This is a genomic window from Mycobacterium sp. RTGN5 (genome assembly GCF_033804465.1).
GTDB lineage: Bacteria > Actinomycetota > Actinomycetes > Mycobacteriales > Mycobacteriaceae > Mycobacterium.
Window position 1 is genome coordinate 2,434,128 of the sequence record NZ_JAPZLA010000001.1, and the last position, 55,190, is coordinate 2,489,317.

The following is a 55,190-nucleotide window of genomic DNA, read 5'->3' on the forward strand; positions in this document are numbered from 1 at the left end:
GATAGCGGGCTACTGGGACCGGACCGTCCCCGGCGTCGGCCCAGACCTGGTCGGGCCGATCCGGGTGTTGACCCATCTGGATGATCTGGGTGGAGGGGATCGGCGAACCGACGGCGGCGACGTCACGGTTGGTCAGAACCCGGACATCGTCGACGCCGTGGGCGTTGAGCGCGGTGACGGCGCCGCGCGCGGTCGCGCCGAACCCGATGACGGCGGCCCGTAGCCGACGCCCGTAGCTGCCGGTGACTCCGACCAGTTGCATGGCGTGCAACACCGAGCAATAGCCGGCCAGCTCGTTGTTCTTGTGAAAGACGTGCAATCCGAACCCGCCGTCGGCCCGCCAGTGATTCATCGCCTCGAAGGCGATCAGCGTCAGCCTCCGGTCAATGGCGACCTGGGTGAGCGCGACATCTTGCACACAATGCGGCCATCCCAGAACGACTTGTCGCTCCTTGACTTCCGCGAGGTCCTCGGCCTGGACTTTGGGCAACAGAATGACGTCACAGTCGGCGAAGAGCTGCGCGCGGGTGCAGATGCCGCCGACGAGTTCGCGCAGCCCGTCATCCGTGGCGCCGAAGTCCGAGCCGTAGCCGTGCTCAAGGAATATCCGCGATCGGAGCGCAGGGTCGATCCTGCTCAAATGTGCGGGATGGATCGGCAATCGTCGCTCATTCTCCTTGCGGGAGTGAGCGAGAATTCCTAGCGAAAGCGGTTGTGCACTAATAGTTTTTGGGCCTTGCTCCAGGCGTGTTCGGGCCTGGTTCATCGTGGGGCCTTGGTGGCCCGATGCCCTGATCTTACGCCCACGTTGAGAGCCATTGAAAAACAAGGCGATTCATCCACGTGGGTGATCGTCATCCTCGGGGCGAGAATGGGCGTAGTGTCAGCAGTACCGGGCAGCTCGATTACGAGCGGACATGCTCGTCGAAAAAGGGAAACCATGGCTTCGCCAACAATCGTCCGTACGCCCTACCTCCATCGTGTTGAGCTGGTTACGGACATCATCAAGACTAATTCCAAGCTTGGCGACAAGGCTGCGGGCGAACTGGCCGTGCACATCCTGCACGAGCTCAATTCGATCCCCGAAAAGATCCGCTGAGCGGTCCAGCATGACCGTTTCAGTCACGCTGCCTGATGGCGAATGCGACGAGTACTCGCGATTCGGCGACTCGTATGTCAAGCACCACGACGGTTCGCTCGACGTTGTGAGACGTGGCGAAAGAAAGCCGCACCGGTACGAATCGGGGCAGTGGGCCGACGTGGCCGGCGACGAAAAGGCTTGGAAGAAACCCCGACTCTGGGGTTGATCAACACACTCGGATCAAAGGTGTTGGGGCCGAACAGGTTCACACATTCCGCTGGGCGAGGTGTTCACATCGCAGTCGCGGGTCAACAGGTCAGCGATGGTCTCGCGGCGGATGAGCTGGTGGCACCGGCCGTTGGCGATCGCGACCAGCGGCGGGCGGCCCACCATGTTGTAGCTCGACGCCATGCTGTGGTGGTAGGCGCCGGTACAGGCCACCGCCAGCAGGTCGCCGGGGTGGATGTCGGCAGGCAGCTGCACGTCACGGGCGATCACGTCGCCGGCCTCGCAGTGCCTGCCGACGACGGTCACCGTCGCGCTCGGCGTCGCGGTGTGCCGGTTGGCCAGCGTGACAGTGTATTTCGCGCCATAGAGGGCCACCCTTGGGTTGTCGCTCATGCCACCGTCGACGGCGACGAAGGTGCGCCCGCCGGGCTGTGACTTGACCGCGACCACCCGGTAGACGGTGATACCGGCGCGTGCGCTGATCGCCCTTCCGGGTTCGATCGTCAGCGCGGGCCGGGGGAAATTCGTGGCCGCACAGGCGGATTCAAGGCTGTGCTCGACGATCTCAGCGAAGCGGGTGAGGTCGAGTTCCTGATCGCCGGCGACGTAGGGCACCGCATGGCCGCCGCCGATATTGAGCTCAGGCAGGGCGACCCCGAACCGAGTCCGGATATCGGCCAGCAGAGCGATCATCCGCTCGATGGCCTGGCCGTAGAGGGCTGGGTCAGCGACCTGGGAGCCGATGTGGCAATGCAGGCCGGCCAGTGACAGGCACGGCTGGCGCAGGATGCGGCCGACGGCATCCAGGGCCTGGTCGCCGCCGATGGTGAAACCGAACTTCTGGTCGTCGACCCCGGTGGTGACCGCGGGGTGCCCGCCGATGTCGATGCCGGGAATGACGCGCAGCAGCACCGTTTGGCGCCGGCGCACCTGGCCGGCCAGGAACGCGATCTCCAGCGGGGAGTCGACGACCACCCTGCCGACACCGGCGGCCACCGCGTCGCGGAGTTCGTCGGGCGTTTTCGCGTTGCCGTGCAGGATGATTCGGGCCGGGTCAAGGCCGGCGGCTAGGGCGGTGGCCAGCTCGCCGCCCGAGCACACGTCGAGCCCGAGGCCTTCTTGCGCGACCCAGCGGGCGATGGCCGTGGTGAGCAGTGACTTGCCTGCGTAGGCGATCGAGACGCCGGGCAGCGCGGTCTGGTAGCGGCGGATCCGGCCGCGGAAGTCCTCTTCGTCCAGGACGTAGGTGGGGGTGCGGAATTCGTCGGCGACCTCGGTCAGCGGCACCCCACCAATGCAGACCTGACCGAGGTCGTCTATGTGTGTGGTCGAGGGCCATAGTCGCCGGTCGAGGCCCGCGTGGCCGAGGGAGGGTAGTAACTCGGAAAGCGTCATGACTCAATCGATACGCCGGCGCCCGCGCGGGGTGGGCTGTCTTGACGATGCCTTGACGGGCCGGCGCTCAATCTTGACGCCCCTGCGATTTCGGCGCGCTTTCGTTCGCCCAGCGGCGGTTTGCGCGCCGAAATCGCAGGGACGGCTCAGGATTCCTGGGTGGCTGTGATCGCGGCAAGGGTCTCGGCGATGTCGGACTCGGCGCGGGCCTTGTCGAAACCGAGCCGGTGCAGGGTGCCGTCGTCATCCTCGGCTTCCACCAGCGCCAGCAGCATGTGCTCGGTGCCGATGTAGTTGTGGCCCAGGCGAAGTGCTTCGCGGAAGGTCAGCTCCAGCGCCTTGCGCGCCTGGGCGTCGAACGGGATCAGGGCGGGCATTTCGGCGGCCGGCGGCGCCAGCGTGATGGCGGCGCGTACCGCGTCCTGGGTCAGCTGCTGGGCGCGCAGCAGTGGAGTGGCCAGGGCGGCGGGATCGGTGAGCAGACCCAGCAGAAGATGGTCGACGGTGATCTCGCCGTTGCCGGCCTTGTGGGCGGCGTTCTGGGCGGCGACGACCGCACCGCGGGCCCGGGGGGTGAAGCGGGAGAAGCCCTGGGCGGGGTCGAGGTCGACCGCGTTGAGGTTGGTCAGCTTGGGCACGAAGCGCTTCTGGGCCGCCTGTTTGGTGACGCCCATGCTCTTGCCGATGTCGGTCCAGGAGGCGCCCGAGCGGCGGGCCTGGTCGACGAAGTGGCCGATGAGGTGATCGGCGAGCTCGCCGAGGGCCTCGGCGGTCAACACGGCGTCGGTCAGCTGCTCGAGGGCGTCGGTGTGGACGTGCTTGATGGCGTCGATGAGGTCGTCGAGGCGAACGGGGTAGGCGATGCGGGCTTGCTCTTCCATGCGTCAACCGTAGGTTGACGATCTGAATTCGTCAACCATGAGTTGACGGGCCCAGCCGTGGCGCGCCGCCCGCTTCCCGATTTGCTACCGGCATTGCGGCGAAAGTCCATAAACTCGGCGCCATGGCAGGCCTGCGTAAATCCCAAGAGCAGCCGGACCTGAGCAAGATCGACAACCGGGCGGCGTCAGTTCCCCGGATGTTCCTTGATCGGGTCGCGGCTACGCCCACCAGCGAAGCGTTTCGCTATCCCGACAACGACGGCTGGACCAGTGTCAACTGGCAGCAGGTCGGAGATCGCGTCGAGCTGATCGCCGCCGGGTTGGTGTCGCTGGGGATCAATCCCGAGGACCGGGTCGCGCTGGCATCGGGAACCCGCTACGAGTGGGTGGTCGTCGACTTCGGCATCCTGGCGGCCGGGGCGGCCACCACAACGGTCTATCCGAGCACCAACGCCGAGGACACCGCGTTCATCGTCGCCAACTCCGGTAGCCGGATTGTGGTGGCGGAGAACCAGTCCCAGGTGGACAAGCTGGTCGCCAACCGCAGCGAGCTGCCGGCCGTCGAGAAGGTGGTGATCATCGACGGCACGAGCGACGACGACTGGGTGATCACCCTCGAGGATCTCGAACAACTCGGCAAGCAGCTGCTGGCCGACAATGCCGCCGCGGTGACCGAGCGGATCGAGGCGATCCCGCCCGGTCAACTGGCCACGTTGATCTACACCTCCGGCACCACCGGCAAGCCCAAGGGTGTGCGGCTCAACCACGAGGCCTGGACCTACACTGCGGCCGCACTGCAATCCCTGCATGTGCTGTCGGACAAGGACCTCAACTACCTCTGGCTGCCGTTGGCCCACTCGTTCGGCAAGGTGATGCTGGCGATGCCGTTGGTGATGGGCTTCCCGACGGTCATCGACGGCCGGGTCGACAAGATCGTCGAGAACCTGGCGATCATCAAGCCGACGTTCATGGGCGCGGTGCCGCGCATCTTCGAAAAGGTGCACGGCCGGATCAACGAGACGGTCGCCGAAGAGGGCGGCTTCAAGAAGAGTCTCTTCGACTGGGCCATCGATGTGGGCTTGCGGGTATCCCGCGCCAACCAGGCCGGCCACCGGATCGGCGCGGGGCTGGCATTGCAGCGCGCGATCGCCGACCGGCTGGTGTTCTCCACCATTCGCCAGCGGTTCGGCGGACGGCTGCGCTTCTTCATCTCGGGATCGGCGGCGCTGGACCGCGACGTCGCCCAGTGGTTCGACGCGGTGGGCACCGTGGTTCTGGAGGGGTACGGGCTGACCGAGACGTCGGCGGCGTCGACGCTGAATCGGCCGGAGGCCTACCGGTTCGGCACGGTGGGCTGGACGTTGCCCGAGACCGACGTCAAGATCGCCGACGACGGCGAGGTACTGCTCAAGGGTCCGGGTGTGATGAGCGGGTATCACGACCTGCCCGAGGCCACCGCTGAATCCATCAGCAGTGACGGCTGGTTCCACACCGGCGACATCGGTGAGCTCGACGCCGAGGGATACCTGCGGATCACCGACCGCAAGAAGGACATGTTCAAGACCTCGCAGGGCAAGTATGTGGCGCCCTCGGCGATCTCGGCGTCGTTCAAGGGGCTGTGCCCGTTCGCCAGCGAGATCATCGTCTACGGCGAAGGCAAGCCGTACTGTGTCGCTCTGGTCAGCTTGGACGGGGAATCGATCCGGGAATGGGCTGATCGAAATGGCTTGGAAGGCAAGCCGTTCGATGAGGTCGCACGCGATGAAAAGACCAAGAAGATGGTCGAGGGCTACGTGGAGACCCTCAACAAGCATCTTAACCGCTGGGAGCAGGTGAAGCGGATCGCGATCATCGACCGTGAATTGACAGTCGAGGCAGGCGATTTGACGCCGAGCCTGAAACTCAAGCGCAAGTCTGTCGTGGAGAACTTCCACGACAACATCGACGAGCTGTACGGGTAATCGTGCGTCGTTGCGGCGCCCCGATGGTGATGGTGGCTGCCGCGGTGGCATTCTCGGCGCCCGCGCATGCCGATGCTCCCGTCCCGCAGGCGGGCGCGCCGTGCCCGCAGGAATTCAGCGACGTGATGACGCAACTGCCCGGCGGCGCGGACTTCCTGGTGTGCCAGGCCGTACCGGATCAGCCGGGCAGGTGGGCGCCGGTTGTGACGCCGTTCGATCCGAGCAGCCGGTGGCTGAGCTATGGCCCGGAGATCACCTTGCACGGTCAGGGTTTTCGCAACCCCAACCTGCGCTCGGGGCGGTGGACGGCCACCCCGCTGGATCCGGACACGGTGTGCGCGGCCGATCAGGTCACTGTGGTGAGCGCGGGAGTGCTTGCGCCCCTGGTGCATTCGCAGGGTCAGCCGGCCCAGCCGCTGCAACTGGACGTGCTGCCCAAGCTGTTCACGATTGTGCTCAGCGGTAACTGTCTGTGGTCCGAGGAGAGCGGGTAGCGTTACCGCACATGTTTCGTCTGACGGTCCAGGACGTGTTCTTCATCAAGGGTCGCGGCCTGGTCGCGACGGGTCACGTCGAGGCCGGGGAGGTCCGGGTCGGCGACGAGGTGCGGATCAACGGTGCGCGCGCCGTCCAGGTCGAGGCGATCGAACGCTTCCGCAAGAAGCTGGACTCGGCGGCGGCCGGGGACAACGTCGGGCTGCTGTTCTCCGGTCTTGATCGCACGGACCTTGCGTCGGGCGATGTGCTGACGTCAGGTGCCGGCGAGCCGGCGTCGGGCGGCGTCGAGGTGAGCTTGTAGCGATTCGTCAAGTGGTCCCCAGGGGCGGGGGGCCGGTGGCCCAAGGGGGTGGCCACTTCGCGTAACCCACCCCTGGAGACCCGCTTGTGACGGTCAGGCTTCGGCTTGATTGATCACCGGGACCCCGACCGGTCGAAATTTTCGCAGCTCCGTCAAAAATGTACGACAAACCGCGTCGGCGGGAAGCCGACTTCGAAAGAAAAATTGACGAATAAGTAAGTCGAGCTCTACCAGGTCACCGGCAGTGCGACCAGGCCGTGGGACAGGGAATGGAAACCGGCCGTCATCGTCGCGGGGTCAGCGCTGAGCTGCAGGGTCGGGAACCGGGGAATGAGCTGGGAGTAGACGGTCTTGAGTTCCAGGCGCGCCAGGGCAGCGCCGACGCAGTAATGCAGGCCGTAGCCGAATCCGACGTGGGCCGCACCGGTGCGGGTGAGGTCGAGGCGGTCGGGGTTGGCGAAGAACTCCGGGTCGTGATTGGCCGCGCCGGGATCCAGCAGGACGAGGTCGCCGGCCCGGATCGTCACACCGTCGGCGTCGATGTCGGCCCGTGCGTACCGGGGGACGCCGACGCCACCGGTCATGCCGGCGCGCAGGATTTCCTCGGCGGCCTTGGGGATCAAGTCGGGGTCGGCGAGCAGGGCTTGCCACTGCTCGGGGTTGGTGAGCAGCAGCAGTGAGCCCACCCAGATCTGCGTCACCGTGGTCTCGTGTCCGGCGAACAGCAGTTGCATCGCCAGGGTGGCGATCTCGAAATCGGCGAGGTCGGGTTCGTCGCACAGCCGGGAGATGACGTCGTCGTCGGGGTTCGCGCGCTTGGCGGTGACCAGTTCCATGCCATAGCCGAGCAGCTTTTCGAGGCCCTTCAGCGAGACGTCGTCGTCCGGGGAGAACGCGGCGTCATCGACCCAACTCCGGAAGCGGTCCCGGTCCTCGTAGGGCACACCGAGCAGATCGCAGATCACCAGGATGGGTAGCGGCTGAGCCAGGCTCGTCAACAAGTCGGCCGGCGATCCCTGGCGTTCGATGTCGTCGAGCAGCGCGGTGCACAGGCCCTCGACTTTCGGCTGCAGGGTGCGCATGTGCCGGGGGCCGAAGTGTGGCTGCAGGAGCTGGCGCATCCGGGCGTGGTCGGTGGGCTCGGAGTCGAAATCGCCGATCGGGCCGCCGAATAACGCCGAGGTCCGGCTGCGCGGCGCGTTCGCGGGGTCGCGGTGGGTGCGGCCCAGGCGTTCGTCGTCCATCAGCCGGCGCACCAAGGTGTAGCCGGTGACTAGCCAGGCCTCGTCGCCGACGGCGGTCAGGACTTTGTGGATCGGCCCTGCGCCCTGCAGGGCGAGCAGTTGGTCGGGGGAGTGCAAGGGATGACTCTGGAGGAACGGCAGCTGGGCGGTGGCGGCGGTCACGCTTGGCACGGTACGACGCGGCGGGTGCGCGGTGGGGGAGTTCTGGGACTATTGGTCTTGTTTAAGTCGCCCCTAGTATCGAGCCGTGGCTCACAGGGATCGTCGCAACATGATGGTGATGACGGGTATCGCCGCGCTTGCGATCGCAGTGTCAGTTCCCTCAACTGCATCTGCCGACTCTCCGTCGTGGAACGGCGAGTATGCGATCACGTTCATCGTTGGTCCAAAATCCGGAACGAGCATGGCGGCCGGGCAGCCCGAGCAGCAGCACACCGAGAACTACGGATTCCAATCGAGCTGTACCAGCGGGACGTGCACCGCCACCATCACAAGCGGTCCTGCGCCGACCAATCCGACTGTCCCGCAGCCTGTTCGGTTCACCTGGGATGGTTCGTCGTGGACGCAAACCAGCGATTTCCAATGGGACTGCATGATGCCCGACGGGACGGTCCAATGGAGTCCGGCGCGAGCCGACGTGCGGTACACGCCGCAACCCGATGGGACTCTTTCGGGCACCATGCACACCCAGATCTCGAGCGGCGCGTGCCAGGGCACCGTCGAGATGAACGTGACGGCCGAGCGGGTCTAGGGTTCCTGGCTTCTGTGGCGTAGCCAACGTCATCACAAGTGGTCCCCGGCGAGTCGAGCTGGTTAATATCCTTCGCGTCAATACTTTGCTAACTTCCATGCGGAAACATTGCGCGCCGATCCACCCCATTGGCACAGACCTGGGAGGCTTCGTGACCGAGTTGGACCGCGACGCGATCGTGGACACCGCACTCGACCTCTTCGTCAGCCAGGGATACGGAGCGACAACCTTGGCCGATATCGCGTCGGCAACTGGCGTCGAGCTCGATGCTCTGGCCGCAGCGTTCCCGAACAATGAGTCCTTCGTGTTCGCCGTCGTCGACGACATGCTTGCCACCGTCTTCGACGAACTCGGCGCGGCGCCGCGGACGGGAGATCTCGTGCAGACCCTGCGCTGCGCCCACCAGACGGTGTTGAGCCGGACGATCGCCGGTGAAGGGCCGGTACCGTTGCGACGGATGAAGCAGATGGGCATCGTTGCGATGAAGTATTCCGTTGTGGCGCAGATGATCTCGGATCGGCGCAAGAGGATGTTGCGGCTCACGCTCGCTCAGCAGCGAGGTGTTGGCGAGGATGACCCGGAGGTCAAGAAGGCGGTGACGGTGTGGTCGGCAGTGGTGGCGGCCACCTACGCCGCGGGCATCGATGCCGACATCGGTGCGGCCCCGCAGGCCGACCTGATCCGGACGGATCGCATGGGTGGGCGGCTGGATCGCACGTTCACTCAAGTCACTGGAAAAGGCACAGCTGACTGATGTAGGCGGTTACGCTCGGCGAATTCTTGCTGCTGAGGGAGGATTTCCGTGGCCAAGTTGACCGGGGTTGTAGTGGGTGCGATCGCGGCCGGCGTGCTGGCCACCGCGGGGGTGGGATCGACCCCAACCGCGCAGGCGACCTGCGCGTCGTTCTTCGGGCTCGGTAATAGCGCGTCCTGCACGAGCAATCCGACGAGTTTCGCGATCGCGATCGGCGTTGGCGCCCAAGCACATGCGGACGGACTCTTCGGGACCGCCTTCGCGGTGGGTGCCCAAGCCGCCGCCTACACAGCCGGAGTCCTGACGTTCGCGACGGCGGTGGGCGACCACTCGGCTGCCGCGAGCGCCGGGATCGTCGGGATGGCCACGCAATTGGGTCCCAACGGATATGCCGCCACGAACGGGTTGAACGGTGGTACCAACAACCCGGGCTTCAATTTCGCACTCAATGTCTCGCTGGGTACCACGGCCGCCATCGGCAGTGTGGTGTTGGCCTCGGGATTCGGCAACGCTGCGGTCAACCTCTTCGGCGACGGAACGACGTCCAACGGTCACTATGTCGAACTGAACGGCAACCTCAATGCCGGCGTGAATGTCGGGGGGATCGACAACAGAGTCGTGGCGCAGGGCTCCTTCAACGGTGCGTTCGGCATCCTCGGCAAGCACAACGTCGTGGTGGCCGACCCCGGGCCGTTCGCGATCGCGGGGTCGATCCTGCAGTCCGGTCAGACGATCAAGAAGCAGGGCCCCGGCATCAACATCAACGGCTTCGCCGCCGGGGGAGCGGCCGCGGTGGGGCCACAGAAAACGGCAGTGCGGCACGCGAACACGTCACCTGCCGCGCATCCGGTAGCGCACTCGACCCGGCTTGGGAAGAAAAGTTAGTCCGTGGTTGCTGCGACGGCAGTGCGACGCCGCTAGGACGTTGTTCCCGGTTCTGCCGACATTACTGGCGTAGTCGGCCGAGCTGCGGGGTTCGATTTCCTGAAACTATTTTACGTTCCTCGCTAAGGCTGAACTGGCCAAAGATGAACTCATCAGCAGCGATGCGCCTGAAGTTATCTCCGACAATCCGTCAGCCGCATATGTTTGCGCCACTTGATCCCCTCGCTGTTGCACTCTAACCGTGTCTGTTGCTGACACCTGTTCTCCCGTAGCGCCTTTCATCGCATCCAACTTGTTCTGGACCGACTGCGGTGCTGTATTCGGCCTGCCGGTCTTGGAGGTGCTGGTGGAGGTGCTGTTCGCGGAGGTTGACGTGGACGTCGTACTGGGTCCCTTCGAGGTGGTGGAGGAGCTTCCGGCAGAGGAGGCGCTAGTTGAAGAGGTGGTGCTGGTGTCGGCGGAGGCGGGCGCCGCAACGGCGAGGACTGTGCCGCCGGCAGCGGCGAGCCCGAAGGCTACGAGGGCGGCGGCTCCGGCGAGACGGGTCCTGATCATGTGATGTCCTTTCTTCGGGGCCAAGTGGCTGGCTGAAGAAAGGATCAGGCTTGGACCTCAACGGAACCTCAACTCGCCTCGGCCCGCCACCCCGAAGGATGGCGGGCGTCTGAGTCGCGGGCTACCGTCGAGCCATGGTCGGCGACCTGCGCGAGTTGCCGTGGCTCGCACATGGGCGCCGGGTCTGCAATGAGACGTTCTTCTGGCCGCCGACCGTTCCGTTGTGTTCGGTGCTGGCCGGCGCTGCGCGGGTGCGCTGAAATGCTCGTCTACCTGCGGCAACCGGCCCGCCTACATCATTTGCACTACATGCGCGTGCAGGAAACGCATCTTTCGCCCGACGCCCAGGTATGCCCCGCGGCCATAGCGTTATGTCACGCCCGGAGAAACCGGCCAGAACCGAAAGGCCCGAAATGACCGCCATCAGCACCATCAAGAGCCTCGCAGCCTCCGGCGCGATCCTCGCCGGGCTGGGCCTCGCTGCGGTTGGCCTGGGGGCCGGCACCGCTTCTGCTGATGACACGTCATCGGGAACGCCCTCAAAGTCAGATTCCTCAACTCCCACGTCTTCGGGTTCGACGACCACCGGAGCGGGCAGCGGCCAAGAACCCGCCGACAACCCAACCACTTCTGCCACAACCTCCGGCACCTCGAAAACCAGCCGCCCGACTGTCAAAATCGGCGACGCGCCATCAGAGAGCGTCGGCAGCGGCCAGGAGCCCTCCGACGGGCGCACCTCGACCAGCGGCTACCCGGCGGTCGAAGTCGGCTCCTCGCCCAACGAGAGCGTGGGTGTCCGCGAAACGTACGAAGCGCAGGTGGCGCAGCTGGAAGGCCTCAGCAAGCAGCTCGATGAAAACAGCCAGCAGTTAAGGGATTTAGCAGACCAGAAGCGAGCGCTTGACAACCGGACTGACTGGACTGACCGCGAAGCAATGTTCGAGGAAACGCAGCGCCTAGACGACCAAATCGTTGTAGCCAAAGACCTCAACGACAAGCTCTCAGACGAACTCAAGGCCAAAAACCTCTACCTACAACAGATCACCGACACTATGACCCAGCTGCAGAGGGCGCTTAACGAGACTGTGGAGTCCACCGCGCGCGGTGGACGGGGTTAGGTCCGCGCCCCAGCCATTCCCTCGGGTGCCAGTTCGTTGAGGTCGGCACGTTGGGCCAAACACAACGCACAAGACAACAAAAAATATCGGCCCGCCACCTCGAAGGATGGCGGGGGTGACCCAAGACCACGCCCAAGGGGAGGCCCGCTGGGTTTCTCCCATTCTGTACGGGTTAGGGACGTGTCGGTTACGGGGCAAACCGGATAGCGGCATTGAGGTTTCGTTGAGGTCCGCGCTCGATCCTTTTATCAACAGCCCAACCAGGGCCTCCGAGGAAAGGAACTCAAGCCATGACCGCAATCACCAGCATCAAGAATCTCGCGGCATCGGCCGCCATCGCCGGCGCCCTGAGTGTGGCGGGCCTTGGCCTAGCCAACGGGATCGCGGCGGCAGACCCGGCAGACCACGCGGGGTCGGGAACGTCCTCGTCGCAGGGCACCTCGGCTAAGTCCTCGTCGCCCGCCGCGGGTGCCACGTCCGCCGGTCCGACCTCCACAGTGGGCTCAACACCCACGTCGAGCGTCGACAGCCGCGCGGCCTTAAGCTCCGCGATCTCTAAGCAGGGGGCGGCGGTGAAGGCGAAGTTAGGTGCACTCCAAAGCAACGGCGAGGACTTGACCGTTACCGACATGTTCGAAACGCAGATGCTGATGAACAAGTTGTCACAGCTGTCAGAAATGTCATCTGGAGTTGTTTCAGCCATGGATCAGGCCACGATGTCACGGGCTAGGGCAGTGAAGGGGTAATCGACGGCCCGACATCCGAGACGGTGGAAAACCAACACCACACAACCAAAAGTATTCAGGGTGTTCGGACCCTTCGGCCACGGGCTGCTGCCATCCTCAGCCGATGATGCAATGCCCGGCGTACTTGTGGAGTACTGGCTCGGTGGTGGTCATCACGCCATCCACCCGTCGAGCTATAGAGGATGTGGATGCCAGAGAAGGTGGCCTGAGCGATGGAGCTACATCTGCAATCTGGCAGCGCTTCGGTAACGATTGGCCGCGGAACTAAACGCGGCGGAATTTGCGTGTACAACGGGTATTACCTGCCGACATCCCCCCGTCGGAAAGGACGCCCGCCAAGGTGGCCGCCGGAATCATCCCCCCGTTTCCGACGGCCAGGCGGGCGGTTCAATTTTGCTGCGTGGCAGGCGTCCGCCGTCGGTCGCGCCGTTGTGAGTCACCGACCACGCACTGCATTGCACCGAATCCATCATTCGCGACTGCTCGCTGCCCGGGCGTAGCAATCCTCCACGTTGTGTTGCACGACGCGTGTTTTCTTGGGGTCCGCAGTGGGTCACGCCAGTAGTTGTTCCAGGAGTTCTCCCGGCTGACTTCTTTGACCTGGTGCCGCCTCATTGTGGGGCTGGCTCATGAATCTATTGTCACGGGCGCCTGGGGCACGTTGTTGCCTGAAGTCTGGCTACTTGGACGCTTGCCGCCCAACAGGTTTGGGTCTGGCTGATATGGAGGCATGCCGACAACAGGTAGTTCGGTCGAGGGCTCCTGCTGGGGACGTACGCAGATGGATGCGGTTGTGGTTATTGGCGTCGACGCCCACAAGAACACCCACACCCTGGTCGGGGTAGATGGACGCGGGCGCAAGCTGGCCCAGAAGACTGTCGCCACAACCAGCGAAGCCCATGGCCAGGCGATGCGTTGCGCGCGTAGCCGATTCGGCACTGATGTGGTGTGGGGTGTGGAGGATTGCCGGGGTTTGACCGCACGTTTGGAGCGCGATCTTCTAGCAGCCGGGAACCAAGTGGTCAGGGTCGCCCCGCATCTGATGAGCCGGGTGCGGGCCTCATCACGGGAACGCGGGAAGTCCGACCCGATCGATGCGCCGGCGGTGGCACGGGTGGTGCTGCGGGAACCCGAGTTACCGGTGGCATCTCATGACCCTGTCTCGATGGAGCTGCGGCTGTTGGTGGATCGCCGCGAAGACTTAGTCAGGCAGCGAGTCGCGACCACCAACCGCCTCTTGGATCGCGTCCATCAACTCGATTCTCGCTGGGCCAAACCGATCAACTGGGAATGTAAGGAACCGCGAAAATCGTTGCAGGACTGGCTGGATACCCAGGAGGGTCTACTCGCGGAACTCGCCCGCGACGAGTTGGACGACTCACGGACGAGGCCGAAGTACTGGCCCGCCGCATCGGCGAACGCATCCGCGAGGCCGCCCCAGCTCTGCTCGCCCTGCAAGGCTGCGGGGACCTGACCGCCGCCAAGATCGTCGCCGAAGTCGCCGGCGTCCAGCGATTCAAAAGCGAAGCCGCCTTCGCCCGCCACATAGGAGTGGCTCCCATTCCGCACTGGTCAGGCGAGACCGACAGGCCATTGCGGGCAGTCAGCGGCATTGAGGTTTCGTTGAGGTCCGCGCTCGATCCTTTTCTCAACCGCCCCACCAGGTGGCTTCGAGAAAAGGAACTCACATGACCAAGACCCGCATCGCCAGCACCGCCGCCCTCTTCACCTTCGGGCTTGCCGCCCTCAGCGGGATTGCCCTTGCCGTTGCGGCACCGGGCAACGCCGATACCGGCGCGTCGTCCTCGTCTGGTAGCTCGTCCACATCCTCGTCGTCCACGTCGGGCACCAAGTCGGATACAAAGACCGCCACCAAGTCGGGTACGCCCAGCCCTAGCGCCGGTCCGACCTCCAAACTGGGTTCCGCACCAACGTCGGGCGTCAGGAGCACAGGTGGCGCACTGACATCCTTGGGACCCGACGACTGGGAGATGCGATCGGATGCCTTCCCTGGGGCGCTGTCCGAAGACTTCGGTCATCGTCAATGACCCACTACCCGGCAAAGCAACGCCTCCACATCGCAACCCTTCGCGGCGAGGCTCTAGCTCCGTCGAAGCCTTGTTTGCAGTCCTTGCAACGGCCGATGCCGCCGAGGTAGTCGAGCTGGGCTTCACACTCCCTGACCCAGAAATTGAAGTGGTAGGTGCAGATCGTGCGCCGTTTGCAGCCGTGCATATTGATCCACCACCGCGCGGGGTGCTTGCAACCTTTGTCTCGAAATCCGCAGGGAACCTTCTCCTGCCATGCGGCGATGACCTCATCGAACGCAGTCGTGTTCGTGTTGGCGTTGGTGGTCATCGGCCAGCCCAACGCGCAATCGCGGCGTCGCCGACCTCGGCGTGGAGCTGGTCCAGGCTGACGCCGACCCGTTCCAGGATTTCGTCGAGCGGGACGCCGCGCCTGAGCACCTCGTCCATGAGCTCGACCGTGGACAGGTCGGCCAGTGTGGTGTGGGCCTGCGCGGCGGTCATCGCTTGACCCCTGCCCACTGGTCGGCGAGATCGGCGGCCCGGATAATCGATGCAGCGAGAGCCCGGGCGTCTTCGGGGTGGTAGTCGCTGTTGGCGAGATAGACCAGTGCCGCGTCGTCGGGATCGTCTTCCCCGTCGGCGATGGTGCCGTCCTCGAATTGCACGACGACCACCCGGATGTCGAGGCCGCTGTCAGGTTCGAACGGCTTGGACCACACGAGGCGGTATACCGGCTTGCCCTTCTCGGCCGGCTGCCAGTCGTCGGCGTCGGCGGGCTCGGCGCCTACCGGCGGTGCGACATCAGGGGAGTGGTGGTTGTGGCGGCCATGGCTAGCTACCTCTCGTTTCGACGAATCGATCCGAGATACCCACCCCGACGATCTGGCACGTATTTGGCACAAGCGCCGGTCGGAGACTTAGAAACATACTCTGAACTGCAATAACACTGGTGCGCGATACTGGGATTGAACCAGTGACCTCTTCCGTGTCAGGGAAGCGCTCTCCCGCTGAGCTAATCGCGCTGGGCACATCTTGGAGGTGGAGACGGGAATCGAACCCGTGTGCACGGCTTTGCAGGCCGTTGCCTCACCACTCGGCCACTCCACCGTAGGGTCTGATGCCACTTGCACCTTCGAGCGGACGACGGGATTCGAACCCGCGACCCCAACCTTGGCAAGGTTGTGCGCTACCAACTGCGCCACGTCCGCGCGCCACGGATGAGATCGTCACCCGGTGCGAAGGACGACAATAGTCGACGCAACCGAAGCCACACAAATCCCGTGGGTCACGCACTGCGACGAGCGCATTCCGGCCGGACGGCGGCGTCATGCTAATGTTCCGGTCGGCGAGGTCGCCACCGTAACGGTGTGTGCGCCACGGTCTCGTAGCTCAGTGGGAGAGCGTCCGCCTCACACGCGGAAGGTCGCTGGTTCGATACCAGCCGGGACCACCATGTAGGGCCCAACGCAGAGGGCACACCTATGGTGTGCGGCACCGCGGCCAGCGCGGGCGCAAAGCAGCCCAACTTCGGTCATCGTTAATTAAACGAGTATGAATCGGCGTCGACAAGACGTAACGAATTTCGTTGAGGCGCGACGTAGCTTAAATATGACGTAGCTCAAATCTTCTGTCCCACAACCGTAACGGGTACGAGCAAGTGCTGGCGAGAACCGCCGCGGTGTTAGGCGATCATCGGATCGATCGCAGCCCGGGGTACCAGCACGTGCAGCGCCCCGGCTGAGGCGGGCAACAACACGCCCTGGTCGAAGAAGAAGATCACCCCGTCATTGACCACCGCGAAATTCTGATAGTTGGCCGGGTTGTACAGCGCGGCTGGCGCGAACGGCAACGGCGGCGGCGGAGGTGGCGGCGTGGTGGTCGGTGTGGTCGTAACCGGCTGTCCGGGTTGTGCAGGCGGCGCGGCCGGCGGCGGGGGTGGTGGTGCGAGCTGCTGCTGCAGGTCGGACTGGACGATGGGCGCGACGGTCTTCAGCGGATCGTCCACCCGCCACAGCGGCGCATGTTCCTTGTCGTCGGGTGCGGCGGTGTAGGTGATTGCCTTGCGGTAGCTCTGGTCCCAGTTGAACGCTTTGTACGTCGTCTGCGGCTGGGCGCCGCCGACGTTTTGGGTCACCGTGAACACCACGGCCTGCGTGCCGCGCGGCGGGACCGCCGAGTTGTACTCCGTCGGCTTGATTTTCAACTCGTACGGCGTGCTGTGGGGCGCGCCGGACTTGGCTGTGTTGAGGAACGCATCACGCGTCTGGGAGATGTAGTCGGCGACCGACTTCTGGTCGGGGTAATCCAGCGGGATGCTGATGTCGACGCTGTACCCGGGGTCGGAGAGCTGGATCTCACAGGTGCTGCCGGTATTGCCGCCCTTGAGGTCGGCGCAGTAATCCTTTGGGGCCGCCGCTGCCAGCCCGGACGAAACGGACATGGCGGCAAACGTGACGACCACTGCCACGCTGAAAGAACGCATGGGTAAAACCTCCAAGCACATGCGGCACGCGGCCGCGACCAACGAGCATCGGGCACCACGCCAGCAAAGCGCCCCGACGGCATTGGCGCTCTATAGCTTAGTAGAGGTGGGGGCGCGGACGTCGCGCCCCTCGACCTCGGTTACGACCTCAAATGGCCGCGTGGGTGTCCTGCCGACCCCGCGCGGCGCCCACGGATATCCGCGATGACGCTCCGACCCCCATGGATCTGCGGTCGCCTGGCCTGGCGCTGCGCGCGCGAACAACGGCAGCCTGCAATCAAGTCTGCTGTAGCACTCGCCCCGGTACGTGGGTTATTCCCTCGGGCGGTGGAATATCCTCGTCCTCAACAGGAATCATCTGTTCTGTGCGATCCGTCTGCGCCTTGCACACAACACATTGCCGGCCGAGGGTGATCTTCCGAATTGGCTTGTCAGGGAACAGATTATGGAAGCAATCAAAACAAATCTTCTGAGTCATCAGATCAGATCTTTCAGTCAGAGGACGCGGTATCGGTCGATGGTCCTCACTCCCGGCCGAGACGCGAACCTAGTTGCCTCGGCGACGGGACTTGATGATCTCGAGGCGTTCGTTGAGCAGAACCTCGAGTTCCTCGATCGAGCGGCGTTCCCGCAGCATGTCCCAGTGCGTGCGCGGCACCTTGACCTTCTTGGGTTCCTTTAGGCCGCCAGCGTCGAGCAGGGTGCCTTCCAAGCCGTTGCGGCACTGCCAGGTGTCGGGAACTTCGGCGTCAAGGGCGAAGGGTATGTCGAACTCCTCGCCCGTCCCTGTGCGGTACCTAGCGACATGACGCGCCGCCAAGTCATGGTTGCGGTCGGTCTCGTAGCTCACCGCTCCGAGGCGGCTGCCCCTCATGACGCGATTATTTGCCATCAGCAGCAGTTCTCATCGCACGAATCGCGTGACCGAGGACGGGTGTCACCGCGTCCTGATGGTTCGCGAATGCGCACCAAAAATTATCGAGACGGCTATTCATTTTTCCCACTTACTTCGAAGGCTCATCAGAGACCTTCGAGCCTGGTGCTGGACCTCAAGTAGACCTTCCATCAATGCTGCTGTCAACAACGTTAACACTGGCTGTAAACATGCAATGTTGACATGGATTTCGGAGCGCCCCGAGGGTTAAGCGGAACGGCCCGCGCTGTTCGATGCGCCGCCTCTTAATTGTTGCGGGACACGCGCTTCCACGCCCGTGTATCAGGGTCGGTCCGGCGGTGCCAGTGTGGCGGTCAGGCCCAAGAATAGGAGATCGAGGCCGCGGTCGAGTTCAGCGGCGCCGTCATAGTTCGCCAGCGCCGACGCCAGCGCGCGTACCTGTGGGAACTCGGTCACCGCGAGCCGATGTAGCCCCAGGCGCAAGACATCGTCGGTCTCCTCCGGTCGCTCGATGACTTCCTGGAGCTCGGTGAGGATGTGGCCATGCAGGTATCCGAAGAGCACCCGGTAGATGTGCAGCGCGTCTGCCCCGCTGAAGCCCGCCGAGGTGAGTAACGCGAGTACCTGCTCTAGTGGCCGCAGCATCCCCAACGGTCGTCGCCCCAGCGGCGTAGCAAGTGGCCGAGTCACCAACAGCGGCACCGCATTTGGATGCGCGAGTGCCAACCGGCGGAAGTCGTGGGCCACGACGCGCAGCTGGCTCGTCCAGTCCGGATCTGTCGTGTCCACCCGTAGCTGTCCGAGCACGATTTCGGCGATCCCATCGAGCACTGCCGCCTTGTTCGTGACATGCCGATAGATCACCGTGGGATCGCGGCCCACCTCGTCGCTGAGGCGGCGCATCGACAAGCCCTCGGCGCCGTCGCGGTCTACGATCCTCAGTGCGGATTGCAGGATCACCGATCGGCTGACCTGACCGTCGTCGTGCACGGCAGGCGCGATGGCTGGGTCATTTTCGGCAGTGCGGGTACCGGTCGCGGACCGCGGCTTCGTCATCGCGGTGGCGCCGCGCGGAGTCTGTTTCCGGATCACGCGTCGTATGTTAACGCTCGACGTCTACTTTGTTGACAGGCTCGTGAATCCGTACCTCACCGTGCCTGCGGGTTCTCCAGGACCAGCGCGACACCCTGCCCCGACCCGATGCACACCCCGGTCACCCCATAGCGCGCGTTGCGCTCCCGCAGCTCGGTCGCCAGGGTCAGCACGTAGCGGGTCCCTGAGGCGCCGAACGGGTGCCCGGTGGCCACCGCTCCGCCGTTGGGGCTGAGCTTGTCGTCGGGGACGACGAACCCGTCGAGCTGGTTGGTCAGCTCGCGCAGCACGCCCAGTGCCTGGGCGCTGAACGCCTCGTGAATCTCCCAGACGTCGACTTGCTCCGGCTTTAGGCCAGCGCGCTTGAGCGCCAACGGAATCGCCCATGCCGGTGCCAATCCCATCACCAACGGATCGAGCGCGTACACCGCCGACGACACCACTCGGGCCAACGGCTCGATGCCCAGCTCGGCTGCCTTCTCACCGGAGGCGATCACCACCGCACTGGCCCCATCGGTCAGCGGCGACGAATTGCCCGCCGTCATCTGCGTGGTGCCGGACTGGACCGGCAGGGCGGCCAGCCGTTCGGCGGTGGTGTCGTCGCGGATGAACTCGTCGTGCTCGAATACCCGCGCCGCAGTCGTCTTGGTGGCCGGCAGTGGCACGGGCATGATCTCTTTGGCCAACCGGCCGGAATCGCGGGCCGCCGCGGCCCGCTGCTGAGACCGCAGGGCGAACGCATCGATCTCCTCGCGCGTCAGGCCGTACCGGTCGGCCACGTTCTGCGCCGTCTCGATCATCGAGATGTAGGCGTTGCGCGCCAACAAGGCTGGATTCGGGGGACCGCCGGCCCCGGCCCACATCGTGTCGAGCAGGATGACCGGGCCGCGCGGGGAGAACGGTGCGTCCCCCTTCATGTAGGCCCAACCCGACCGTGACATCGATTCGACGCCGCAGGCGATTCCGATGTTCAAGTCGCCGGCCATGATCGCGTGGCTGATGCTGACCGTCGCGCTGACCGACGACCCGCAGAATCGGTTGATGGTGGCGCCGGGGACGCTGTCGGGGAAGCCCGCTGCCAGCGCAGCCCACCGGGCAATGTCGCCCAATCCCTCGTGGGCCGAGTTCACGCAGCCGGCGATGATGTCTTCGATCTGGTCGAGGGCCACCCCGACGTGCTCGCAGGCGCCCCGCATCGTCATCCCCAGCAGATCATCGACCCTCAGGTGGGACAGCGAGCCGCCATAACGTCCAAACGGTGTGCGTATTCCACCGAGGACGAACGCGTCAGTCATCGTCGAAACCTATGCCCGGCAACGACACAAGTAAAGAGTCCGTCAGGACAGCGACTCGTCCAGCTCACCCAGCGAGGCGATCAGTGCGCTGTTGGCCGAATAGTCGACCGGGCATGCGATCACGCTGACCGTGTCCTCGGCAAGCGCCTGGCGCAACGTCGGCAGCAGTTGGTCGGCCGCCGAAATGCGGTAGCCCGTCGCGCCGAAACTCTCGGCGTAGGCCACGAAGTCAGGATTCCCGAAATGGGTGTCGACGTTGTGGCCGATCTCCAGATCCATCTTCCAGCTGATAAGCCCGTAGGCGTCGTCCACCCAGATCAGGATCACGATCGGGGTGCCGAGCCGCAGCGCGGTCTCGATCTCTTGGGAGTTCATCAGGAACGCCCCGTCGCCGGTGGCGACGAGCACCTTCGCGGCGGGTTGCGCGATCTTGGCGGCGATGGCGCCGGGCAGCGACCAGCCCATCGTCGAGAGCCCGTTGGAGATCAGACAGGTATTCGGTTCATAGGTCGGGTAGAGCCTGGCCATCCACATCTTCAGCGCACCGGTGTCGACCAGCACGATATCGTTGCGCTGCAACGCCTCCCGCGTGTCGGCGACGATGCGGGCCGGCGCGAGCGGGAACCTGTCGTCGTCGCGTCCCCGGTTGAGCTCGCCGGCGAGCAGCTCACGGATCCGTTCGCCACCGTGGGCGGACGGATTCTCCCGCGTCACCGCTGCGGCCAGCGCATCAAGGCTGCGTCCGATATCGGCCTGCAAGCCGACCGCGACGTCGTAGTGGGAGTCCACTTCGGCGGGAAAGCGGTGGATGTGGATGATCTTGGCATCGCCGCGCGGATTGATGCGGATCGGGTCGAACTCCTGCAATTCGTAGCCAGCGGCCACGATCACGTCGGCGGTGTCGAAGCCGAAGTTCACGTAGTCATGGCGCATGAAGCCGACCGCCCCGAGCGCCAGCGGATGGTCATCGGGCAGCGCACCCTTGGCGTGAAAGGTTGTCGCGACCGGGATCTCGAGGGATTCAGCAAACCGGCGCACCGCATCGGACGCGCCGCTTCGCGCGGCTCCGTGACCGACGAGCACGATCGGATTGCGTGCCGAGCGCAGTATCTCGGCAGCCCGCTGCACCTGGGCGAGTGACGGATCATCAGGACGCGGGACGTTGATCGGCAGGGGAGAGGCCCCCGACGGTGCGGCGGCGGACTCGACGTCCTCGGGCACCGCGAGATACACCGCCCCGGGGCGCTCGGTCTGGGCGAGCTTGAACGCCTTGCGGACCATCTCCGGCACGGCCGACGGTGTCGCGACCAGCGCCGACCACTTCGTAACCGGTGCGAACATCGAGATCAGATCGACGCCCTGATGCGATTCCTTGTAACTGCGCCCCATCCCGACCTGTGCCGAAAGGGCAACTAACGGCGTGGAATTCGTGATCGCATCCGCGACGCCCAACAGGAGATTGATGGCGCCGGGGCCCAGCGTTGCCGAGCACACGCCCGCGCGCCCGGTCAACCGCCCGTAGACCTCGGCCATGAACGACGCACCCTGCTCGTGGCGGGTCAGCACGTATTCGATCGGTGACCTCGACAGCGCCTCGATCAAGCGGATGTTCTCCTCGCCCGGAATGCCGAAGACGTGCGTCACGCCCTCGTTCACCAGGCACTCGACGATCAGTTCCGCTGTCGTTCGACTGGGTTCGTCCACATCCACGAGCCTAGCTGCGTCTCCGGTCGCAGTGCAGGCAATCGTTCAGCTGCCGCGCGGCACCTCGGCGAAGCCCGGCTCACCGCCGTCGACAACCGAATTGAACCGGCGCCGGGTCTGCAGACGCTCACTGATCTCAGCGATCGCGCTGTCGGGAAGCGCGGTGACATCGACGTTCTCGCTGATGCGTCCGGGATTCACCGACGAGGTGAGAACGGCTGTGCCGCGCTGAATTCCCCATGCCAACAGCACTTGCGCGGGGGTCTTCCCGTAGCGCCGAGCGATGTCGACGACGAGGGGATCATCGAGCAGCCGAGGCTCGAGTGCATGCCCCAACGGGGCGAACGCCAGCACCACGATCCCTTCGGTCGCGCAATATTCATGCAGGTCCCACTGCGGGTGATAGGGGTGCGACTCGACCTCGACGACGGCCGGCTTGATCCGGGCGGTGTCGACGATCTTCCTGGTGCCGTCAGCGTCGATATCGGACAGGCCGATCGCTCGGCAAAGCCCTTGATCGACAAGCTCTTCCATCGCACCCCAGGTTTCCGCCAACGTCACGCCGTCGTCGTAGACGACAGCTCCCTGCGGGTCGCGAGGGTCCTGATCGTCACCAGGCTTGAACGCGAACGGGGTGTGCACCAGATACAGATCCACTTCGTCGAGACCCAGCCTGCTCAGGCTCGCGCGCAGGGCGGGCCCGACCCGTTCGGGACGGTGGTTGTTGTTCCACAGCTTCGTGGTCACGAACAGATCCCCACGCCGGACGGTCCCCTCGGCGAACACGTCCTTGAGTGCCAGACCGACTTCGTCTTCGTTGCGGTACCGCTCGGCACAGTCGAGATGGCGGAAACCCTGCTCGACTGCGAACATGGTGGCAGCGCGCGTTTCTCGGGTATCTGAGACCAACGTCCCGAACCCGAGGGCGGGCATGTGTCCGGCGCCGTTGTTCAGGGCGAACCGGTGCTGGCGTGGGTTCTCGATCGATGTCATGATGCTTCGCTTTCCTGGGAAGGTTCTTGCTGGAGCAGCGCGACCGCCTCGGTCGTGGTCCAGACGGCGCTGGCGAGAAATCGGAAGTTCACGAGGGCGGCCAGATAGCCGTCGCCTTCGGGTAAGCGCGGGCCGGCGGTCGCGTCCTTGACGACGGCTACCTCGAACCCCTGCTCGACCAACTCGCGCAGGTGGCCCTCGACACACAGATTGGCCGCCATTCCGGCGAGCACGACCTGGTTGATACCGCGCTTGCGCAATTGCAGCACAAGATCATTCGACTCCGGACCGACGATCTTGTGCGGGGAGGTGATCACGGTGTGACCGTCGTGGAGGTAGTCCTGGAATTCGGGCAGGAAGTCGGCGCCGGAGCCGGCGAATCCGTCGGTCGTATAGGCGCCCATGCGCGCGAACATGCCTGCGGCAGTCATGAATTGTTCGAGCGGATCACCGAACCGCCACTGCTTGTCGGTCGGGTAGAAGTAGTGCGGCGAGACCACGACGGCAACTCCGGCCGATTTGGCGGCTCGTAACAGCTCGCCGATGTGCGCGACGGTGTCGTTGTCCCGGATGCTCGCACCGAAGACCGGCCACGAGACCCCGTCGGGACTGAGGAAGTCGATCTGGGGATCGGTGATGACGAGTGCCGCGTGCTCGAGGTCGAGCTCGAATCCGGACGGCGGCAGTGCGGGGTTGTGCGGCTCGGCGTAGGGAGAGTGATCGGGCATGCTCCGAACATAAATGACCGGTCGTCTATAAATCAAGTGTTTGTGAGATGGTGTGCCCGAGCGCACACGTCAGTGCAGGAGTGCCGGGATCGTGACGGCTTCGAATCGGTCGTATGGGGTGCGGCTGCGCGTCACCTTTCCGCGGAGCGCTGCGCCTTCCCAAGCCTCGATCAGCAGCGATGCCAGCTCGGCCGCACCGATGTGTGCGCGGATGTCCCCGGCGCCCTGGCCGGCCTGCACACACTCCGTGAGTGCGCCGCCCCAGCTGTCGAGAATCCTTGTGAGCTCGGTTCTTACTGGTTCACTCGAACCGCTGAGCTCGAGCGACAGATTGCCGACCAGGCAGCCGAGCAGGAAATCGCCGGCCTCGTGTTCGTCGGCCAGGGCGTGGAAGAAGTCAGTGATGCGCTCCCGTGCCAATCTGGACGCGCCAAGGATCGGCACGAGTCGCGACTCGATATCGGCCCAGTAGTGCTCGAGCACGGCCGCCGCGAACGCCTCCTTACTGGGGAAGTACGCGTAGAACGATCCCTTTGGGACCCCGGCCGCATCGGTGATGTCCTTGACGCCGCTGGCCGCGAATCCACGCGCATGCACCAGCGCAAGGCCTGCGGCAAGCAGGCGGGTCCGCACCTGAGGGTTCGACGGCCGTGGCATTCCGCGATATTAGCCGACCGGTCGCTTATCGCGATGCACGCCGTCGGGGCACAAGGTTCCATACCGCCAACACCGCGTAGAACAGCGTGTTGATCACGACGAACCCGACAAACAACTGAAACCACACCGAGTCGATCATCGGCGCCGCCCAACTGGCAAAAGCTGTGGGTGCTCCTGCGGCAGTCGACATACTCATCTGGGAGAAACGGCGCCCCCCACCACTTCGTCCTCCACCACTGCGTCCTCCACCGGGGCGTCCACCACCGGGACGGCCGCCACCGGGACGCCCTCCACCAGAACGTGGGCGGGGGGTATTTATCCTGCGGCTCATGGTGTTTCCGCCTCTCGCTGGACGTAATTCCACCCTGACTTACGACCAATGACGATGTCGAACAGCGACTTGACGTACACGGCTTGGATGATCAGGTCGTACCCGATCTCGATGACCAGTGGCAGCGCGAGAAGGCGACCCCGCCATCCGGCGCCCCAGACAGTAACCACGCGCTCAACGACGAAGATGAGCCCGATCGCGGACCAAATCGGGTCGAAATAGATTGTCCGCGTTGCCGACCACATGACGACCGCGAGCAGCAGATAGCTATTCAGGGCGATCGTGCCGTAGCCGATCGCCAGCTGCTGGAACCAATAGGTCGCTGTCGCGCGGGTGAAGCCGTAGGCGCCGACGTTCTCCAGGGCACCGCGCTCCCAGCGCATCCGTTGTTTCCAGAGCGCAGGCAGCGACGGCATCAATTCGGTGGTGACCCGGCACTGCACCGGAGAGCGCATTTCGGCCCCGAGTGACTTCAGCGCGATGGTCAGCTCGTTGTCCTCGGTCATGGCCGCGGTGTCGTAGACCTGACCGGCGACACCCGGGATCAGCGTGCCCCGGGCGTCGGCCACTGCCTTGAGCGCGTAGGCCCGGAATACGCCCGCGGTTCCGCTCAGTACGAATACCCGGCCACCGCGGCGGCCGATCTCGCGGGCGTACCGGACGTATTCGTTGCGCTGTAGCTGCTGGATGAGGCCCCTGTCCTGTTCGCCGTAAAAGACTCCGCCGACAGCCATGAGGTCGGCGTCCGCCTCGAAATGCTCTAACGCCGTCTGCAGAAATTCGGGGACGATAACGGAGTCGGCATCCATCACCATCACCAGGTCCCCGACATCGATGTCGGCCTCGAACATCCTTGTCAGCGCCTGGTTCAGTGCGCCCGCTTTCTTATCCGAATTGTCGACGGTGGTGAGGACCTCGGCCCCGTGCTCTCGGGCGACGGTGGCGGTGTCATCGGTGCAGTTATCGGCGACGACGACCACCCTGTCCGGTGGCCGCGTCTGCGCCCACAGCGACTCAATCGTTGCCGCGACGGTCAGCTGCTCGTTGTATGCGGGCACCAGCACGGTGAGGCGCAGCGAGGTCTGGGCCGCGTCGCGCAGCTCGCTGTCCGGAACCTCGGGCGCATTGGTGATGCGCTGGACAGCGCCGGGACCGAGGGGAGTCAGTAGTAGGCGGCCCACCCGGCGGAGTTTGCGCGACGGATCAGGGATATTTCGATCGCGAGCCAGCACCCGCATCGCGGCCGCGGCGTGGAAGGCGGTCAGAAGGACGATGAGGGCGGTCGCTGCTGCGCCGACCGTCAAGAGCAGCGACCAGGTGAGGATGTGTGTGGTCGCCGCAAAGGGCAACGGGTCATTCCGCCAATGCCGCACGCCAACCCATACGGCCGGCAGGACAAGGATCAGGCTGAGCGCGAAGAGTATCGCGGTGAGCAGGCCCAGTCGCGGGGCTCGCTGCCGGTATGGCAGAGGGGCCGACCCTGCCCGTTCGACGGGATTGACCGCGTTGCCGGCGATGATGCTCGTGGCGTACATCTCGGGCGGGGTGACACCGCAGCCCTCATGGGCAGTCAAGTGCACTGCGTGACGCCCGGCCGAGGGATGGTGACCTTGGCCTGACTGCCCTTCGGGTTGGCGCTGCGGTGTCAATTCGCGACACCATCTGGCGACGCGTTACGCGTCAAGAGTCGAGCTCCTCATGGCCGGGCTTGTGAGATTTGCGGTCAATCCACCTCGCCAGCGGATAGAGCAACCCGTTGCTCGCCACGATTATCACCGCGCCCATGACCGCTTCGCGCCACATCCACACGCCGCAGAGGGCACCCACCGCCGCCGTCGCCCACAGCGTCGCAGCAGTGTTGAGACCAATCACCGTCATACCGGCCTTAAGGATCACGCCGGCACCCAAAAAGCCTATGCCCGTGACAATCTGGGCAGCGACCCGGTTACGGTCGCCCTGGTCGGGAAAGGCGTAGGCACCCATGATCGTGAACAGCGCTGCGCCCATGCTGACGAGCGCCATGGTCTGCAACCCGGCCAGCCGCGACCGCCACTGACGTTCCAGTCCGATTGCGACACCGAGCAGAGTGGCCAGTCCCACGCGGACGAGCAGCTCCAGTCCCGGCTGGTCCAGGCTCATATCGTGGATCTTCGCACGTCACGGGGGTGTGGATGTGCTTTTCCGCGTTCGCTTCAGGTTCTTCGGGTCCTGTGGACTTCGAACGCAGGCGTAGTCAGCTCTTATTGGCGTGGTGCACCTTTGGGCCGGCAACATCTGCTGTCGGCTGCGGAATCTTCGGGCGCGACACGGTAATCCGCGCACCGCGTTTCGGTGTGAGGATCACATGCTTGACCCGCTGCCCTTCGCCGCGCGCCGTCGTTGTCACTAAATCGGCTCTCCGCAACACTTCTCGCAGCACCACCCGCATCTCGGCCATCGCGAACGTCGCGCCCAGGCACCGGCGCGCGCCGCCACCGAACGGCAGCCATGTCGTCGGGCTCAGCGTCGCCCCGATCATCCGGTCCGGATCGAAGCGCTCTGCATCGGGGTACACCCGGTCATCGGCATGCACCAGACCCACCCCGGGCGCCACCATCACGCCGGCGGGCAGCAGATACCCGGCAATCTCCACCGGCTGCTTCAGGATCCGACCCACGTCGAACACCACCGGCCGGTTGCGCAGCGTCTCCTTGGCCACCGCGTCCAGGTACTCGTCGCCCTCGGCGTCGCCCGCCTCGGCGGCCTGTACCGCCTTGGCCAGCACCGCGGGATGTCGCGTCAACCGCTCCAGCGCCCACGACAACCCCGTGGCCGTGGTGTCGTGCCCGGCCACCAGCAGCGTCATCAACTGGTCGCGCAGCTCGGCGTCGGTCATCGTGCGCCCGTCCTGATCGGCGGCGCGCACCAACATGGCCAGCGCGTCGGTCCGAGAGGCCAGCTCCGGATCAGCACGACGCTCGGCGATCTCGGCATACAGCAGACGGTCCGCCTCTTCGATGCGCCGGCGCACCCCACGCCACGGCCGCCGCCGCTGCAGCCTCGGCATGCCGATCGCCAACAGTTGGAACGCCGACAGATTCAACAGCTTGGGCAACACCTCGCGCAATGCAGCGAGCCGGGCGGGATCACTCGCGCCGATGACCAGGCGCACGATGATCTCCAAGGTGATCTGTGACATCTTCGGTGCCACCGCGAACGGCCTGCCCACCGGCCAGTCGGCGATATTGGCCGCCGCGATCTGCGCCATCACCGCGGTCTGACGTGCCACCGCGTCGCGGTGGAAGGGCTCCAGCATCAAACGCCGCCGGTCGCGGTGCACCTCGTCGTCGACCACCAGCACCGATGCCGGACCCAGCAAACCGGACAGCATCGAGTTCGCTTCGCCGGCATGGTAAATCGCGGGGTCGCCGGCGAACACCTGTTTGATGTCGGCCGGGTCGTCGAGATAGACCAGCGTGCCCATCTGGGCGATCCGCAGCGTGAACGTCCGGCCGTAGCGCCGCCGGCACGCCGACACGAAGCGCGGCCAGTAGCGCAGCATCAGCACGGCCTGAATCGCAGGTGGCAACGAAGGTCCCGGCGGCAACGTCGGCGTCGGAGAATTAGCCATCACCTCAGCATAGGAACCGCGTGCGCGTGCTCGGCGAGATCGACGAAAAGGTGCGATTTGCTGGCACTAAGGCGCCCGTTTGTCGGTTTGGGCGATACCGGCACGCCTGCTGGCGTTAGCCCTCGATCCCACATTTGAAGGCGGTGTACGTTAGCCTTTAGTGGTCTCGCCGGGATATTTGTTGGCGTGAACCCCGCGCCGTAAGAAGACCGGCGCAGGCCTGCTATCAAGTTCTTGCCAGGTTCAGAACGACAGCCTCGCAGAGACGACGTATTCGCGAGCGTGCCGTCAGGTACGCGCAAAAGAGGTGAATCTTGGACGAGCAAGGCACTGCCGCCACCGGAACAACGACCGCTGCCAACACGGGTTGTGAGATCAGCGAGGAGTGGTTCGGGCGCACGGTCGTCATCTCCGTAGCTGGCGTGGTGGACATGCTGACGTCTCCGCAATTGGAGACCAGCATCACTACCTCGCTGAGCAAGAACCCGACCGCGATCATCGTCGACATGTCAGATGTCGAATTCCTCGCCTCGGCGGGGATGGGCGTCCTGGTCGCGGCCCGTGACAAAGCGTCTGCCGAAATCGGCTTCGGTGTCGTGGCCAGCGGGCCCGCCACAAGCCGGCCCCTCAAACTGGTTGGTTTGGCCGATATCATCGGCCTCTACGAGACTCTCGAAGAGGCGCGCGCCGCATTGGGTGGGTAAAACTCGGAAGTTGGGTATAAGAGATTTGCCATGACGACACCGAGTTACCAATGCCCCAGCGCTGACGGTGACCGTTTCATCCGTAATGATGTCGTCGCTGATGCGCACAACGCAGCCAGGGTTCGTGACGAGTTCGCGACCTGGCTTCGTGCGCGCGGAGATCTCGACAGGGTTCGGTTCAGCGACGTAGTCCTTGCGGTCAACGAAGCGCTTGCCAACACAGCCGAGTTCGCCTATCTGCACAGCGGCGGCCCCGGCACCATCGATGTGGAAGCCGTCCGGGACGGCGGCAACCTGACCATCACCATCGCCGACCAGGGCCGTTGGCGCGAATCCACCCCGGCCACCCAAAGCCGGTCGCGCGGTCGTGGCATCCCGCTGATGCGCGCCTTGGCCGATGACCTCACGATCGATTCCTCCGCGCTGGGCACCACGGTGTGCCTGCGCTTCGAGCACTTCCACGCCGTCCAGCGAGACGACGCCGACTCAGTCGTCCGCTAGCTCAAGCCGGTTCGTAGCGCAGCATCGTCACACCGGAATCGGGGTAGTCGACGAACACCGGCTGCAGTCGCATACCGACTTCCAGATCGGCCGGCTCGGCGTTGACGATCTCGGTGGAGAATCTCGGCCCTTCGTCCCACTGCACCACCGCCAGCAGCTGCGGCACGTCCCCGGCGAAATGCGGCGCCGTCGGCCGGTAGGCCACCGTGTAGGTGTACAGCGATGCCGCCCCGGAGATCTCCCGCCACTGCAGGTCGTCGGCCAGCGTGCCGGGCGCCAGCACCCGCGGATAGAACACGTAGCGCTGCGCCGACGGCGAATACTGGATGCGAATCGTATGTTCGGCCAACGCATCCCAGAACGGCTGGGTGGTCGGCGTCGGGATCGGCATCGGCTTGGCGAAATCGCCCATGACTAATCGCCTTCCAGAACGAGGGTGGTCTGTTCACTCAAGATGCCGCCGTTGCCGGAGACGAACGCCCGGTTGCAGTCGGCCACCTGGGTAGCGCCCGAGCGGCCCATGATCTGGCGGGTGGCATCGCAGATGTGGTGCATGCCGCCTGCGGTGCCGGCCTGGCCGTAGCCCAGCTGTCCGCCTGCGGTGTTCATCGGGAAGTCGCCGCGGAACGTCAGGTCGTGCTCGGCGATGAACTGCAGGCCCTTGCCCTTCTCGCAGAAGCCCGCGTCTTCGAGGCTGAGCAGCACGGTGATCGTGTAGCAGTCATAGATCGACACCATGTCCATGTCGGCGGGGGTCAGCCCCGCCATCGAAAACGCCGACGCAGCGGCCTTGATCATCGGTGTCTGCAAAAGCTCATGGGCGTAGGTGGGTGTCTTGTAGGGCACGCGCTCGCCAAATCCCTTGACCCACACCGGTCTATTGCTGCCGCGGCGGGCGAGCTCGGCATTGGTGACCAGGACGGCCGCGCCGCCCATCACCGGCATGACGATCTCGAGCATATGCAGCGGTGCGGCGATCACCGGGCTGTTGACCACGTCGTCGACGGTTATCGGGGTGTCCTGGAAGATCGCTCCCGGCGTGTGATTGGCGTTGACGCGCTGGTCGACGCTGATCTTGGCCATCGTGCGTTCGTCGTAGCCGTAGGTGGCGCCGTAGAGGGTCGCGACCTGCCCGTAGGGGCCGTTCTGCCCGAGATTGCCGTACGGGATCTCGAATTCGGCCTGCGGGGAGCCATACCGGTTGCTCGACGCTCCGAAGTACATCAGCTCGCTCACATCCAGCGGCTTCTGCGCGCTGACCGGGGTCATCGGCGTCGCGGGGATCACGCACAACACCGCGTTGCACAGGCCCAGCTCGATGGCCGCCGCCGCGCGCCACACCATCGCCACTGCGCTGGCCCCGCCGAGGTCGACCATCTCGGCGAAATTGGCTTTGATGCCCAGATATTCGATGACAGTGGAGGGCACGAAGATCTGCGATTCCTGCACATGGGTGGTGCAGATGCCGTCCACATCAGACGCCGACAACCCCGCGTCGGCCAGCGTGGCCGCCGCCAGCCGGGCCCATTGTTCGAGGGTGAACTCCAGTGGTCCGGTCGGTCGTTTGGTGGAGGGGAGTTCGGTGTAGCCGACGATCGCGGCCTCTCCGCGCAAACCCATTCCGCTGCCCTTCGTCGAATCATTGCCCAATAACATTGAGCATGTAATCATATTGAGCGCTTAATGAAAATCTCGACGCAGGAGAGGTAGCTCACAGTGGCATTACCGCTGGACGGCAAGGTCGCCGTCGTCACCGGCACCAGTCGCGGCGTGGGACTCGGTATCGCGCACGAACTGCTGCGGGCCGGAGCCACGGTGATCGGCTGCTCGCGAGGGCCATTGGACGCCATCCCCGGCGTCGCCGATAACCCGGAGTGGCTGGCCCGCTCGTCGCAGCGGGTCTGCGATCAGGGCGACTACCGGGCCATCGACGCGTTCGTCGACGCCGTGGTGGCCGATTACGGCCGCATCGACATCCTGGTCAACAACGCAGGCGGCACCGTTCCCGCACCGCATGTCGACGACATCCCGGCGCTCGTCTCCCGCATCCAGGGCGCGCCCGCGGCCGACGACGACTACGAGCGCACGGTGTTGTTCCACGCCTTCGCCATCCAGATGAACCTGATCAGCCCGATGTGGTTCGCCATCAGGGTGTTTCGCCAGATGCGTGAGCAGGACGGCATCGGCTCGATCGTCAACATCTCCAGTGGCGCGGGCCATCCCGCCGGATCGCCGACGCTGGTGTCCTACGGCGCAGCCAAGTCCGGCCTGAATCATCTGACCCGCTCGCTGGCTGAGGAATGGGGGCCGAAGGTGCGGGTGAACTGCCTGGCCCTGGGGCCGACGATGACCGACAACTTCAAGTCGTTCGTGCTGCCCAAGGATGACCCGAACGGCGAGAAGTACTTCCACGCCGTGCCGATGCAGCGGGCCGGCGAGCCCGCCGAGGTTGGCCGTGCGGTGGTGTTTTTATGCAGTGGGACAGCCGATTTCATCAACGGAACCACCATCGAGATCGACGGAGGCATGATGCCCGGTGTGCTGTACGAGGCGGGTCTGAAGACCATTACGGATCTGCTGTGAAGCGCGTCATTCAGTTCGCCACCGGCAACGTCGGCAAGCATGCGCTGCCGATGATCATCGAGCGGCCCGACCTGCAGCTCGTGGGGCTACACGCCCACGGGGCTGACAAGGTGGGCCGCGACGCCGCGCAGGTGTGCGGGCTATCGGAGCCCACCGGGGTGATCGCCACCAACGACATCGACGCGCTGGTGGAACTGGGCGCCGACTGCGTGGTCTACACCTCGCAGGCCGAGATGCGGCCGAAGCAGGCGATCGAGGAGATCTGCCGCTTCCTGCGCGCGGGCACCAACGTCGTCGGGACGTCGATGGTGTGGCTGGTCGCCCCGGACCACGCCGACGCATGGATTCGCGAACCGCTTGCCCAGGCCTGCGCCGACGGCGGCACCTCGCTGTACATCAACGGCGTTGACCCGGGCTACTCCGGCGACAGCCTGGTCTACACCGCGCTGACCCTGGCCGGGCGGGCCACCGCGATCACGGTGTCGGAGATCTGCGACTACGGCAGCTACGACGACGCCGAATTCACCGGCGTCAGTTTCGGTTTCGGCGCCACCCCGGACCACACCCCGATCATGTTCGCCCCAGGCGTGCTGTCCTCGCTGTGGGGCGGGCAGGTCCGCTCGCTGGCCGAGGTACTCGGGGTCACCCTCGACGAGGTGCGCGAGCGGCACGAAAGCTGGGTGACGCCCGAGCCGATCGACTGCACGATGATGAGCGTGGCGGCCGGTCACGTGGCCGCCGTCCGCTTCGCCGTCGAGGGCCTCCGCGACGGGCAGCCGGTGATCACCATGGAGCACGTCAACCGGCTCACCCCGGTGACCGCGCCGCACTGGCCCTACCCGCCGGACGGCCGCCTCGGCGTGCACCGGGTGGTCGTACACGGAAACCCCGGAGTGGAGATCAACACCCACCTCGGACTGGACGGCGTCGACCACAACGACGGGGGCGTCATCTCCACCGCTGCACGCGCGGTCAACGCCATCGACGCGGTGTGCGCCGCGCCGCCGGGCGTGCTGTCCGTCAAGGACCTGCCCACTGCGCACGCCGACCGCGTGATGTGGTGACGAAAATCGCGCCCCGGCGCCCACCCGGCGGCAGCCAGGTGCGGGCTGACCGGACCCGGGAGTCCGTTCTCGACGAGACGGTGCGCTGTGTGGTCGAGGAGGGGTTCGCCGCCGCCAGCGCCAAACACATCGCCGAACGGGCTGGGGTCACCTGGGGCGTGGTGCAGTACCACTTCGGTGATCGCGACAGTCTGTTGATGGCCGTCGTCGACCGGGGTTTCACCGAGCTGCTCGAATCGTTGCGTAACCTGCCGCCGCCGTCGGGCCATCAAACCCGGCGCAAGCGGGTCGAATTGGTGGTCCACGCCGCCTGGGCGGCGTTCTCCAGCCCGACGTCACGGGCCTCGCTGGAAATCCTCATCGGCACGCGGGCCATGCGCGACAAACGGGGGACCCGTCATCTCGTCGAATTGCAGAGGGCGATCAGCGATTTGAGCGGCGACATCGCCGAGGGTCTGGACAGCCCGCACGCCGCGGCCGTCGGTGACCTGATCTGGGCCACCATGCGTGGTCTGGTGATCACCCAACTGGTCATGGCGGGCCCGTTGCGCAACAGCCGGGAACTGACGGCCCTGGTCGACGTGATCTGCTCGTATCTGGATCGACACGGGTCTGGATCGACACGGGCAAACCCAATGAGCACCAAGCAAAGTCACAGTTAGGTCATAGGCAGGCGCCCCGTCGGCGCGCCTGAGTGACATCCTCGCGAGCCATGGCGATCATGGCCCAATGACCGAACCACTGGGTATCTCCGTGGGCACGACCAGCCTGGTCGCCGCGCGCGCCGGAGCTGCGCCGGTCGTCTGTCCCGCCGAGCTGACCCTCGGTGACCAGGTGTGGGCCGGCTTTGTCGACCGGGTCGGCGACCCAATGCCGCTGGTCGGAGACGATGGCATCGCCTACCGCGCCGAGCAGCTGCTGGCCCTGGCACTGTCGGCGCTCGCCGATGCCGCCGGTGCGAGCCTTGCGTCGGTGGCGGGCGTGGCCGTACCAGCGCACTGGGGGCCCGGCCGCCGCGACGCGCTGCGCGACGCGATGTGGGCTCTGCCCGCGCTAGCAGGCGCCGCGGGGCCGCCGGTGCTGGTCTCCGACGCGACCGCTGCGCTGCGCTCGCTGCAGCAGGATCCGGGGTTGCCGCGCCACGGCGTGATCCTGGTGTGCGACTTCGGCGCCAGCGGCACCTCGGTGACCCTGGCCGACGGCGGTGCCGACTACCGCCAGATCGGTGAGACCGCGCGCCGTCCCGGGCTGCCCGCTGAGCTCGGGGCATTCATCGACGAGACGCTGAACCAGGCCAGAATCACCCGCGACAACATCAGCGCGGTCGCCGCCATCGGTGATGGGGAATCGATACCAGATGCGGCCCAACAGCTCTCGGCGCATCTGCACCTGCCGGTCACGATGTCGGCGCATCCGCAGCTCGACGCGGCACTGGGTGCGGGCCTGGCCGCCGCACGACAACTGGCGGCCGACGCACCGACCGGTCTGGCGCCGGCGGCGCTGATCGCCGATGTCGGCCCGCAGTCGGCGACGATGGCCGCCGCGCTGGCCTGGTCGAGCGACGAAACCCCCGATGAGCCTGTTGCGCAAGACCAGTCGTATGCCTACGGCGATTACGACTACAGCGGCTACGGCGAATACGAGAACGCCGAGGACGATCTGTCCATCCTCGGCGGCGACCCGCCCGCGCGACGCGGATCGGGTCTGACCCGCAGCGTGCCTCTGCTGCTCGGCGGGGCTGCGGCCGTCGCTGCCGTGGCGGTCGGGGGCTTCGCCTATACCCTCACCGGTGCCAGCACCCCCGACACACCGAGCACCCAAACAGTGAAGCCGGCTCCGGCCACCGCGGTTACCGCGGTTACCCCAGTGGAGCAGAGCCCTGCGGCGCCACCACCGGCCCCGACGGAAACCGTCACGATGACCAACCCGCCCATCAGCACCGTCACCGAGCAGGCGCCGGCCCCCCAGACCACGATCGTCACCGTCGAAACGACGACGACCACGCCGCCGACCACCACGACCACGACGACGACCACCACGACAACAACAACGACGCCCACCACCACGACGACCACGCCCACGACCACCACGACGACGCCGACGACGACCACGACGGAGTGGGACACCACGACCGCCACCACGCGAGCGCCGTTGATTCCGGGCCTGCCGCCACCGCCGCGCATCCCCGGGCTGCCGCCGATGCCGAATCTCAATGTGCGCTGAACCGCCTTCACACAAACCCCAGCTAGAGGCGTCATGTGGGCGATGACACAGGGGCTTTTCTCCGCTAAAGGTCGGTGACGTCGTTTGCGCCTGCTCCTTGGCGGGAAGACCGAAGCAGGCCGACGGGGACTTTCCCCTCACGTTCAACGGGCGTGGCGCCACACCGAGAGGAACCAGACATGGGCGAGCACAACAGCGGACCGGAAGAAGCCATCAAGGGCGTCGTCGAGGGCGTCAAGGGCAAGGCCAAGGAAGTCATCGGCGCCGTCACTGGCCGCGATGATCTTCAGCGCGAGGGACAGGCCCAGCAGGACAAGGCCGATTCTCAGCGTGAGGCCGCTCAGAAGGAAGCCGAAGCCGAGAGCGCTCGGGCCGCCGCGAAGGTGAGCGAGGCCCGCGAAAAGGCCGAGCAGAACTAATATCTCAGCGTTTAGCAGACCCGGCGAACCCAAGGGGGCGCCGGGTCTGCTTGTGTCAATGGGGACCGTACGTTTAGCGGGTGTGGCCGCGGGCATTCTCCTCGAACGAAAATTCGTCTGGACAAAAGGTTTTGACCATGCCGAACGCATCGATCAAGAACGAGAAGATGTACGAGGACCTTCGCTCGACGAACTCCGCAATCACTGAATGCCGGTATCAGGCGCCCGGCACACTCGTGCGGGTCGCGACCGATTCTGCTGACCGAGTGTCGAACACCTCGATGACCACGTCGTCGTCGCGGTATCCGCCGATCGGGTGCAGGCCGGGCGTGGCGGCGATGACGGCATTGGCGGCGTCGCCGGACAGCGGATAGTCGGCCACCGGATGTCGCCAGTGCGCGGCGATCACCGTGACGTCAGAGTGCAAGCGTGCCAGCTCGCGATCCAGTATCGCCCGAAGCGCCGGGGCGTCGAAATAGTAGGCGATCTCCGAGATCACGACCAAGTCGAAATCGTCTGCCGGCCAGGGCATATCGAACGAGCTATTGAGCAGTGTCACGGCTTCGCGGCGCCCGCAGCCGCGCAGCCGCGCATCGGCCTCTACCAGGGCGTGCTCGGCGATGTCGACGGCCGTGACGTGATCGCAGCGAGCGCTCAAATGTTCGGTGAGGACCCCGATTGAGCAGCCCGGCTCGAAGGCATGCCGGTATCGCTCGTCGGGTAACAGTGCCGTGGTGATCGCGTACTTGCGGCGTTCGTACCAACGCGATCCGAGCTGCCACGGATCTGCCGACGCCTCATACAGGGCGTCGAAATAGCCGTCGGGTAGGCGAGGGGTCACCGGAACACCACCTCGCCCACGCTCTGAAGCCGCGACAGGACGTGCGGCGGCACTATCGGATCGCGACCGTCCTCGGGGTCGAGCTGGCTGCGGAACACCTCTGTGGCATGCTGTTTGCGTTCCGCTGCAACGGGATCCAGCATCACGCGTTCTGCGCGCTGCCACGGCACGGCCGTATCACCGGGACGGGCCCAGTGCCACATCCAGACCGGATACTCCAGCAAGACCGCGCCGGTGCGGGAGGTGGCGACCGCCGCGGCGCGACCGACCGCCTCATGGTCGGGATGACCGTCGCCGCGCCAGGTTGCCGCGCACCACGTTCCGGCCACGCGAGCGGCCAGCATGTCGGTCAGGATGTCGGCCAGGCGGGATTCGTGATCGGCCAGCCCGCCATCGGGGAGCCTGAGAAAAGTCGGCCACCGTAGGCCCAGCAAGCCTGCCGCACAACGAGACTCGTGGCATCGGGAACGTTCGAGGCGCGCCTGTTCCCGCTCCGACAGGCCCGGCCAGGCGCCGCCGCCATCGGTGGCGACGACCGTGTGCACATCGATACCGCGGGCAGAAATCGCACAAGCCGCACCGCCGAAGCCGAGTATCTCGTCATCGGGGTGCGGTGCCACCACAACCAGACCCGGGCAGTCATCGAGACGCAATGGCGGGAATCGGCATCCCCACTCCAACCACTCCTGCGTCGGCGTACCCCCGCCGGCGATCGGCACATCGGCGAACCGCGCGGCATTGCTCACCGCGGCCGGTGTCATCGCGCCACCAGCTTGCCCAGTGCCGCAAGATCTTTCTCCGCGTGACTCTGCCTGACGTACATGGTCAGATCCGCGACGCGGCGCGCGTGCGCCGCATCGAGGGCCAGCGGGGCGGGGCCGAGGGCGCGGGCGGTTCGAGTGATCGCGGCATCGACGGCTGTTTCGACCACCGCCCGAAGGCGGCGGGCCGCCACCTCGCCGCGATCGTCGCGCGGGTCGTCGTCGATCTGCCCGGCGGTACTGGCAAGCAGGGCGCTGGCCGCGGCGAGTGCCGCGTCGACCGCGCCGAGATGGGCTGCGGCGTGGGGGTCGTCACTGCTGCGTGCCGCCTCGTTGCCCACCGCCCGGTACAGCGGTGCGGCCACCGCTCGGGCGGCACCCAACCAGCAGGCGGCGACTCCGGCCGCGCCATGCCAGAAACCCGGCCGGCGCAGATAGTCGCCCGGGCCGCCGACCGGGACGGCCGGCGCGCCGGTGAACTGCACCGACCGGGTGTCCGAGTCGGCCATGCCCGCGTTGCGCCAATTGCTCGGCAGCGCATGCACACCCGGCCCATGCAGATCCACGGCAAACAGGCCGCGTGCCCCCGCCGCGGTACCGGCAGTCACCAGCGCGTGCGAGCACAACCCGGCGCCCGAGCACCACGCTTTGGTGCCCCTCAGCGACACCACGTCGCCGTCGAGCCGGGCGTCGACGGCGGCGTCGGGGGCCTCGGCCGCCCACACGCCCCAGAGCTGGCCCGGGCGCACCTGCGGGCCCTCCAGCTCAGCCAGAATCGCGACAGCGTCGACGTGAGCCTCGGCGAGTCGGCCCGCCACCACGTCGACTTCGCACAGGTCGGCAAGCTTGCGCCAGCGCACCAACGTTCGGCCCGAGCCGGGCAGTGGCAGATCCAATTCGCCGGTGTCCACCCAGCGTTGCACGAGCGCGCCCGTCATGCCGTGTCCTTTGCGGGCCTGGACATGACGGTGCGCAGGTGCGCCGCGAATCCCGATGGCGCGCGGCCGATCTGGCGAGCCGACGTGACCACCGAGAGCCGGGTGTCACGGCGGATCCGGTATCCGGCAAGTTCAAAACGGCGCACCAGGTCGACGTCCTCGCCGCTCGCCCGCTCTGCGAATCCGCCGACGTGCCAGTAGGCGTCGGCTGCGAAACCCATGTTCGCGCCGTGGATGTGCTCATGGCGACCGCGTTCCGGATGGATCTTGGCGTGATAGGCGCGAAGGTAGCGCCGGGCCGCGGCGGCCGGGATGTGTCGCCAGTTGCTGATGCGGACGACGCCGAGCACCATGTCGGCGTGCGCGTTGAGCTGACGGGCCAGCCAGTTGGCGTCGACGCGGCTGTCCGCGTCGGTGGTCGCGTACCACGCGCCCGAATCCGTGGAACCGTCCCCGCCGTGGGTGCGTGCGAACGAAAAGCCGGCGGCGCGCGCCCTGCCCACGTTCTGGGCGTCGATCTCCACGAAGTGCACGTCCGGGCCGAATCGGTGAGCCAGGACGCTACTTCTGTCGTCGCAGCTGTCCAGCACCACTATCACCGACGTCGGGATATCGACACGCGCAGCGGCAGTCAAGACCGCGGCCAGGCAGCCCGGCAACGTCGTCGCTTCATTGTGCGCGGGAATCACGATCACGGCGCGGTCGAAATCCAGGGTGGTCACGCCCCTGCAATAGCCGCTAACCGTGCATTTCACACCCGACGTTGCGAAACCGTGTCAACGCAAATTCGCTTGCGCCGCATCGACAATCTTGGCGGCCACCTCCGCCAGCGCAACATTGGCGTCGTGCGACAACTGGCGCAGCATGTCGAAAGCCTGGCCGGCGTCCATCGTGTAGCGCTCCATGATCATGCCCTTGGCCTGCCCGATGATGTCGCGACTGGCCAGCGCCGCCTGGAACTGCGAGTCCCGTCGCGCCGCATCCCACACCAGCGCCACGTGAGCAGCGAATAGCGAACCCAGCCGCCGCGTACCTTCGTCGAACGCGTTCGGGAGTTCTGCGAACACGTTCAGCGCGCCCAACGACTTGCCGTCGACGAAGAGCTGGAAGCCCATGATGCTGCGCACCGGTGTGCTCTCGAGCGCTTCGGCCCGAAACTTCGGCCAGCGGGTTTCCGAGGCCAGATCGTGAACGTGAATGGTCTGCTGCTGCCACGCCGAGGACAGACACGGGCCCTCGCGATGGCGGCGCTGGATTGCGTCGATGCGCTCCGCCCACGGATGCGTTGCGGCGGGAATGTGGATGTCGCGGTCGCCCGATGTCACCGTGACGTTCGCGTAGTCGGCGCCGGGCAATTCGGCCGCGCGTTCGGCGATCTCGGCGATCCGGGTGGCTGCGTCTCGCAGCTCTGGGTCATCATCAACCGACATACCGGAGCGATACCCGCCACGACGGTGGCTCAACATCGGCGCGAGCGGAGATTCGATGAACCAGATCAGGGCACGGCGCGGACTGATCACGCGCAACGCCGTCGGCTCAGCGGCCGCCGAAGCCTTCGTCATCATCGCGATCGCGACGATCCTGTTCACCCGGCTCTACCTGGAGCTCACCGGCTATCCGCAGATCGGCGGCGGTGACCTCCACATTGCGCACGCACTGTGGGGCGGTGCGCTGATGATGCTGGCGCTGCTGATCGGCTGGATGGCATTGGGTTTCGGCGCCAGGTTGGTGGCCGTGACGTTGGGCGGTGTCGGGTTCGGATTGTTCCTCGACGAGGTCGGAAAGTTCGTCACGAAGGACAACGACTACTTCTATGGTCCCGCCGCCGAGATCATGTACATCCTGGTGTGCCTGATCCTGATCGGCGCCCGCATCGTGCGCGCCATCCGTCCGCTCAGCGCGCGCGAATGTCTGGCGTCGTCGGCAGCGATCGCCGCCGACGGGATGGCTCGTGGTTTGGCCGATCATCGCCGCCAGATCGGCCTGCGACTTGTCGAGCAAGCCGGTGCCGGGGGAGCGTCCGCCGCCGACGTCGAACACGTCCGCTCCTTACTGCTGTCTGCGGGCCGTGCCAGCGACCGGCTCTATCGTCTTCGGGAATGGGCTCCGCGCTTGATCCCCAACGTGTTCCGCAGCCCGAAGTGGGTGCCGTGGGTGGGCTGGCTGCTGGTGGCCGGTGCGGTTTTCGGCTTGTTCTTCCACACGCTGGGTATGGCATTGGGCGACAATTTCTACGAGGACGAGCACGTCAAAGTCCATCTCGCCGGCAAGAGCCCCGCCACGATCATCCTGTTGCTCACCGCCGGGTTGACCTTGGCAATGGCCCTGCCCGCGATGATCGCACTGAAGCGCACCACCAAGGTGTGGCCGCTGCGCCTGTTGCGCAACGCCGCGCTGGCTTTCACCTTTCTCAACGCCCTGGTCGACTTCGCCACCGAGGGATTCGCCGCTCTGATATCCCTGTCGATCGGCCTGTTCGGACTGGCGATCCTGTCGTATCAAGTCGACGTCGCGGTGCGGAACACCGCCGTCACACCACCGACAGGTAGCGCCGGGTGATCACCCGCTGAACCATCGAGGCGACCGGCGCGCCGATCTGGCTCCACCATGTCGCGGGCTTGGAGAACGCCACCACTTCGGCATGCACGGATTCGTCGGCAGGCTCGAAGCGCACTCCGAACATCTCCTCACCCGCCACGGCGTGGCCGGGCAGACTGCCGTACGCGAAGCCGCGGTGATTGAGTTCGTCGACCACGTAGACCACCCGGCAGGGCGCTGAGAACGGCCCCAGCCGGCCCAGCACGTCGGTGCCGACCTCGGCCACCTCGGTGGTCGCGGCGACGCGCAGGCCGGCCCCGCGGAGCATTCCGTAGCGCATCACCGCACTCGCCGCCTGCTCGAATCGGGGTCGCCCGCTGCCGATCCGCGAGGACAGCCGCACATGGTGATAGCCAGCTGGCAGGTCCGCCGCCGTCGCACCGACCTCGGTATAGGTCAACGGGCGGCCGGCCAGATCGCTGAGCTTCACGGGTCCACCATGCCACCTGGCGAGGCCACCTCTTACGTACTGTCGAGGTAACTCGCCGGCACCCGGCGGCATACGGTAACCAGGTGGCAAAGGACATGACGGCAATCGGTGAGGCCGTGGCGGCGCTGCATCCGGGCGGGGGATTCAACCCGCCGGAGCCGACCAACAAGGGTGGCCCCGACTACGGCCGGTTCGTCGAAGCCGTCCGCGATCTGCAGGATCGTGCGCGCGCCGCCGACGCCCCCGACGCGGTGATCACCCGGGCGGCTGACTTGTTGGAGCAGGCGTCGGCGCTGCTGACGCCCTATGACGCCGACGAATGGTCGACCCCCTCGGGTCGGCGGATGGACCTCCCGATGCGCGGCAGCATCGTGACCGTCCCCAACGAGACCGAGGTAGGCGAGGACGGCCGGCTGCGCGGCTGGGTCCGGTTTCGGCGCTATCACCTGGGCCGCAACGGCGCCGTCCATGGCGGGTTCATCGCCCATCTCTTCGACTCGGTGCTGGGCAAGACGTCGTTCCTGGTGACCGGCGGCCCGTACCAGCGCACCGCCTACCTGCACGTCAAATACCGCAAGATCGTGCCCATCGAGAAGGAACTTCAGGTCGATGCCGGGGTGCAGCGCTCCGAAGGCCGCAAGATCTTCGTCGATATCCGACTCTCCGACGGCGATGACGTGCTCGCCGACGGGGAGGGCCTGTTCGTGACGCTCAAACCGGGGCAACCATGAAGCGCTGGTTACGCAGTTGGGCACGTCGGCGGGACACGCTGCGGGAACGCCCGGTCGCCGACTTCGTCTACCGGGTCGTGGTGGGTGTCGTCGGGCTGAGCGTGCTGCTGGTAGGAATCGTCGCGATCCCGTACCCCGGCCCCGGCTGGGCGATCGTGTTCCTCGGGCTGGCGATCCTGGCCACCGAGTTCTACTGGGCGCACCGCACCCTGTCGTTCACCCGCTCCCGCTACGACAGCGCGATGGGGTGGTTCCGCAGCCAGGGCCGGGTGGTGCAGGCGTTGGGCGCGGTGTTCACCGCGGCGGTGGTGGTGGCCACGCTGTGGCTGGTCGGTGCGGTGGGCTGGTCGGCAGGACTGCTGGGCTTGGACCATCCCGCATTGGACAGCCCCATCGGCCTCGGTGCCTGACCAGCACCCCGATAGCATGGTCGCGTCCGACCGCGAGCGAGTGCGGCGGTGGTTTGCCACCGCCCGGTGACGCGGATGTAGTCAGATCAGCCGAAAGAGGCCAGCAATGAGCGCCCCCGCACACCCCGCCCCCGCAGCCCCGATCCGGGTGCCTGCCGGGACTACCGCGGGCGCTGCGGTGCGCGACGCAGGACTGCCGGGCCGCGGTGAACCCGGCGCGATCGTCGTCGTGCGCGACGGCGAGGACAAGCTGCACGATCTGAGCTGGACGCCCGACGCCGACGCCGAGGTCATCCCGGTGGCCGCCGACACCGACGAGGGCCGCAGCGTGATCCGCCATTCGGCCGCCCACGTGCTGGCTCAGGCGGTGCAGGAACTTTTCCCGCAGGCCAAACTCGGCATCGGCCCGCCGATCACCGACGGCTTCTACTACGACTTCGACGTGCCCGAGGCGTTCACGCCCGATGACCTCGAGGCGCTGGAGAAGCGGATGCGCAAGATCGTCAAGGACGGTCAGCTGTTCTCTCGGCGGGTCTACGAATCCAAAGACCAAGCGCGCGACGAACTCGCCGGCGAGCCCTACAAGCTCGAATTGGTCGACGACAAGTCCGGCGACGCCGACATCATGGAGGTCGGCGGTGATGAGCTGACCGCCTACGACAACCTCAATCCGCGTACCCGCGAACGTATTTGGGGTGACCTGTGCCGTGGTCCGCACATCCCCACCACCAAGGACATTCCCGCATTCAAGCTCACCCGAAGCTCGGCCGCGTACTGGCGCGGTGACCAGAACAACGCGAGCCTGCAACGCATCTACGGCACCGCGTGGGAGTCGCAGGAGGCCCTTGACCGGCACCTCGAGCTGATCGAGGAGGCCCAGCGCCGCGACCACCGCAGGCTCGGCGTCGAGTTGGACCTGTTCAGCTTCCCTGACGAATTGGGTTCCGGCCTACCGGTTTTCCACCCCAAGGGCGGTGTCATCCGGCGTGAGTTGGAGGACTATTCGCGCCGCAAACATCAGCAGGCCGGCTACGAGTTCGTCAACACCCCGCACATCACCAAGGAGCAGCTCTACATCACCTCGGGGCACCTTGAGTGGTACGCCGACGGCATGTTCCCGCCGATGCACATCGACGCCGAGTTCGATGCGGACGGCAAGCTGCGCAAGCCGGGGCAGGATTACTACCTCAAGCCGATGAACTGCCCGATGCACCATCTGATCTACCGGTCGCGGGGACGGTCTTATCGAGAACTTCCGTTGCGGCTCTTCGAGTTCGGCTCGGTGTACCGCTACGAGAAGTCCGGTGTGGTGCACGGCCTGACCCGGGTGCGCGGCATGACCCAGGACGACGCGCACATCTACACCACCCGCGAGCAGATGCGCGACGAGCTCGCCTCGCTGCTGCAGTTCGTGCTCGACCTGCTCGCCGATTACGGCCTCAATGATTTCTATCTGGAGCTCTCGACGAAGAACCCGGAGAAGTCCGTCGGCTCCGATGAGATGTGGGAAGAGGCCACCGAAACTCTGCGCGAGGTCGCCGAAGCGTCCGGTCTGCAGCTGGTGCCCGATCCCGGCGGTGCGGCGTTCTACGGACCCAAGATCTCCGTCCAGGTCAAGGACGCACTGGGCCGCAGCTGGCAGATGTCGACGATCCAGCTCGACTTCAACATGCCCGACCGCTTCGAGCTGGAGTACACCGCCGCCGACGGAACCCGTCAGCGCCCGGTGTTGATCCACCGCGCGCTGTTCGGTTCGATCGAGCGGTTCTTCGGCGTGCTCACCGAGCACTACGCGGGTGCCTTCCCGGTGTGGCTGGCGCCGGTACAGGTGGTCGGCATTCCCGTCGCCGATGCGCACGTGGCGTATCTGGAAGACGTTGCCGCCGAGCTGAAGTCACACGGCGTGCGGGTCGAGGTCGACACCAGCGACGACCGGCTGGCCAAGAAGATCGTCAACCACACGAACCAGAGGGTGCCGTTCATGCTGCTCGCGGGCGACCGTGACGTGGACGCGGGCGCGGTGAGCTTCCGCTTCGGTGACCGCACCCAGATCAACGGAGTGCCAAGGCATCAGGCGGTCGCGACGATCTTGAAGTGGATCGCTGACCGCGAGAATGCCGCGCCCACAGCCGAACTGGTGAAGGTCGATGGTGGCTGACGACGCGGACGCAATCATCGATCGGGGCATTGGGCAGCCGGACCGGCTCCAGCGCCTGTGGACGCCGCACCGGATGAGTTACATCCTGGACGTGCCCGCGCAGAAAAATTCATCCGAGCCCTCTCGCCCGTTCACCGACATCCCGACCCTGCCCGACGAAGATGGCCTGGTGGTCGCCCGCGGTGAGCAGGTCTACGTGGTGCTCAACCTCTACCCGTACAACCCCGGTCACCTGATGGTGGTGCCGTACCGGCAGGTGTCGGAGCTGGAGGATCTCACCACGGGGGAGAGCGCCGAGCTGATGGCCTTCACTCAGAAGGCGATTCGCGTCATCAAGTCGGTGTCGAGCCCGGACGGGTTCAACGTCGGGCTCAACCTCGGCAGGTCCGCGGGCGGTTCGCTGGCCGAGCATCTGCACATGCATGTGGTGCCGCGCTGGTCGGGCGACGCGAACTTCATCACGATCGTCGGTGAAACCAAAGTCATCCCGCAGCTGCTGCGCGACACCCGCAGGCTGCTCGCCGACGAGTGGGCCGGCCAGCCGTGAGCGACTTCTATCTGATGACCCGCGCCGCGTACGCCAAGCTCAGTACGCCGGTGGCCAAGGGTGCGTTGAAGGTTGGGCTGACCCCCGACATGGTGACCATCATCGGCACCGCCGGTTCGGTGCTGGCCGCACTGATCATGTTCCCGATCGGTCAGCTGTGGTGGGGCTCGGTGGCCGTGTTCGTCTTCGTGCTCGCCGACATGCTCGACGGCGCGATGGCGCGGGAACGCGGTGGCGGCACGCGGTTCGGGGCGGTCCTCGACGCCACCTGTGACCGGATCAGCGACGGCGCGATCTTCTGCGGGTTGCTGTGGTGGGTGACGTTCAGCATGCACAGCTCGTCGTTGACGGTGGCCACGATGATCTGCCTGGTGACTTCGCAGGTGATCTCCTACGTCAAAGCCCGGGCCGAGGCCAGTGGCCTCGAAGGCGGCGGCGGGTTGATCGAACGACCCGAGCGGCTGATCATCGTGCTGGTCGGCGCCGGATTCTCCGACCTGCCGTTCTTCCCGATGCCCGTGGTCCTCCCCATCGCCATGTGGCTGTTGGCGGTGCTCAGCCTGGTGACGGTGGGTCAGCGGGTGCACTCAGTGCGCTGCAGCCCCGGCGCCATGGACAAGATCGCGCCGGCCAGCCCGCAGACCGCAGGCGACGAGCCGACAGGCACCGAGCAGTGATCAGCACCCCGGGGCAGCTGTGGACGGCAGGCCGCAGCTGGCTGCCACGCGGCGAGGACATCAGCGACATCGGCTACGCCGCCGGCTGGCGGGTGGTGCGGGCATTGCCGGAGTTCGTGGCGCGCAACGCTTTCGACGCCGGCGCCTGGTACGCGGCGCAGGGCGGCGGGCCCGGGCAGCTGCGCAAGAACCTGGCCAGGGTGATCGGCACGACACCCGCCGAGGTGCCGGATGCGCTGGTTCGTGCTTCGCTGGCCTCGTACGCCCGATATTGGCGGGAGGCATTCCGGTTGCCAACGATGGACCACAAGACGTTGGGTCCCGAGCTCGACAAGTATGCGTTCGGCAAGGAACACATGGAGGGGCCGCTGGCCGCAGGCCGCGGCGCGATCCTCGCGCTGCCGCACAGCGGGAACTGGGATATGGCCGGTGTCTGGCTGGTCCAGCTGAACGGCACGTTCACCACGGTGGCCGAGCGGCTCAAGCCCGAGTCGCTCTACCGGCGGTTCCTCGACTATCGCGAGAGCCTCGGCTTCGAGGTGCTGCCGCTGACCGGCGGGGAGCGGCCCGCCTACGAGGTTCTGGTCGAGCGGCTCCAGGCCAACCGTGTGGTGTGCCTGATGGCTGAACGGGACCTGAGCCGCTCAGGCGTCCCCGTCGACCTGTTCGGGGAGGCCACCCGGATGCCCGCCGGCGCGGCCAAGCTCGCCTTGGACACCGGTGCGGCGCTGATCCCGGTGCACTCCTGGTTCACCGACGACGGGTGGGTCGTCGACCTCTACCCGGAGTTGGACTGCTCCAGCGGCGACGTCGGCGTCATCACGCAGGCGCTGGCCGACCGGTTCGGCGCCAATATCGCCGAGCACCCCGAGGATTGGCACATGCTGCAGCCGCAGTGGCTGGCTGATTTGTCCGATGAGCGACGGGCCCGCCTGGGGGACGGGACGAGCTGATGCGGATCGGCATGGTCTGCCCGTACTCGTTCGACGTTCCCGGCGGGGTGCAGTCGCACATCCTGCAGCTTGCCGAGGTGATGCGCGCCCGCGGCCACGAGGTCAGCGTGCTGGCGCCGTCGTCGCCGCACGTCGAGCTGCCCGAATACGTCGTCTCCGGTGGCAAGGCGGTACCGATTCCCTACAACGGCTCGGTGGCGCGGCTGCGGTTCGGCCCGGCCACCCACCGACAGGTCAAAAAGTGGCTCGCGCAGGGCGAATTCGACGTGCTGCATCTGCACGAACCCAACGCGCCGAGTCTGTCGATGCTGGCGCTGCAGGCCGCCGAGGGACCGATCGTCGCGACGTTCCACACCTCGACCACAAAGTCGTTGACGCTGAGCGTATTTCAGGGCATCTTGCGGCCGTATCACGAAAAGATCGTCGGCCGGATCGCGGTGTCCGACTTGGCCCGGCGCTGGCAGATGGAAGCGCTGGGCTCCGACGCCGTCGAGATTCCCAACGGCGTCGACGTGGCGGCCCTGAAGTCGGCGCCGCTGCTGGACGGCTATCCGCGGCAGGGCAAGACGGTGCTGTTCCTTGGGCGCTTCGACGAGCCGCGCAAAGGCATGGCGGTGTTGGTCGGTGCGCTGCCCACGCTGGTGGACCGGTTCGCTGACGTCGAGATCCTGATCGTCGGGCGCGGCGACGAGGAGGAGCTGCGGGGGGAATGCGGCGAGCTGGCCCATCACCTGCGCTTCCTCGGGCAGGTCGACGATGCCGAGAAGGCGTCCGCGCTGCGCAGCGCGGACGTTTATTGCGCTCCGCACACCGGCGGTGAAAGCTTCGGCATCGTGCTGGTTGAGGCGATGGCTGCGGGCACCCCGGTGGTGGCCAGCGACATCGACGCCTTCCGGCGGGTGCTGCTCGACGGCAAGGCGGGCCGGCTGGTTACCGTCGACGACTCCGAGGCGCTGGCCCAGGGACTGATCGAGGTGCTGGACAACGAGGCGCTGCGCAAGCGCTACGTGACGGCGGCCAATATCGCGGTGCGCCGCTATGACTGGCCGGTGGTGGCCGACCAGATCATGCGGGTGTACGAGACGGTCGCGGGCGCCGGGGTCAAGGTGCAGGTGGCTGGCTAATGGCGTGGCCGCTGTACTCGGTCTTGACGGCCGTCCTGATCGTCGCGCTGGTCGTCAGCGCGCTGCTGGCCCTGCAGACCGCCAACCGCCTGGACCGCCTGCACATCCGTTACGACCTGTCCTGGCAGGCGCTGGACGGGGCACTGGGTCGGCGCTCGGTGGTCGCGCGTGCGGTGGCTGCCGACACCTACCGAGGACGGCCTGAGGGCAAGCGGCTGGCCGCGCTCGCCGACGCTGCCGAGCGTGCGCCCCGGTCCGGGCGCGAAGCGGCCGAAAACGAGCTGTCGGCGGCGCTGGCGACGGTCGACCCGACGTCGATGCCGGTGGCGCTGGTCGCCGAGCTGGCCGACGCCGAGGCTCGGGTGCTGCTGGCCCGCCGGTTCCACAACGACGCCGTGCGCGACACCTTGGCCCTGCGGGAACGCCGCCCGGTCCGCTGGCTGCGGCTCGGCGGCACCGCGGCGCTCCCCACCTATTTCGAGATCGCCGAACGCGCAGGCCCGGCCCAAAACGACGACCCGGAGCGGGTGGACCGCCGCACGTCGGCGCGGGTGGTGCTGCTCGACGAACAGGGCGCGGTGCTGTTGTTCTGCGGGTCCGACCCGGCCGTGCCCGGCGGGCTGGCGCCGCGCTGGTGGTTCACCGTCGGCGGTCAGGCGTTACCGGGGGAGCGGCTGGTCGACGCCGCGGTCCGCGAGATCGCCGAAGAGACCGGGCTGCGGGTGGCGCCGGCTCAGATGGTCGGGCCGGTGTGGCGGCGCGATTCGCTGATCGACTTCAACGACACCGTGGTTTCGAGCCAGGAGTTCTATTTCGTGCATCGCACGGCCCGGTTCGAACCGACCGCGGCCGGGCGCACCCAGCTGGAGCTGCGGTACATTCACGGCCACCGCTGGTGTGACGCCGCGGCGATCGATCAGCTGGCCGCGGGTGGGCAGACGGTATATCCGCTGCAGCTCGGCGAGCTGCTCGAGGAAGCGAACCTGCTGGCCGACGGATTGGCCGACGGAGGCTCGGGCGGGTCGGTCACCGAGTTACACCCGATCCGCTGACAGCAAGTGGCGGGAAATCCAGTTTGGGGTCGCCCCTTAGACTGGATCCGTATCAAACGAAGGGACTGACAGTGGATACCAACGGCTCGGGTGGCCCCGCGCAGACCGGTACCGCTCGGGTCAAGCGCGGCATGGCGGAGATGCTCAAGGGCGGCGTCATCATGGATGTCGTCACCCCCGAGCAGGCGCGCATCGCCGAGGGCGCCGGAGCAGTGGCCGTCATGGCGCTGGAACGCGTCCCGGCTGACATCCGCGCGCAGGGCGGCGTGGCCCGGATGAGCGACCCCGATCTGATCGAGGGCATCATCGCCGCGGTCACGATCCCGGTGATGGCCAAGGCTCGCATCGGACACTTCGTCGAGGCGCAGATCCTGCAGAGCCTCGGCGTGGACTACGTCGACGAGTCCGAGGTGCTGACCCCCGCCGACTACACCCACCACATCGACAAGTGGCGCTTCACGGTGCCATTCGTCTGCGGGGCGACCAACCTGGGTGAGGCCCTGCGCCGCATCACCGAGGGCGCGGCGATGATCCGCTCCAAGGGTGAGGCCGGCACCGGCGACGTCTCCAACGCGACCACCCATATGCGAACCATCGGCGGGGAGATCCGGCGGCTGTCGTCGCTGTCCGAGGACGAGCTCTACGTCGCGGCCAAGGAGTTGCAGGCGCCCTACGACCTGGTCGCGGAGGTGGCCCGGGCCGGCAAGCTGCCGGTCACGATGTTCACCGCAGGCGGTATCGCCACCCCGGCCGACGCCGCGATGATGATGCAACTCGGTGCCGAAGGCGTCTTCGTCGGCTCGGGCATCTTCAAGTCCGGCGACCCCGCCCTGCGGGCCGCCGCCATCGTCAAGGCCACCACCTTCTTCGACGATCCCGACGTGCTTGCGCGGGTGTCGCGAGGGCTGGGTGAGCCCATGGTCGGAATCAACGTGGAGGAGATCGCGGAGCCGCACCGACTCGCTCAGCGCGGCTGGTAAATGGCGATCGAACAGATCCTCGATCTGGAGCAGCTCGAGGTCAACATTTACCGTGGGCAGGTATTCAGCCCCGAATCCGGTTTCCTGCAGCGCACTTTCGGCGGCCATGTCGCCGGGCAGTCACTGGTGTCCGCGGTGCGCACCGTCGATCCCGAGTTCCAGGTGCACTCGCTGCACGGCTACTTCCTGCGTCCCGGCGATGCCACCGCCCCGGCGGTGTACATCGTCGAGCGGCTGCGCGACGGTGGGTCATTCGTCACCCGTCGGGTCAACGCCATTCAGCACGGCGAGACCATCTTCTCGATGTCGGCGTCGTTCCAGAGCGACCAGAGCGGCATCGAGCACCAGGACGCGATGCCCGATGCGCCACCGCCCGACAATCTGCCCGGGTTCATCTCCAAGGGCGGGGTGTTCGACGAGGCGGGCTTTTCGCAGTTCGCCGAATGGGACGTCCGTATCGTCCCGCGCGACCAGGTGGCCCGGCTGCCGGGCAAGGCCTCTCAGCAGCAGGTGTGGTTCAAGCACACGGACCCACTGCCCGACGATCACGTGCTGCACATCTGCGCGCTGGCCTACATGAGCGATCTCACGCTGCTCGGCTCGGCGCAGGTCAGCCACCCCGAGGAGCGCAAACACCTGAATGTCGCCTCGCTGGATCACGCCATGTGGTTCATGCGGCCGTTCCGGGCCGATGAGTGGCTGCTCTACGACCAGTCCTCGCCGTCGTCGTGCGGCGGCCGTTCGCTCACCCAGGGCAAGATCTTCAATCGGTACGGCGAGATGGTCGCGGCCGTTATGCAGGAGGGGCTGACGCGCTACAAGCGCGGATACACCGGCCCGTGACTCTGCCCGATGTCGCCGGCCCAGCGGCTCCGGTGCGTGTCGGCGTGCTGGCACTGCAGGGCGACACCCGCGAGCACCTGGCTGCCCTGCGCGAGGCCGGTGCCGAGGTGTGCACGGTGCGCCGCCGCAGCGAGCTCGACAGCGTTGATGCCCTGGTGATCCCCGGTGGCGAATCGACGACGATGAGCCATCTGCTGCGCGAATTCGAGCTATTGGAGCCCCTGCGGCAACGCCTGGCCGATGGCATGCCGGCCTACGGTTCGTGCGCGGGGATGATTCTGCTGGCCACCGAGATCCTCGACGCCGGTGTTCCCGGCCGTGAGGCGGTGCCGCTGGGTGGTATCGATATGACGGTGCGGCGCAATGCTTTTGGACGTCAGGTGGACTCCTTCGAGGGCGATATCGCCTTCGAGGGCCTCGACGGACCCGCGCACGCGGTCTTCATCCGGGCGCCCTGGGTGGAGCGGGTCGGCCCGCAGGTGCAGGTCCTGGCGCGCGCCGGCGAGCACATCGTGGCGGTCCGGCAGGGCCGCGTGCTGGCCACCGCGTTTCACCCCGAGATGACCGGCGATCGGCGCGTGCACAAGCTGTTCGTCGACCTCGTCGCCGGCCGGGGCTGACGCCTTAACGAATCAGCGCACTCAATCGGCTGTTGCGGGCGTCGATCTCCTGCTGGGTGGCGGGCACCAGCACGTCGCCGCCCGGTCCCGCAGTGCCCTGCGCGTAGGTGACGTGCGGGAGCTGTTCGCGCTCGTAGTGATCGAACGCCGCAGCGACATCAGCGGGGTGGTCGCGCAGCGCCTCCGCGAGCAACCAGGCGCCGGTCATGGCCAGACTGGTGCCGCGACCGGACAGGGGAGACGCGCAGTACGCGGAATCCCCGACCAGCACAACGCGGCCCCGGTGCCACGTCGGCATCTGGATTTGGCTGACGGAGTCGAAGTAGAGCTCGGGATCGCCGACTGCCGCGTCGAGTAATTCGGGGATCTTCCATTCGTCGTGGCCCGCGAACGCGTCGAGCAGGATCTGCTTCTGCGCGGCAAGGTCGTGATAGTCGTAGTCGATCCATGGGGAGCGAAACATGAACACCCCCAACGCTTTATCGCGATACGCGGCGATGCCGACCATCCGCCCCGGGATGTTGTACATCGGGTTGCGGCGGTCGGGCTCGGCGTGGTTCGGCAGATCGGCCAGCGCCGTATAGAAGCCGAGGTGGCGCAGGAATTGACTCTCCGGGCCGAATACCAGGCCGCGAGTAGCCGAGTGCATGCCGTCCGCGCCGACGACGATGTCGTAACGCTGTCGCTCGCCCGAGGCGAATCGGACGTCCACGCCGTCGCCGTCGTCGTGTAGCTCGGCGATGAATTCGCCGGACGTCAGGCTTGTCGCCGGGTCGAGCGCATCGTGCAGAACCCTGGCGAGATCCTCGCGGGGAATCTCGGTGTCGTCGGGGGAGTCGTTGACCTCCGAGTCCGGCATCTCGGCGAGCGTCTCACCCGAGGCATCGACAAAGTGGATTCGCTCACTCATGTCGACGCGGTGGGCGCGAATCGCGTCGAGCACTCCCATCTGGTCCGCGACCGCGAGTGCGTCACCCCGGATGTCGATCGGAGATCCGTTGACTCGCACATGGTTCGCCCGCTCGATGATGCTCACATCGTGGCCAGCCGCACCGAGGGTGATTCCGGTGCTCAGACCCGCCATGCCTGCTCCAGAAACCAGAATGCGCATGCCGATCGAATCCTTCCGTTAAGATACAAAGCGTCTCTTATGGACCGTAGCCCGACTATTTAGGAAACGCAATGTCTCTTAAGGTGGATGCGCCGCCCGCCCAACGCCGTCGCGGTGAGGTGCTGGAGAAGGCGCTGCTGGACGCCGCGTGGGCGGAGCTGACCGAGACCGGATACGACGACCTGACCATCGATGCGGTCGCCACGCGCGCAGGCACCAGCCGTGCCGTGCTGTATCGGCGGTGGCCCACCAAACAGGATTTAGTGTTGGCGGCCCTGCTGGACCGCGTGAGATCGGATGCTGTCCCGACGCCGAACACCGGGTCGTTGCGCGGGGATGTCGTCGCGCTGCTGAAGGCGGCGAACGAACTTCGGGTGCGGATGGCCATCCTGGTGTTCACCCGGCTCGGTGGGTTCTATCGAGACGCCGATACCAACCTCGCCGAACTCGCCGCCGTCGTTCAGGGTGATCGGACCACCGTGCTCGACGACATCATCGAGCAGGCCGTTGCGCGGGGCGAGATCAAGCCGGGCCAGATCAGCGAGCGGGTGGCACGGGTGCCGGTCGAGTTGTTCCGCTACGAGCTGATGGTGCGACTGCAGCCCGTTCCCGACGACGTGCTCGAAGGGATCGTCGACGACGTATTTCTCCCTCTTGTCCACATGGCCGCCGCCGCAGCGGACTGACCTGCACAAAAGCCAGGAGTAGGAACCGCCGGTACCGGGTATCTTTCCCGGCGAATAGGGTACGTCAGTGATCGGCGCAGGCTTCTACAACGGGGTGGATCAACGATGATCGGTGAGCACAACACGACGGTTCTGGCCGAGGCGTCCGAGGGCGGCGGCGCGGCACTGGATCAGGTGATCGGACTGTCGGCCGTCGCAGCGGTGGTGACCGCCGTGCTGCTCTGGATCGGCTACCAGCACCGCAACCGCCGCATCACCTGGCTCACCAACATCGCCGAGCGCGCCGGCAACAAGTTCAAGCGGCCGCCCTGGGTGGCGGTGAGCATCATGCTGTTCTCGGCGACGCTGATCTGCGCGCTGTTCGGCTTCATCTGGGACGTCAGCCTGCACATCGGCAAGGGCCGCGACCCCGGACCGCTGGCCAACCCGGCGCATTACTTCATCCTGTTCGGGTTGTTCCTGCTGTTCATCGCCGGTGTGCTAGCCGTGCTGCTGCCCTACGACAAGCCGGGATCGGCCGCAGTGCGGATCACCCGGCACTGGTACGCCCCGGTCGGGGGACTGCTGATGGCCGGCTGCGGGCTCTACGCGCTGATCGGCTTCCCGCTGGACGACGTGTGGCACCGGATCTTCGGCCAAGACGTCACCCTGTGGGGACCGACGCACCTGATGCTGATCGGCGGTGCGGGCCTGTCCCTGATCGCCGTGCTGTATCTGGAGTACGAGGGTCGCCGGGCGGTCGGGCCCGACGGGCCGCCCGACAGCCGGTTCGTGACGTTCCTCCAGTACCTGTCGTTCGGCGGCCTGGTGGTCGGGCTGTCGGTCTTCCAGATCGAATACGACTTCGGCGTCGAACAGTTCCGGTTGGTGCTGCAGCCGATGATGATCGCCGCCGCCGCCGCGCTGGCACTGGTTGCGGCACGGTTGACCCTCGGTCGCGGCGCGGCGATTATCGCCGCGGTTCTGGCGATCGCGCTGCGCGGCGGCGTCGCGCTGGTCGTCGGTCCGATCCTGGGTGCGCCCACCAGCTGGTTCCCGCTGTACCTCGGGCCTGCGCTGGTCGTCGAAATCCTCGCGCTCACCCCGTTGGCCAAGCGGCCCATCGTCTTTGGCGCCGTCGCCGGTCTGGGTGTCGGCACCGTCGGCCTGTGGCTGGAGTCGCTGTGGGTCGGCGCGGTGTACCACTATCCGTGGCCGACGAGCATGTGGGGCGAGGCGCTGGCGATGGCGGTTCCCGTCGCGGTCCTGATGGGCCTGTGCGGTGCGCTGCTGGCGATGATCCTCACCGGCCAGCGCCTGCCGCGGCCCGCGATCGGGATCACCGTCGTCGTCCTGACCGTGCTGGCCATCGGCGGTGCCGTCACCAACGGACTGCGCACCGAGGTGCCCCAATCCGACACGGCCACAATCACGTTGACCGATCTACCCAGCCCGCCCGGGCAACGGATGGTGAACGCGGACGTACGGATCAATCCGCCGGACCTGGTCAGCGACAACCCGAATTGGGTGTCGATCCTGTCCTGGCAGGGCGGCCTGGCCAATGATCGTGGGCTGGTGATCGATCGGCTCGAACGGGTCGGGCCGGGCCACTACCGGTCCACCCAGCCGGTTCCGATCTGGGGGCAATGGAAGACGCTGTTGCGGGTGCAGGACGGCACGACGATGGCCGGTGTGCCGATCTACCTGCCGGCTGACCCGGGCATCAACGCACAGGCGGTGCCCGCCGAACTGACTAGCACCCGCCCGTTCGTCCCGGAGATCACGATCCTGCAGCGCGAACGCAATCTGAATCACCCGACGTGGCTGTTTGCCGCCGCAGGAGTGGTGGTGCTGATCTGCACGCTCATCCTGATCGCCGCGCTGACGTGGGGCGGCGGCCGGATCAACCGCACCGAGGAGGAGCCCGCACGCCTCGGTGAACCGGTGGGACCGCAGGTGTGATCATCACCTACGGCGCCCACCACATGCTGGTGCTGGCGCTGCCCGCCCTGACGCCTGCCGTCATCGTCGTCGGCGTGGTG

At 66.1% G+C, this 55,190-nt stretch carries 60 protein-coding genes, 4 tRNA genes and 2 pseudogenes (2 of these 66 cut by a window edge); 36 read left to right on the forward strand and 30 right to left on the reverse strand.

Annotation, left to right across the window (positions count from 1 at the left end):
- On the reverse strand, positions 1-766 hold the 5' portion of the coding sequence (locus SLQ31_RS11845; protein ID WP_319432470.1) for a N(5)-(carboxyethyl)ornithine synthase. The gene continues 479 nt to the left of window position 1, outside the view; the window shows 766 of its 1,245 coding nt (coding positions 1-766); its start codon is at positions 764-766; the stop codon falls past the left edge of the window.
- A 174-nt stretch (positions 767-940) separates the two neighbouring features.
- Here SLQ31_RS11845 and SLQ31_RS11850 point away from each other — a divergent pair, with 174 nt between their 5' ends.
- Positions 941-1,099 (forward strand): DUF6307 family protein, encoded by a 159-nt coding sequence (locus SLQ31_RS11850; protein ID WP_319432472.1) that lies wholly within the window; start codon positions 941-943, stop codon positions 1,097-1,099.
- 222 nt (positions 1,100-1,321) lie between these two features.
- On the opposite strand, the gene lysA is transcribed toward SLQ31_RS11850, so the two are convergent.
- Together lysA and SLQ31_RS11865 are read right to left on the reverse strand one after the other, a co-directional pair.
- Positions 1,322-2,704, reverse strand: a complete 1,383-nt coding sequence (gene lysA / locus SLQ31_RS11860) for a diaminopimelate decarboxylase (RefSeq protein WP_319432476.1) — start codon at positions 2,702-2,704, stop codon at positions 1,322-1,324.
- A gap of 146 nt (positions 2,705-2,850) precedes the next feature.
- Positions 2,851-3,585 carry a Clp protease N-terminal domain-containing protein gene (locus SLQ31_RS11865; protein WP_319432478.1) on the reverse strand — a complete coding sequence of 245 codons (735 nt, stop codon included), beginning with the start codon at positions 3,583-3,585 and terminating at the stop codon, positions 2,851-2,853.
- A 122-nt stretch (positions 3,586-3,707) separates the two neighbouring features.
- Between SLQ31_RS11865 and SLQ31_RS11870 the strand changes: the two genes are divergently transcribed.
- Genes SLQ31_RS11870 through SLQ31_RS11880 form a run of 3 tightly spaced genes read left to right on the forward strand, consistent with a single transcriptional unit; the run spans position 3,708 to position 6,345 of the window.
- A complete protein-coding gene (locus SLQ31_RS11870) occupies positions 3,708-5,546 on the forward strand; it encodes a long-chain fatty acid--CoA ligase (protein WP_319432480.1) in 1,839 nt (612 codons plus the stop codon).
- A gap of 23 nt (positions 5,547-5,569) precedes the next feature.
- Positions 5,570-6,040 (forward strand): hypothetical protein, encoded by a 471-nt coding sequence (locus tag SLQ31_RS11875; protein ID WP_319432482.1) that lies wholly within the window; start codon positions 5,570-5,572, stop codon positions 6,038-6,040.
- An 11-nt stretch (positions 6,041-6,051) separates the two neighbouring features.
- Positions 6,052-6,345 (forward strand): EF-Tu/IF-2/RF-3 family GTPase, encoded by a 294-nt coding sequence (locus SLQ31_RS11880; protein ID WP_319432484.1) that lies wholly within the window; start codon positions 6,052-6,054, stop codon positions 6,343-6,345.
- Positions 6,346-6,572: 227 nt separating this feature from the next.
- On the opposite strand, the gene SLQ31_RS11885 is transcribed toward SLQ31_RS11880, so the two are convergent.
- Complete coding sequence (locus SLQ31_RS11885; protein ID WP_413641965.1) at positions 6,573-7,706, reverse strand: cytochrome P450; 1,134 nt, start codon at positions 7,704-7,706, stop codon at positions 6,573-6,575.
- A 130-nt stretch (positions 7,707-7,836) separates the two neighbouring features.
- Here SLQ31_RS11885 and SLQ31_RS11890 point away from each other — a divergent pair, with 130 nt between their 5' ends.
- The 9 genes and pseudogenes from SLQ31_RS11890 (at position 7,837) to SLQ31_RS11930 (ending at position 14,446) form a co-directional block, all read left to right on the forward strand.
- Positions 7,837-8,340 carry a hypothetical protein gene (locus tag SLQ31_RS11890; RefSeq protein WP_319432488.1) on the forward strand — a complete coding sequence of 168 codons (504 nt, stop codon included), beginning with the start codon at positions 7,837-7,839 and terminating at the stop codon, positions 8,338-8,340.
- 151 nt (positions 8,341-8,491) lie between these two features.
- Positions 8,492-9,094, forward strand: a complete 603-nt coding sequence (locus tag SLQ31_RS11895; protein WP_319432490.1) for a TetR/AcrR family transcriptional regulator — start codon at positions 8,492-8,494, stop codon at positions 9,092-9,094.
- 48 nt (positions 9,095-9,142) lie between these two features.
- Positions 9,143-9,979 (forward strand): hypothetical protein, encoded by an 837-nt coding sequence (locus tag SLQ31_RS11900; RefSeq protein ID WP_319432492.1) that lies wholly within the window; start codon positions 9,143-9,145, stop codon positions 9,977-9,979.
- Positions 9,980-10,220: 241 nt separating this feature from the next.
- Positions 10,221-10,538, forward strand: coding sequence for a hypothetical protein (locus SLQ31_RS11905; protein WP_319432494.1), 318 nt, complete (start codon positions 10,221-10,223; stop codon positions 10,536-10,538).
- Between the two features lie 130 nt (positions 10,539-10,668).
- Positions 10,669-10,794 carry a hypothetical protein gene (locus SLQ31_RS11910; protein ID WP_319432496.1) on the forward strand — a complete coding sequence of 42 codons (126 nt, stop codon included), beginning with the start codon at positions 10,669-10,671 and terminating at the stop codon, positions 10,792-10,794.
- A 153-nt stretch (positions 10,795-10,947) separates the two neighbouring features.
- Positions 10,948-11,652, forward strand: coding sequence for a hypothetical protein (locus tag SLQ31_RS11915; protein WP_319432498.1), 705 nt, complete (start codon positions 10,948-10,950; stop codon positions 11,650-11,652).
- 290 nt (positions 11,653-11,942) lie between these two features.
- Entirely contained in the window at positions 11,943-12,398 is a 456-nt protein-coding gene (locus SLQ31_RS11920; RefSeq protein ID WP_319432500.1) for a DUF5407 family protein, read from the forward strand.
- Between the two features lie 781 nt (positions 12,399-13,179).
- Positions 13,180-14,036, forward strand: a pseudogene (locus SLQ31_RS11925) (IS110 family transposase); the annotation flags it as partial.
- A gap of 50 nt (positions 14,037-14,086) precedes the next feature.
- Positions 14,087-14,446, forward strand: coding sequence for a hypothetical protein (locus SLQ31_RS11930; RefSeq protein WP_319432501.1), 360 nt, complete (start codon positions 14,087-14,089; stop codon positions 14,444-14,446).
- A gap of 4 nt (positions 14,447-14,450) precedes the next feature.
- Here SLQ31_RS11930 and SLQ31_RS11935 read toward each other — a convergent pair whose 3' ends face one another.
- The 6 genes from SLQ31_RS11935 to SLQ31_RS11960 form a co-directional block, all read right to left on the reverse strand.
- On the reverse strand, positions 14,451-14,756 hold the full coding sequence (locus SLQ31_RS11935; RefSeq protein ID WP_319432503.1) for a hypothetical protein: 306 nt from the start codon (positions 14,754-14,756) through the stop codon (positions 14,451-14,453).
- Complete coding sequence (locus SLQ31_RS11940) at positions 14,753-14,929, reverse strand: hypothetical protein (protein WP_319432504.1); 177 nt, start codon at positions 14,927-14,929, stop codon at positions 14,753-14,755. The genes SLQ31_RS11935 and SLQ31_RS11940 overlap by 4 nt, the downstream gene beginning before the upstream one ends.
- Positions 14,926-15,330 (reverse strand): hypothetical protein, encoded by a 405-nt coding sequence (locus SLQ31_RS11945; RefSeq protein ID WP_319432506.1) that lies wholly within the window; start codon positions 15,328-15,330, stop codon positions 14,926-14,928. The genes SLQ31_RS11940 and SLQ31_RS11945 overlap by 4 nt, the downstream gene beginning before the upstream one ends.
- Before the next feature lie 45 nt (positions 15,331-15,375).
- Positions 15,376-15,450 (reverse strand) — tRNA-Val (locus tag SLQ31_RS11950).
- A gap of 11 nt (positions 15,451-15,461) precedes the next feature.
- A tRNA-Cys gene (locus SLQ31_RS11955) sits at positions 15,462-15,535 on the reverse strand.
- Between the two features lie 28 nt (positions 15,536-15,563).
- Positions 15,564-15,636 (reverse strand) — tRNA-Gly (locus SLQ31_RS11960).
- 170 nt (positions 15,637-15,806) lie between these two features.
- Here SLQ31_RS11960 and SLQ31_RS11965 point away from each other — a divergent pair.
- Positions 15,807-15,881 (forward strand) — tRNA-Val (locus tag SLQ31_RS11965).
- 228 nt (positions 15,882-16,109) lie between these two features.
- On the opposite strand, the gene SLQ31_RS11970 is transcribed toward SLQ31_RS11965, so the two are convergent.
- The 11 genes and pseudogenes from SLQ31_RS11970 to SLQ31_RS12020 form a co-directional block, all read right to left on the reverse strand.
- Complete coding sequence (locus tag SLQ31_RS11970) at positions 16,110-16,910, reverse strand: RsiV family protein (protein ID WP_319432508.1); 801 nt, start codon at positions 16,908-16,910, stop codon at positions 16,110-16,112.
- Positions 16,911-17,457: 547 nt separating this feature from the next.
- Positions 17,458-17,802 carry an RNA polymerase-binding protein RbpA gene (locus SLQ31_RS11975; protein WP_319432510.1) on the reverse strand — a complete coding sequence of 115 codons (345 nt, stop codon included), beginning with the start codon at positions 17,800-17,802 and terminating at the stop codon, positions 17,458-17,460.
- A 324-nt stretch (positions 17,803-18,126) separates the two neighbouring features.
- Positions 18,127-18,861 carry a TetR/AcrR family transcriptional regulator C-terminal domain-containing protein gene (locus SLQ31_RS11980; RefSeq protein ID WP_413641967.1) on the reverse strand — a complete coding sequence of 245 codons (735 nt, stop codon included), beginning with the start codon at positions 18,859-18,861 and terminating at the stop codon, positions 18,127-18,129.
- Between the two features lie 92 nt (positions 18,862-18,953).
- Entirely contained in the window at positions 18,954-20,192 is a 1,239-nt protein-coding gene (locus SLQ31_RS11985; protein ID WP_319432514.1) for a thiolase family protein, read from the reverse strand.
- A 42-nt stretch (positions 20,193-20,234) separates the two neighbouring features.
- A complete protein-coding gene (locus SLQ31_RS11990) occupies positions 20,235-21,866 on the reverse strand; it encodes an acetolactate synthase large subunit (protein WP_319433067.1) in 1,632 nt (543 codons plus the stop codon).
- Positions 21,867-21,941: 75 nt separating this feature from the next.
- On the reverse strand, positions 21,942-22,889 hold the full coding sequence (locus SLQ31_RS11995) for an aldo/keto reductase (protein ID WP_319432516.1): 948 nt from the start codon (positions 22,887-22,889) through the stop codon (positions 21,942-21,944).
- Complete coding sequence (locus SLQ31_RS12000) at positions 22,886-23,617, reverse strand: cysteine hydrolase (RefSeq protein ID WP_319432517.1); 732 nt, start codon at positions 23,615-23,617, stop codon at positions 22,886-22,888. The genes SLQ31_RS11995 and SLQ31_RS12000 overlap by 4 nt, the downstream gene beginning before the upstream one ends.
- A gap of 69 nt (positions 23,618-23,686) precedes the next feature.
- Positions 23,687-24,274 (reverse strand): TetR/AcrR family transcriptional regulator, encoded by a 588-nt coding sequence (locus SLQ31_RS12005; protein ID WP_319432519.1) that lies wholly within the window; start codon positions 24,272-24,274, stop codon positions 23,687-23,689.
- Positions 24,275-24,601: 327 nt separating this feature from the next.
- Positions 24,602-26,179 carry a glycosyltransferase gene (locus tag SLQ31_RS12010; protein ID WP_319432521.1) on the reverse strand — a complete coding sequence of 526 codons (1,578 nt, stop codon included), beginning with the start codon at positions 26,177-26,179 and terminating at the stop codon, positions 24,602-24,604.
- A gap of 142 nt (positions 26,180-26,321) precedes the next feature.
- A pseudogene (locus SLQ31_RS12015) lies at positions 26,322-26,744 on the reverse strand (MgtC/SapB family protein); the annotation flags it as partial.
- Between the two features lie 94 nt (positions 26,745-26,838).
- The gene (locus SLQ31_RS12020) at positions 26,839-28,215 is read right to left on the reverse strand and encodes a cytochrome P450 (RefSeq protein WP_319432523.1); all 1,377 of its coding nucleotides are present in this window, start codon (positions 28,213-28,215) and stop codon (positions 26,839-26,841) included.
- Between the two features lie 314 nt (positions 28,216-28,529).
- Between SLQ31_RS12020 and SLQ31_RS12025 the strand changes: the two genes are divergently transcribed.
- Together SLQ31_RS12025 and SLQ31_RS12030 are read left to right on the forward strand one after the other, a co-directional pair.
- Positions 28,530-28,919, forward strand: coding sequence for an STAS domain-containing protein (locus tag SLQ31_RS12025; RefSeq protein WP_319432525.1), 390 nt, complete (start codon positions 28,530-28,532; stop codon positions 28,917-28,919).
- A gap of 30 nt (positions 28,920-28,949) precedes the next feature.
- On the forward strand, positions 28,950-29,420 hold the full coding sequence (locus tag SLQ31_RS12030) for an ATP-binding protein (protein WP_319432527.1): 471 nt from the start codon (positions 28,950-28,952) through the stop codon (positions 29,418-29,420).
- Position 29,421: 1 nt separating this feature from the next.
- On the opposite strand, the gene SLQ31_RS12035 is transcribed toward SLQ31_RS12030, so the two are convergent.
- Together SLQ31_RS12035 and SLQ31_RS12040 are read right to left on the reverse strand one after the other, a co-directional pair.
- The gene (locus SLQ31_RS12035; RefSeq protein ID WP_319432529.1) at positions 29,422-29,832 is read right to left on the reverse strand and encodes a Zn-ribbon domain-containing OB-fold protein; all 411 of its coding nucleotides are present in this window, start codon (positions 29,830-29,832) and stop codon (positions 29,422-29,424) included.
- Positions 29,833-29,834: 2 nt separating this feature from the next.
- Positions 29,835-31,040: a thiolase family protein gene (locus SLQ31_RS12040; RefSeq protein WP_319432531.1), complete on the reverse strand. Its 1,206-nt coding sequence runs from the start codon at positions 31,038-31,040 to the stop codon at positions 29,835-29,837.
- A gap of 96 nt (positions 31,041-31,136) precedes the next feature.
- On the opposite strand from SLQ31_RS12040, the gene SLQ31_RS12045 reads away from it, so the two are divergent.
- The 5 genes from SLQ31_RS12045 (at position 31,137) to SLQ31_RS12065 (ending at position 35,709) form a co-directional block, all read left to right on the forward strand.
- Complete coding sequence (locus SLQ31_RS12045; protein WP_319432533.1) at positions 31,137-32,003, forward strand: SDR family NAD(P)-dependent oxidoreductase; 867 nt, start codon at positions 31,137-31,139, stop codon at positions 32,001-32,003.
- On the forward strand, positions 32,000-33,067 hold the full coding sequence (locus SLQ31_RS12050; RefSeq protein ID WP_319432535.1) for a dihydrodipicolinate reductase: 1,068 nt from the start codon (positions 32,000-32,002) through the stop codon (positions 33,065-33,067). Before SLQ31_RS12045 ends, SLQ31_RS12050 begins: the two co-directional genes overlap by 4 nt.
- Positions 33,064-33,729, forward strand: coding sequence for a TetR/AcrR family transcriptional regulator (locus tag SLQ31_RS12055; RefSeq protein WP_319432537.1), 666 nt, complete (start codon positions 33,064-33,066; stop codon positions 33,727-33,729). The genes SLQ31_RS12050 and SLQ31_RS12055 overlap by 4 nt, the downstream gene beginning before the upstream one ends.
- 67 nt (positions 33,730-33,796) lie before the next feature.
- Positions 33,797-35,290, forward strand: coding sequence for a hypothetical protein (locus SLQ31_RS12060; RefSeq protein ID WP_319432539.1), 1,494 nt, complete (start codon positions 33,797-33,799; stop codon positions 35,288-35,290).
- A 179-nt stretch (positions 35,291-35,469) separates the two neighbouring features.
- The gene (locus SLQ31_RS12065; protein WP_319432541.1) at positions 35,470-35,709 is read left to right on the forward strand and encodes a CsbD family protein; all 240 of its coding nucleotides are present in this window, start codon (positions 35,470-35,472) and stop codon (positions 35,707-35,709) included.
- A 217-nt stretch (positions 35,710-35,926) separates the two neighbouring features.
- Here SLQ31_RS12065 and SLQ31_RS12070 read toward each other — a convergent pair whose 3' ends face one another.
- Genes SLQ31_RS12070 through SLQ31_RS12090 form a run of 5 tightly spaced genes read right to left on the reverse strand, consistent with a single transcriptional unit; the run spans position 35,927 to position 39,679 of the window.
- Entirely contained in the window at positions 35,927-36,550 is a 624-nt protein-coding gene (locus SLQ31_RS12070; RefSeq protein ID WP_319432543.1) for an SAM-dependent methyltransferase, read from the reverse strand.
- A complete protein-coding gene (locus tag SLQ31_RS12075; RefSeq protein ID WP_319432545.1) occupies positions 36,547-37,311 on the reverse strand; it encodes a PIG-L family deacetylase in 765 nt (254 codons plus the stop codon). The genes SLQ31_RS12070 and SLQ31_RS12075 overlap by 4 nt, the downstream gene beginning before the upstream one ends.
- The gene (locus tag SLQ31_RS12080) at positions 37,308-38,249 is read right to left on the reverse strand and encodes an acyl-CoA dehydrogenase (RefSeq protein ID WP_319432547.1); all 942 of its coding nucleotides are present in this window, start codon (positions 38,247-38,249) and stop codon (positions 37,308-37,310) included. Before SLQ31_RS12080 ends, SLQ31_RS12075 begins: the two co-directional genes overlap by 4 nt.
- A complete protein-coding gene (locus SLQ31_RS12085) occupies positions 38,246-38,971 on the reverse strand; it encodes a glycosyltransferase (protein WP_319432549.1) in 726 nt (241 codons plus the stop codon). Before SLQ31_RS12085 ends, SLQ31_RS12080 begins: the two co-directional genes overlap by 4 nt.
- Positions 38,972-39,025: 54 nt before the next feature.
- Positions 39,026-39,679 carry a GAF and ANTAR domain-containing protein gene (locus tag SLQ31_RS12090; RefSeq protein ID WP_319432551.1) on the reverse strand — a complete coding sequence of 218 codons (654 nt, stop codon included), beginning with the start codon at positions 39,677-39,679 and terminating at the stop codon, positions 39,026-39,028.
- A 55-nt stretch (positions 39,680-39,734) separates the two neighbouring features.
- Between SLQ31_RS12090 and SLQ31_RS12095 the strand changes: the two genes are divergently transcribed.
- Entirely contained in the window at positions 39,735-40,808 is a 1,074-nt protein-coding gene (locus SLQ31_RS12095) for a hypothetical protein (protein ID WP_319432553.1), read from the forward strand.
- Here the strand turns inward: SLQ31_RS12095 and SLQ31_RS12100 are convergent.
- On the reverse strand, positions 40,780-41,277 hold the full coding sequence (locus SLQ31_RS12100) for a DUF1990 domain-containing protein (RefSeq protein ID WP_319432555.1): 498 nt from the start codon (positions 41,275-41,277) through the stop codon (positions 40,780-40,782). The genes SLQ31_RS12095 and SLQ31_RS12100 overlap by 29 nt on opposite strands.
- Before the next feature lie 95 nt (positions 41,278-41,372).
- On the opposite strand from SLQ31_RS12100, the gene SLQ31_RS12105 reads away from it, so the two are divergent.
- The 11 genes from SLQ31_RS12105 to pdxT all read left to right on the forward strand — a co-directional run bounded on the left by SLQ31_RS12105 (position 41,373) and on the right by pdxT (position 51,372).
- Entirely contained in the window at positions 41,373-42,008 is a 636-nt protein-coding gene (locus tag SLQ31_RS12105; protein ID WP_319433069.1) for a PaaI family thioesterase, read from the forward strand.
- Complete coding sequence (locus SLQ31_RS12110; protein WP_319432557.1) at positions 42,005-42,418, forward strand: TIGR02611 family protein; 414 nt, start codon at positions 42,005-42,007, stop codon at positions 42,416-42,418. Before SLQ31_RS12105 ends, SLQ31_RS12110 begins: the two co-directional genes overlap by 4 nt.
- A gap of 106 nt (positions 42,419-42,524) precedes the next feature.
- On the forward strand, positions 42,525-44,576 hold the full coding sequence (thrS, locus tag SLQ31_RS12115; protein ID WP_319432559.1) for a threonine--tRNA ligase: 2,052 nt from the start codon (positions 42,525-42,527) through the stop codon (positions 44,574-44,576).
- Positions 44,566-45,123, forward strand: coding sequence for an HIT domain-containing protein (locus SLQ31_RS12120; protein ID WP_319432561.1), 558 nt, complete (start codon positions 44,566-44,568; stop codon positions 45,121-45,123). Before thrS ends, SLQ31_RS12120 begins: the two co-directional genes overlap by 11 nt.
- Entirely contained in the window at positions 45,120-45,800 is a 681-nt protein-coding gene (gene pgsA, locus SLQ31_RS12125) for a phosphatidylinositol phosphate synthase (protein ID WP_319432563.1), read from the forward strand. Before SLQ31_RS12120 ends, pgsA begins: the two co-directional genes overlap by 4 nt.
- A 41-nt stretch (positions 45,801-45,841) precedes the next feature.
- Positions 45,842-46,753 (forward strand): phosphatidylinositol mannoside acyltransferase, encoded by a 912-nt coding sequence (locus SLQ31_RS12130; protein WP_413641970.1) that lies wholly within the window; start codon positions 45,842-45,844, stop codon positions 46,751-46,753.
- Positions 46,753-47,877: a glycosyltransferase family 4 protein gene (locus SLQ31_RS12135; RefSeq protein ID WP_319432565.1), complete on the forward strand. Its 1,125-nt coding sequence runs from the start codon at positions 46,753-46,755 to the stop codon at positions 47,875-47,877. The genes SLQ31_RS12130 and SLQ31_RS12135 overlap by 1 nt, the downstream gene beginning before the upstream one ends.
- Positions 47,877-48,929, forward strand: coding sequence for an NUDIX hydrolase (locus SLQ31_RS12140; RefSeq protein ID WP_319432567.1), 1,053 nt, complete (start codon positions 47,877-47,879; stop codon positions 48,927-48,929). Before SLQ31_RS12135 ends, SLQ31_RS12140 begins: the two co-directional genes overlap by 1 nt.
- 71 nt (positions 48,930-49,000) lie before the next feature.
- Positions 49,001-49,909, forward strand: coding sequence for a pyridoxal 5'-phosphate synthase lyase subunit PdxS (gene pdxS, locus SLQ31_RS12145; RefSeq protein ID WP_319432569.1), 909 nt, complete (start codon positions 49,001-49,003; stop codon positions 49,907-49,909).
- Positions 49,910-50,752 (forward strand): acyl-CoA thioesterase II, encoded by an 843-nt coding sequence (tesB, locus tag SLQ31_RS12150; protein ID WP_319432571.1) that lies wholly within the window; start codon positions 49,910-49,912, stop codon positions 50,750-50,752.
- 32 nt (positions 50,753-50,784) lie between these two features.
- Positions 50,785-51,372, forward strand: coding sequence for a pyridoxal 5'-phosphate synthase glutaminase subunit PdxT (pdxT, locus tag SLQ31_RS12155; RefSeq protein WP_319433073.1), 588 nt, complete (start codon positions 50,785-50,787; stop codon positions 51,370-51,372).
- A gap of 4 nt (positions 51,373-51,376) precedes the next feature.
- Here pdxT and SLQ31_RS12160 read toward each other — a convergent pair whose 3' ends face one another.
- A complete protein-coding gene (locus tag SLQ31_RS12160) occupies positions 51,377-52,483 on the reverse strand; it encodes an FAD-dependent monooxygenase (RefSeq protein WP_319432573.1) in 1,107 nt (368 codons plus the stop codon).
- Between the two features lie 71 nt (positions 52,484-52,554).
- Between SLQ31_RS12160 and SLQ31_RS12165 the strand changes: the two genes are divergently transcribed.
- From SLQ31_RS12165 to SLQ31_RS12175, 3 genes are all read left to right on the forward strand, one after another.
- A complete protein-coding gene (locus SLQ31_RS12165; protein ID WP_319432575.1) occupies positions 52,555-53,169 on the forward strand; it encodes a TetR/AcrR family transcriptional regulator in 615 nt (204 codons plus the stop codon).
- A 105-nt stretch (positions 53,170-53,274) separates the two neighbouring features.
- Positions 53,275-55,110 carry a hypothetical protein gene (locus tag SLQ31_RS12170; protein ID WP_319432577.1) on the forward strand — a complete coding sequence of 612 codons (1,836 nt, stop codon included), beginning with the start codon at positions 53,275-53,277 and terminating at the stop codon, positions 55,108-55,110.
- Positions 55,107-55,190, forward strand: the 5' portion of a protein-coding gene (locus SLQ31_RS12175; RefSeq protein ID WP_319432579.1) for a hypothetical protein. 69 nt of this gene lie beyond the right edge of the window; only the first 84 of its 153 coding nucleotides appear in the window; its start codon is at positions 55,107-55,109; its stop codon lies off the right edge, out of view. The genes SLQ31_RS12170 and SLQ31_RS12175 overlap by 4 nt, the downstream gene beginning before the upstream one ends.

Excerpts from the sequence above, each read along its gene's own strand:
- SLQ31_RS12105 (WP_319433069.1), top strand. The coding sequence starts at position 41,373 with ATGACGGCAATCGGTGAGGCCGTGGCGGCGCTGCATCCGGGCGGGGGA.
- tesB (WP_319432571.1), top strand. The coding sequence starts at position 49,910 with ATGGCGATCGAACAGATCCTCGATCTGGAGCAGCTCGAGGTCAACATT.
- SLQ31_RS11850 (WP_319432472.1), top strand. The coding sequence starts at position 941 with ATGGCTTCGCCAACAATCGTCCGTACGCCCTACCTCCATCGTGTTGAG.
- SLQ31_RS12075 (WP_319432545.1), bottom strand. The coding sequence starts at position 37,311 with ATGACACCGGCCGCGGTGAGCAATGCCGCGCGGTTCGCCGATGTGCCG.
- SLQ31_RS12035 (WP_319432529.1), bottom strand. The coding sequence starts at position 29,832 with ATGGGCGATTTCGCCAAGCCGATGCCGATCCCGACGCCGACCACCCAG.
- SLQ31_RS11975 (WP_319432510.1), bottom strand. The coding sequence starts at position 17,802 with ATGGCAAATAATCGCGTCATGAGGGGCAGCCGCCTCGGAGCGGTGAGC.
- lysA (WP_319432476.1), bottom strand. The coding sequence starts at position 2,704 with ATGACGCTTTCCGAGTTACTACCCTCCCTCGGCCACGCGGGCCTCGAC.
- SLQ31_RS11970 (WP_319432508.1), bottom strand. The coding sequence starts at position 16,910 with ATGCGTTCTTTCAGCGTGGCAGTGGTCGTCACGTTTGCCGCCATGTCC.
- SLQ31_RS11875 (WP_319432482.1), top strand. The coding sequence starts at position 5,570 with ATGGTGATGGTGGCTGCCGCGGTGGCATTCTCGGCGCCCGCGCATGCC.
- SLQ31_RS11915 (WP_319432498.1), top strand. The coding sequence starts at position 10,948 with ATGACCGCCATCAGCACCATCAAGAGCCTCGCAGCCTCCGGCGCGATC.
- SLQ31_RS12030 (WP_319432527.1), top strand. The coding sequence starts at position 28,950 with ATGACGACACCGAGTTACCAATGCCCCAGCGCTGACGGTGACCGTTTC.
- SLQ31_RS12040 (WP_319432531.1), bottom strand. The coding sequence starts at position 31,040 with ATGGGTTTGCGCGGAGAGGCCGCGATCGTCGGCTACACCGAACTCCCC.
- SLQ31_RS12060 (WP_319432539.1), top strand. The coding sequence starts at position 33,797 with ATGACCGAACCACTGGGTATCTCCGTGGGCACGACCAGCCTGGTCGCC.
- SLQ31_RS12005 (WP_319432519.1), bottom strand. The coding sequence starts at position 24,274 with ATGCCACGGCCGTCGAACCCTCAGGTGCGGACCCGCCTGCTTGCCGCA.
- SLQ31_RS11880 (WP_319432484.1), top strand. The coding sequence starts at position 6,052 with ATGTTTCGTCTGACGGTCCAGGACGTGTTCTTCATCAAGGGTCGCGGC.
- SLQ31_RS11910 (WP_319432496.1), top strand. The coding sequence starts at position 10,669 with ATGGTCGGCGACCTGCGCGAGTTGCCGTGGCTCGCACATGGGCGCCGG.
- SLQ31_RS12090 (WP_319432551.1), bottom strand. The coding sequence starts at position 39,679 with ATGTCGGTTGATGATGACCCAGAGCTGCGAGACGCAGCCACCCGGATC.
- SLQ31_RS11920 (WP_319432500.1), top strand. The coding sequence starts at position 11,943 with ATGACCGCAATCACCAGCATCAAGAATCTCGCGGCATCGGCCGCCATC.
- SLQ31_RS12000 (WP_319432517.1), bottom strand. The coding sequence starts at position 23,617 with ATGCCCGATCACTCTCCCTACGCCGAGCCGCACAACCCCGCACTGCCG.
- SLQ31_RS12080 (WP_319432547.1), bottom strand. The coding sequence starts at position 38,249 with ATGACGGGCGCGCTCGTGCAACGCTGGGTGGACACCGGCGAATTGGAT.
- SLQ31_RS12135 (WP_319432565.1), top strand. The coding sequence starts at position 46,753 with ATGCGGATCGGCATGGTCTGCCCGTACTCGTTCGACGTTCCCGGCGGG.
- SLQ31_RS11940 (WP_319432504.1), bottom strand. The coding sequence starts at position 14,929 with ATGACCGCCGCGCAGGCCCACACCACACTGGCCGACCTGTCCACGGTC.
- SLQ31_RS12140 (WP_319432567.1), top strand. The coding sequence starts at position 47,877 with ATGGCGTGGCCGCTGTACTCGGTCTTGACGGCCGTCCTGATCGTCGCG.
- SLQ31_RS11865 (WP_319432478.1), bottom strand. The coding sequence starts at position 3,585 with ATGGAAGAGCAAGCCCGCATCGCCTACCCCGTTCGCCTCGACGACCTC.
- SLQ31_RS12095 (WP_319432553.1), top strand. The coding sequence starts at position 39,735 with ATGAACCAGATCAGGGCACGGCGCGGACTGATCACGCGCAACGCCGTC.
- SLQ31_RS11870 (WP_319432480.1), top strand. The coding sequence starts at position 3,708 with ATGGCAGGCCTGCGTAAATCCCAAGAGCAGCCGGACCTGAGCAAGATC.
- SLQ31_RS12065 (WP_319432541.1), top strand. The coding sequence starts at position 35,470 with ATGGGCGAGCACAACAGCGGACCGGAAGAAGCCATCAAGGGCGTCGTC.
- SLQ31_RS11930 (WP_319432501.1), top strand. The coding sequence starts at position 14,087 with ATGACCAAGACCCGCATCGCCAGCACCGCCGCCCTCTTCACCTTCGGG.
- SLQ31_RS11980 (WP_413641967.1), bottom strand. The coding sequence starts at position 18,861 with ATGACGAAGCCGCGGTCCGCGACCGGTACCCGCACTGCCGAAAATGAC.
- SLQ31_RS12165 (WP_319432575.1), top strand. The coding sequence starts at position 52,555 with ATGTCTCTTAAGGTGGATGCGCCGCCCGCCCAACGCCGTCGCGGTGAG.
- SLQ31_RS11935 (WP_319432503.1), bottom strand. The coding sequence starts at position 14,756 with ATGACCACCAACGCCAACACGAACACGACTGCGTTCGATGAGGTCATC.
- SLQ31_RS12020 (WP_319432523.1), bottom strand. The coding sequence starts at position 28,215 with ATGGCTAATTCTCCGACGCCGACGTTGCCGCCGGGACCTTCGTTGCCA.
- SLQ31_RS12170 (WP_319432577.1), top strand. The coding sequence starts at position 53,275 with ATGATCGGTGAGCACAACACGACGGTTCTGGCCGAGGCGTCCGAGGGC.
- thrS (WP_319432559.1), top strand. The coding sequence starts at position 42,525 with ATGAGCGCCCCCGCACACCCCGCCCCCGCAGCCCCGATCCGGGTGCCT.
- SLQ31_RS12120 (WP_319432561.1), top strand. The coding sequence starts at position 44,566 with ATGGTGGCTGACGACGCGGACGCAATCATCGATCGGGGCATTGGGCAG.
- SLQ31_RS11985 (WP_319432514.1), bottom strand. The coding sequence starts at position 20,192 with ATGACTGACGCGTTCGTCCTCGGTGGAATACGCACACCGTTTGGACGT.
- SLQ31_RS12160 (WP_319432573.1), bottom strand. The coding sequence starts at position 52,483 with ATGCGCATTCTGGTTTCTGGAGCAGGCATGGCGGGTCTGAGCACCGGA.
- SLQ31_RS12110 (WP_319432557.1), top strand. The coding sequence starts at position 42,005 with ATGAAGCGCTGGTTACGCAGTTGGGCACGTCGGCGGGACACGCTGCGG.
- SLQ31_RS11995 (WP_319432516.1), bottom strand. The coding sequence starts at position 22,889 with ATGACATCGATCGAGAACCCACGCCAGCACCGGTTCGCCCTGAACAAC.